The sequence below is a fragment of the Citrobacter sp. R-1.5.2 genome (genome assembly GCF_035064245.1).
Taxonomy (GTDB): domain Bacteria; phylum Pseudomonadota; class Gammaproteobacteria; order Enterobacterales; family Enterobacteriaceae; genus Citrobacter.
This window is the reverse complement of the sequence record NZ_JASEYC010000007.1, coordinates 102511-159619: the sequence shown is the minus strand read 5'-3', so window position 1 is coordinate 159619 and position 57109 is coordinate 102511. Positions and strand designations below refer to the sequence as shown.

The 57109-nt window shown below is 53.3% G+C and carries 57 protein-coding genes and 1 pseudogene (1 of these 58 cut by a window edge); 34 read left to right on the top strand and 24 right to left on the bottom strand.

Features of this window, described 5'->3' with window-relative positions:
* From QMN38_RS14675 to QMN38_RS14610, 14 genes and pseudogenes are all read right to left on the bottom strand, one after another.
* On the bottom strand, positions 1-331 hold the start of the coding sequence (locus QMN38_RS14675; RefSeq protein ID WP_323605269.1) for an MMPL family transporter. Its footprint begins 1988 nt before the window's first position; only the first 331 of its 2319 coding nucleotides appear in the window; its start codon is at positions 329-331; its stop codon lies off the left edge, out of view.
* A complete protein-coding gene (locus tag QMN38_RS14670) occupies positions 300-905 on the bottom strand; it encodes a LolA family protein (RefSeq protein ID WP_323605268.1) in 606 nt (201 codons plus the stop codon). Before QMN38_RS14670 ends, QMN38_RS14675 begins: the two co-directional genes overlap by 32 nt.
* Positions 902-1324 carry an acyl-CoA thioesterase gene (locus QMN38_RS14665; protein ID WP_045448568.1) on the bottom strand — a complete coding sequence of 141 codons (423 nt, stop codon included), beginning with the start codon at positions 1322-1324 and terminating at the stop codon, positions 902-904. The genes QMN38_RS14670 and QMN38_RS14665 overlap by 4 nt, the downstream gene beginning before the upstream one ends.
* Before the next feature lie 3 nt (positions 1325-1327).
* Positions 1328-3019 (bottom strand): annotated as a pseudogene (locus QMN38_RS14660) (glycosyltransferase family 2 protein).
* Positions 3010-3363, bottom strand: coding sequence for an ApeI family dehydratase (locus QMN38_RS14655; RefSeq protein WP_271456042.1), 354 nt, complete (start codon positions 3361-3363; stop codon positions 3010-3012). The pseudogene QMN38_RS14660 and the gene QMN38_RS14655 overlap by 10 nt, the downstream one beginning before the upstream one ends.
* Complete coding sequence (locus QMN38_RS14650; RefSeq protein ID WP_323605267.1) at positions 3350-4711, bottom strand: AMP-binding protein; 1362 nt, start codon at positions 4709-4711, stop codon at positions 3350-3352. Before QMN38_RS14650 ends, QMN38_RS14655 begins: the two co-directional genes overlap by 14 nt.
* Positions 4708-5289, bottom strand: a complete 582-nt coding sequence (locus QMN38_RS14645) for a COG4648 family protein (RefSeq protein ID WP_202037516.1) — start codon at positions 5287-5289, stop codon at positions 4708-4710. The genes QMN38_RS14650 and QMN38_RS14645 overlap by 4 nt, the downstream gene beginning before the upstream one ends.
* Before the next feature lie 6 nt (positions 5290-5295).
* A complete protein-coding gene (locus QMN38_RS14640) occupies positions 5296-5547 on the bottom strand; it encodes an acyl carrier protein (protein ID WP_005121566.1) in 252 nt (83 codons plus the stop codon).
* A gap of 12 nt (positions 5548-5559) precedes the next feature.
* Positions 5560-5817 carry a phosphopantetheine-binding protein gene (locus tag QMN38_RS14635; RefSeq protein ID WP_048213596.1) on the bottom strand — a complete coding sequence of 86 codons (258 nt, stop codon included), beginning with the start codon at positions 5815-5817 and terminating at the stop codon, positions 5560-5562.
* The gene (locus QMN38_RS14630; RefSeq protein WP_271448692.1) at positions 5798-6613 is read right to left on the bottom strand and encodes a lysophospholipid acyltransferase family protein; all 816 of its coding nucleotides are present in this window, start codon (positions 6611-6613) and stop codon (positions 5798-5800) included. The genes QMN38_RS14635 and QMN38_RS14630 overlap by 20 nt, the downstream gene beginning before the upstream one ends.
* A complete protein-coding gene (locus tag QMN38_RS14625) occupies positions 6610-7332 on the bottom strand; it encodes a beta-ketoacyl synthase chain length factor (protein ID WP_323605266.1) in 723 nt (240 codons plus the stop codon). The genes QMN38_RS14630 and QMN38_RS14625 overlap by 4 nt, the downstream gene beginning before the upstream one ends.
* Before the next feature lie 40 nt (positions 7333-7372).
* Positions 7373-8434: a class I SAM-dependent methyltransferase gene (locus QMN38_RS14620; protein WP_137381983.1), complete on the bottom strand. Its 1062-nt coding sequence runs from the start codon at positions 8432-8434 to the stop codon at positions 7373-7375.
* Between the two features lie 68 nt (positions 8435-8502).
* Entirely contained in the window at positions 8503-8880 is a 378-nt protein-coding gene (locus tag QMN38_RS14615) for a hypothetical protein (protein WP_122973906.1), read from the bottom strand.
* Between the two features lie 472 nt (positions 8881-9352).
* Positions 9353-10399 (bottom strand): AI-2E family transporter, encoded by a 1047-nt coding sequence (locus QMN38_RS14610; protein ID WP_323605265.1) that lies wholly within the window; start codon positions 10397-10399, stop codon positions 9353-9355.
* Between the two features lie 133 nt (positions 10400-10532).
* Between QMN38_RS14610 and QMN38_RS14605 the strand changes: the two genes are divergently transcribed.
* Positions 10533-11750, top strand: coding sequence for an MFS transporter (locus QMN38_RS14605; RefSeq protein WP_323605264.1), 1218 nt, complete (start codon positions 10533-10535; stop codon positions 11748-11750).
* 3 nt (positions 11751-11753) lie between these two features.
* On the opposite strand, the gene QMN38_RS14600 is transcribed toward QMN38_RS14605, so the two are convergent.
* A complete protein-coding gene (locus tag QMN38_RS14600; RefSeq protein WP_005121574.1) occupies positions 11754-12311 on the bottom strand; it encodes a DcrB family lipoprotein in 558 nt (185 codons plus the stop codon).
* A 72-nt stretch (positions 12312-12383) separates the two neighbouring features.
* Positions 12384-13049 (bottom strand): 7-cyano-7-deazaguanine/7-aminomethyl-7-deazaguanine transporter, encoded by a 666-nt coding sequence (locus QMN38_RS14595; protein ID WP_005121575.1) that lies wholly within the window; start codon positions 13047-13049, stop codon positions 12384-12386.
* 168 nt (positions 13050-13217) lie between these two features.
* Here QMN38_RS14595 and tusA point away from each other — a divergent pair, with 168 nt between their 5' ends.
* Positions 13218-13463, top strand: coding sequence for a sulfurtransferase TusA (gene tusA, locus QMN38_RS14590; protein ID WP_038635021.1), 246 nt, complete (start codon positions 13218-13220; stop codon positions 13461-13463).
* Positions 13464-13536: 73 nt separating this feature from the next.
* Here tusA and zntA read toward each other — a convergent pair whose 3' ends face one another.
* Positions 13537-15735, bottom strand: a complete 2199-nt coding sequence (gene zntA, locus QMN38_RS14585; protein ID WP_323605263.1) for a Zn(II)/Cd(II)/Pb(II) translocating P-type ATPase ZntA — start codon at positions 15733-15735, stop codon at positions 13537-13539.
* Positions 15736-15810: 75 nt separating this feature from the next.
* Complete coding sequence (locus QMN38_RS14580; RefSeq protein ID WP_323605262.1) at positions 15811-16437, bottom strand: lysoplasmalogenase; 627 nt, start codon at positions 16435-16437, stop codon at positions 15811-15813.
* A 141-nt stretch (positions 16438-16578) separates the two neighbouring features.
* Between QMN38_RS14580 and QMN38_RS14575 the strand changes: the two genes are divergently transcribed.
* Complete coding sequence (locus QMN38_RS14575) at positions 16579-16950, top strand: DUF2500 domain-containing protein (protein ID WP_323605261.1); 372 nt, start codon at positions 16579-16581, stop codon at positions 16948-16950.
* 67 nt (positions 16951-17017) lie between these two features.
* Here QMN38_RS14575 and QMN38_RS14570 read toward each other — a convergent pair whose 3' ends face one another.
* Both QMN38_RS14570 and rsmD read right to left on the bottom strand, forming a co-directional pair.
* Positions 17018-17293, bottom strand: a complete 276-nt coding sequence (locus QMN38_RS14570) for a DUF1145 family protein (RefSeq protein ID WP_202037523.1) — start codon at positions 17291-17293, stop codon at positions 17018-17020.
* On the bottom strand, positions 17283-17879 hold the full coding sequence (gene rsmD / locus QMN38_RS14565; protein ID WP_323605260.1) for a 16S rRNA (guanine(966)-N(2))-methyltransferase: 597 nt from the start codon (positions 17877-17879) through the stop codon (positions 17283-17285). The genes QMN38_RS14570 and rsmD overlap by 11 nt, the downstream gene beginning before the upstream one ends.
* A gap of 151 nt (positions 17880-18030) precedes the next feature.
* On the opposite strand from rsmD, the gene ftsY reads away from it, so the two are divergent.
* The 5 genes from ftsY (at position 18031) to QMN38_RS14540 (ending at position 23805) form a co-directional block, all read left to right on the top strand.
* Positions 18031-19551, top strand: a complete 1521-nt coding sequence (ftsY, locus tag QMN38_RS14560) for a signal recognition particle-docking protein FtsY (protein WP_323605259.1) — start codon at positions 18031-18033, stop codon at positions 19549-19551.
* Positions 19552-19553: 2 nt separating this feature from the next.
* Positions 19554-20222: a cell division ATP-binding protein FtsE gene (ftsE, locus tag QMN38_RS14555; protein WP_137381973.1), complete on the top strand. Its 669-nt coding sequence runs from the start codon at positions 19554-19556 to the stop codon at positions 20220-20222.
* Positions 20215-21273 (top strand): permease-like cell division protein FtsX, encoded by a 1059-nt coding sequence (gene ftsX / locus QMN38_RS14550; protein ID WP_202037526.1) that lies wholly within the window; start codon positions 20215-20217, stop codon positions 21271-21273. Before ftsE ends, ftsX begins: the two co-directional genes overlap by 8 nt.
* A gap of 253 nt (positions 21274-21526) precedes the next feature.
* On the top strand, positions 21527-22381 hold the full coding sequence (gene rpoH / locus QMN38_RS14545; protein WP_003023425.1) for an RNA polymerase sigma factor RpoH: 855 nt from the start codon (positions 21527-21529) through the stop codon (positions 22379-22381).
* Positions 22382-22701: 320 nt separating this feature from the next.
* Positions 22702-23805, top strand: coding sequence for a branched-chain amino acid ABC transporter substrate-binding protein (locus tag QMN38_RS14540; RefSeq protein ID WP_271448685.1), 1104 nt, complete (start codon positions 22702-22704; stop codon positions 23803-23805).
* Positions 23806-23891: 86 nt separating this feature from the next.
* On the opposite strand, the gene panM is transcribed toward QMN38_RS14540, so the two are convergent.
* Positions 23892-24275 carry an aspartate 1-decarboxylase autocleavage activator PanM gene (panM, locus tag QMN38_RS14535; protein WP_271448771.1) on the bottom strand — a complete coding sequence of 128 codons (384 nt, stop codon included), beginning with the start codon at positions 24273-24275 and terminating at the stop codon, positions 23892-23894.
* 423 nt (positions 24276-24698) lie between these two features.
* On the opposite strand from panM, the gene livK reads away from it, so the two are divergent.
* From livK to ugpQ, 14 genes are all read left to right on the top strand, one after another.
* Positions 24699-25808, top strand: a complete 1110-nt coding sequence (livK, locus tag QMN38_RS14530) for a high-affinity branched-chain amino acid ABC transporter substrate-binding protein LivK (RefSeq protein WP_137381970.1) — start codon at positions 24699-24701, stop codon at positions 25806-25808.
* 61 nt (positions 25809-25869) lie between these two features.
* On the top strand, positions 25870-26796 hold the full coding sequence (gene livH / locus QMN38_RS14525; RefSeq protein WP_003023435.1) for a high-affinity branched-chain amino acid ABC transporter permease LivH: 927 nt from the start codon (positions 25870-25872) through the stop codon (positions 26794-26796).
* A complete protein-coding gene (livM, locus tag QMN38_RS14520) occupies positions 26793-28070 on the top strand; it encodes a branched chain amino acid ABC transporter permease LivM (protein WP_137381969.1) in 1278 nt (425 codons plus the stop codon). The genes livH and livM overlap by 4 nt, the downstream gene beginning before the upstream one ends.
* Complete coding sequence (gene livG, locus QMN38_RS14515) at positions 28067-28834, top strand: high-affinity branched-chain amino acid ABC transporter ATP-binding protein LivG (protein WP_048213581.1); 768 nt, start codon at positions 28067-28069, stop codon at positions 28832-28834. The genes livM and livG overlap by 4 nt, the downstream gene beginning before the upstream one ends.
* 17 nt (positions 28835-28851) lie before the next feature.
* Positions 28852-29565, top strand: a complete 714-nt coding sequence (livF, locus tag QMN38_RS14510; protein ID WP_137381968.1) for a high-affinity branched-chain amino acid ABC transporter ATP-binding protein LivF — start codon at positions 28852-28854, stop codon at positions 29563-29565.
* A gap of 101 nt (positions 29566-29666) precedes the next feature.
* Positions 29667-29948, top strand: coding sequence for a hypothetical protein (locus tag QMN38_RS14505; RefSeq protein WP_271454349.1), 282 nt, complete (start codon positions 29667-29669; stop codon positions 29946-29948).
* Positions 29949-30063: 115 nt separating this feature from the next.
* Positions 30064-30471, top strand: coding sequence for a dTDP-glucose pyrophosphorylase (locus tag QMN38_RS14500; RefSeq protein ID WP_323605258.1), 408 nt, complete (start codon positions 30064-30066; stop codon positions 30469-30471).
* 58 nt (positions 30472-30529) lie between these two features.
* Positions 30530-30751, top strand: coding sequence for a type II toxin-antitoxin system Phd/YefM family antitoxin (locus tag QMN38_RS14495; protein WP_271448681.1), 222 nt, complete (start codon positions 30530-30532; stop codon positions 30749-30751).
* Entirely contained in the window at positions 30748-31116 is a 369-nt protein-coding gene (locus tag QMN38_RS14490) for a type II toxin-antitoxin system death-on-curing family toxin (protein ID WP_271448680.1), read from the top strand. Before QMN38_RS14495 ends, QMN38_RS14490 begins: the two co-directional genes overlap by 4 nt.
* A gap of 257 nt (positions 31117-31373) precedes the next feature.
* Positions 31374-32690: a sn-glycerol-3-phosphate ABC transporter substrate-binding protein UgpB gene (gene ugpB / locus QMN38_RS14485; protein ID WP_202037531.1), complete on the top strand. Its 1317-nt coding sequence runs from the start codon at positions 31374-31376 to the stop codon at positions 32688-32690.
* A 101-nt stretch (positions 32691-32791) separates the two neighbouring features.
* Positions 32792-33679 carry a sn-glycerol-3-phosphate ABC transporter permease UgpA gene (gene ugpA, locus QMN38_RS14480; protein WP_323605257.1) on the top strand — a complete coding sequence of 296 codons (888 nt, stop codon included), beginning with the start codon at positions 32792-32794 and terminating at the stop codon, positions 33677-33679.
* A complete protein-coding gene (gene ugpE / locus QMN38_RS14475) occupies positions 33676-34521 on the top strand; it encodes a sn-glycerol-3-phosphate ABC transporter permease UgpE (protein WP_137381964.1) in 846 nt (281 codons plus the stop codon). Before ugpA ends, ugpE begins: the two co-directional genes overlap by 4 nt.
* Positions 34522-34523: 2 nt before the next feature.
* Positions 34524-35594 carry a sn-glycerol-3-phosphate import ATP-binding protein UgpC gene (locus tag QMN38_RS14470; protein WP_271441368.1) on the top strand — a complete coding sequence of 357 codons (1071 nt, stop codon included), beginning with the start codon at positions 34524-34526 and terminating at the stop codon, positions 35592-35594.
* Positions 35591-36334 carry a glycerophosphodiester phosphodiesterase gene (gene ugpQ / locus QMN38_RS14465; protein ID WP_271448678.1) on the top strand — a complete coding sequence of 248 codons (744 nt, stop codon included), beginning with the start codon at positions 35591-35593 and terminating at the stop codon, positions 36332-36334. The genes QMN38_RS14470 and ugpQ overlap by 4 nt, the downstream gene beginning before the upstream one ends.
* Here the strand turns inward: ugpQ and QMN38_RS14460 are convergent.
* Positions 36331-36774, bottom strand: a complete 444-nt coding sequence (locus QMN38_RS14460) for a DUF2756 family protein (protein ID WP_202037535.1) — start codon at positions 36772-36774, stop codon at positions 36331-36333. The genes ugpQ and QMN38_RS14460 overlap by 4 nt on opposite strands.
* Before the next feature lie 117 nt (positions 36775-36891).
* On the opposite strand from QMN38_RS14460, the gene ggt reads away from it, so the two are divergent.
* Positions 36892-38637, top strand: coding sequence for a gamma-glutamyltransferase (gene ggt, locus QMN38_RS14455; RefSeq protein ID WP_323605256.1), 1746 nt, complete (start codon positions 36892-36894; stop codon positions 38635-38637).
* Between the two features lie 63 nt (positions 38638-38700).
* Here ggt and yhhY read toward each other — a convergent pair whose 3' ends face one another.
* Positions 38701-39189: an N-acetyltransferase gene (gene yhhY, locus QMN38_RS14450; RefSeq protein ID WP_323605255.1), complete on the bottom strand. Its 489-nt coding sequence runs from the start codon at positions 39187-39189 to the stop codon at positions 38701-38703.
* A gap of 527 nt (positions 39190-39716) precedes the next feature.
* On the opposite strand from yhhY, the gene QMN38_RS14445 reads away from it, so the two are divergent.
* The 5 genes from QMN38_RS14445 to gntU all read left to right on the top strand — a co-directional run bounded on the left by QMN38_RS14445 (position 39717) and on the right by gntU (position 44746).
* Entirely contained in the window at positions 39717-40754 is a 1038-nt protein-coding gene (locus QMN38_RS14445) for an oxidoreductase (RefSeq protein ID WP_271456030.1), read from the top strand.
* 123 nt (positions 40755-40877) lie between these two features.
* Complete coding sequence (gene yhhW, locus QMN38_RS14440; RefSeq protein WP_271441372.1) at positions 40878-41573, top strand: quercetin 2,3-dioxygenase; 696 nt, start codon at positions 40878-40880, stop codon at positions 41571-41573.
* Positions 41574-41738: 165 nt separating this feature from the next.
* Positions 41739-42734 (top strand): gluconate operon transcriptional repressor GntR, encoded by a 996-nt coding sequence (gene gntR / locus QMN38_RS14435; RefSeq protein WP_323605254.1) that lies wholly within the window; start codon positions 41739-41741, stop codon positions 42732-42734.
* A 141-nt stretch (positions 42735-42875) separates the two neighbouring features.
* Positions 42876-43406 carry a gluconokinase gene (gene gntK, locus QMN38_RS14430; protein WP_032940611.1) on the top strand — a complete coding sequence of 177 codons (531 nt, stop codon included), beginning with the start codon at positions 42876-42878 and terminating at the stop codon, positions 43404-43406.
* Positions 43406-44746 carry a gluconate transporter gene (gene gntU / locus QMN38_RS14425; protein ID WP_137381956.1) on the top strand — a complete coding sequence of 447 codons (1341 nt, stop codon included), beginning with the start codon at positions 43406-43408 and terminating at the stop codon, positions 44744-44746. Before gntK ends, gntU begins: the two co-directional genes overlap by 1 nt.
* Before the next feature lie 585 nt (positions 44747-45331).
* Here gntU and yhgN read toward each other — a convergent pair.
* Positions 45332-45925 carry an NAAT family transporter YhgN gene (gene yhgN, locus QMN38_RS14420; protein WP_006687438.1) on the bottom strand — a complete coding sequence of 198 codons (594 nt, stop codon included), beginning with the start codon at positions 45923-45925 and terminating at the stop codon, positions 45332-45334.
* Positions 45926-46116: 191 nt separating this feature from the next.
* On the opposite strand from yhgN, the gene asd reads away from it, so the two are divergent.
* The 6 genes from asd (at position 46117) to glgP (ending at position 56955) form a co-directional block, all read left to right on the top strand.
* Positions 46117-47223, top strand: a complete 1107-nt coding sequence (gene asd / locus QMN38_RS14415) for an aspartate-semialdehyde dehydrogenase (protein ID WP_271441375.1) — start codon at positions 46117-46119, stop codon at positions 47221-47223.
* Positions 47224-47585: 362 nt separating this feature from the next.
* Positions 47586-49769, top strand: a complete 2184-nt coding sequence (glgB, locus tag QMN38_RS14410) for a 1,4-alpha-glucan branching enzyme (protein ID WP_271448674.1) — start codon at positions 47586-47588, stop codon at positions 49767-49769.
* Entirely contained in the window at positions 49769-51745 is a 1977-nt protein-coding gene (gene glgX, locus QMN38_RS14405; RefSeq protein ID WP_323605253.1) for a glycogen debranching protein GlgX, read from the top strand. The genes glgB and glgX overlap by 1 nt, the downstream gene beginning before the upstream one ends.
* Positions 51746-51759: 14 nt before the next feature.
* Positions 51760-53055: a glucose-1-phosphate adenylyltransferase gene (gene glgC / locus QMN38_RS14400; protein ID WP_271441378.1), complete on the top strand. Its 1296-nt coding sequence runs from the start codon at positions 51760-51762 to the stop codon at positions 53053-53055.
* Positions 53055-54488: a glycogen synthase GlgA gene (gene glgA / locus QMN38_RS14395; protein ID WP_271441379.1), complete on the top strand. Its 1434-nt coding sequence runs from the start codon at positions 53055-53057 to the stop codon at positions 54486-54488. The genes glgC and glgA overlap by 1 nt, the downstream gene beginning before the upstream one ends.
* A 19-nt stretch (positions 54489-54507) precedes the next feature.
* Positions 54508-56955, top strand: a complete 2448-nt coding sequence (gene glgP / locus QMN38_RS14390; RefSeq protein ID WP_323605252.1) for a glycogen phosphorylase — start codon at positions 54508-54510, stop codon at positions 56953-56955.
* Positions 56956-57109 lie beyond the last annotated feature (154 nt).

Here is a 57109-nt window from a genome sequence, read left to right as displayed (position 1 = left end):
CCTGCTGGCTGTTGGCATCCATCGGGCCTTTCACCTGGGCCAGCGCGTGCGATTTTTGCAGTCGCGCCAGCCAGTCGCGCGCCACCGTCGGGTCCGGTTGTTTACCGGGGCTCACCAGCCAGACCAATTGCCGGTCAAGGCGCTGCATAAAACCCTCGTTCAGACTCGGCGGGATGGCCCCCAGTGTCTGCTTTGGCAACATGGCCAGCACGCTGCTGTTAAGCCGGGCCTGAGGTAGCAGCGTCAGCAGGACGCCCAGCAGAATCAGGCAGGCGGCTCCCCATAGCAGCGCGGGGCGTTTACTGGGCGGCAAAGCGTTGGCGTTCGTCATCGGTCAGTTGCGCTGGCGTGAGTTGGTGTTGGGAAAGCGCGATATCGGTACGATCGCCCTGCTTATCATTGAGCTGAATACTCTCCAGGTAGGTCTTGCCGGCTAAATCAATCGTCGCAAAAATCTTATCCAGCGGGGTGGTGATTGGCGTCAGGCGTAGCGTCCAGCGACCGTCCCCTAAGTCTGCAAACGCCACGCGGAAGTTTTGTTCCAGCACCTTACGATCCGCCTGGAATAGCGCCCGTAGCAGATGGTTAAACTGGAACATTTGCGGGTTATTCTCCGCGGTGATGGTCTGCGGCGGTTGACCGTTAATCGCCTGAACCATCCGTTTGTCATCCAGTAGCAACTGCATCGGGAACGGCGCGGTTTGGTCCCATAACAGGCCCTGGTCGCGGGCGATCAGCATGTTGCCCTGAGATCGTAGCGGCTGCGGCAGATCCTTTATCGTCCGGGTTTGATCGAAGTGGGCGCGAACCACCGGTTGTTCGGTAAAACGCTGTTGCAGGGCGTCAAGCGTCAGGGCGCTGACGAAAGGGCTGACGAGCAGCAGGATCAATGGCCATAATTTCATGGTGTCACTCCCATCCGTTCAAACAGAATATCGGGGCTGACAAAGCACAGTTCACGGCTTTTTTCGTCTACGGCGACCTGGATGGTGTAGCCTGTTGTGGCGCGTTTCCCTGTTTCAGCATCAAAAATTTCGTAGCCGATACGCAGGCGATTTTCGAACTCTTTAATTTGGGCGCGTACACGGATACGCTGCTCGAAAGTCAGGGCATTGCGATACTTCACGCGAGTGTCGACCACGGGCCACAGATAGCCAGATTCTTTCATCTGCCGATAACCGTAATCGAATTGGTTCAGCAGTGCCTCACGGGCAATCTCGAAATAGCGGAAGTAGTTGCCATGCCACGCTACACCCATCATATCGACGTCGTGAAACGGAATAGTCAGCTCGACTTCAGCCGTAAAGCGGGGATCGTTAAGCACCCTTTACTCCTTGTCTTTGGTGTCCGGCAGTTGCCAGAAATCGAAAAAGTTAAACCAGTCGAGTGGCGACTGAAGTGCATAGTGCTCAAGGCGTTCGGCGTAGCGATCGACGGTATGTTGTAATGCCTGTTGTCGGGTAGCGCGTGGCAAGAGCAGCGGGTCAGCAAACGGTTCGCAGTGGATATGTAGCTTCTCCTGCTGGCGCAGGGCGAAAATCAGATCCACCGGGCAGCGTAAAATAGACGCAAGAATGAACGGGCCCTGTGGGAATGGCGCAACGTGTCCCATAAAGCGGCTCCAGCAGACACGCCATTCGCCGCCACGTTGGGTAGTGACGGCGATGCGATCGCCGACGATGGCTATCCATTCGCCACGATCCAGTTTCTCTTTGAGCAGAATGGCGGTATCCGGGCCGATATCGTTCACCGGAAGCAGGTTTAACCCAGCCTGCGGGGCCATCTCTTCCATGATTTGTTTAAAGCGTTGGGCGTTATCGCTAAATACCAGCGCATTGATTGTCTTACTGCCCTGTAGTTGGGCCAGTGCCCGACAGGCTTCGACATCACCCAGATGCGAAGCCAGCAGCAGTTTTCCTCGCGGGTCGCTGACATTTAGCGTTTCTTCTGCGCCTGGTGCAAAAACAACATCGCGGCCAACGTGCAGCTCACCGCGCCAGCTGGCAATCTTATCCAACATCGCGCCGCCAAAACGCAGGAAATGCTGATAACTGGTCAGGTTTGACGGTACTGGCATCCGGCGTGCGATCAGTTGCGCCCGTACGCGGCTAATCCAGCTCTGAGAGGCTTTTCGGGCAGTTGATGCGGTGAGCTAGTAAACGCCGACTACCGGATACAGTAGCAGGGAGAAGGCTTTGCGACCGAGTAAACGCCAGACCAGCAGCATCAGACGCATTCCCCACAACCCTTTGACTTCCTGCTGCTGCGCCCAGTGTGTTGATGAACGACGAAAAAGCAGGGAGGGGATACGCGGCAACATGCCAAAAAACAGGCGAGTGTGCATTAATGAAATGCGCAGATTGTCTTTGAGCGCGTCGAAATGGGATAGCCCGTCCTGCGGATAGGTGACTCGCGTTGGGATAAAATAGCTGGTGTTGCCTTGCCAGTAGAGGCGCACCATCACTTCGGTATCAAAATCCATCCGTTTGCCGAGCGTCACGCGCTGTGCCAGTTGCAGTGTAGGTGCCACCGGATACACACGGAAACCACACATGCTGTCTTTTAGCTGCAACGAGAGCGTTTCTATCCACACCCAGATGTGGGTTACCCAGCGTCCGTACAGGCGTGAGCGAGGAACAGAATCATCGTAAATCGGTTGCCCGGAAATGAGCGCTGTCGGATGTTCTTTTGCTAATGCAAGCAGCCTGGGAATATCTTCAATGGCATGCTGCCCGTCGGCATCGACCTGCACGGCATGACTGAACCCGGCATCTGCCGCCGCCTGTATTCCGCTAATTACCGCCGCGCCTTTGCCTGCGTTGACCGGCAGGCGAATTAACGTCAGATTGCGGTATTCTGCCGCCAGGCGTGCCAGTTCGTCTTGTGTGGTCTTGTCGCTGCCATCGTCCACCACAATGCAGGGGAGATTGAACGGCTGAAGACGCTCCAATACGCCCGACATCATCGCGCCGTGGTTATAGCAGGGGATCAACACGCACGGGGAAAACGTCAGCGGCATAACCGAATCTTCCCACTGCTGGCGGTATGGCGCGCTTCACCGTCGTGGCGCTGGTAACTAAAAGAGAGCATCTGACGTTCTTCCTGCCAGCTCAGGCTCAGGGTGACGGTGGTTTCAGGCAATAGCGGTGACTGGAACTTCACGTTCTGAATACTGTGAAAACGCCAGCCAGGGACCAGCAACGTGGTGGCGTAATGCATCGCCCAATCCAGTTGTGCAACGCCTGGCAGCAGTGGCTGCACGGCAAAATGCCCGCTAAACCAAAACAGCGAAGGGTCGAGATGTAAAATAATCTCAGCCTGTTGAGGCTGTGCCTGATGGCGCTCGATTTCATGGGGTTTCATGAAATAACTCCTGTAATTGCGCATAGACACGCTTGTTCATACTGTTGACTGGAATCTCATCAATCACCCGCCAGTAGCGGGGAACGGCGACCGGCTCCAGCCAGGGCAACAGCGAACGTCGCCAGGTCAGTTCTTGCGGTTTTCCTCCGCACGCGAGCCAGCGTTGATGGGCTTTGTCATCCAGTACCAGCAGGACGCCAACGCCCTGGCGCCCCCCGCGTGAGACCGGCAATGCCGCGACGTCACGGATACCGTCCAGTGCCAGCAAGCGTTGCTCCACTTCGCTGAGTGAAATGCGTTTCTCTTCAATCTTGACGATTCGCCCACGCCTGCCCATCAGGCGAAACTGACCGTTTTCAGTAAATTGCAGAATATCATCCAGCAACAGGCCATCATCAGCGGCAATTAGCGGTGAAAATACGCGAAATGCGTCATTTTCTGGTTGAAATCTGACGCCGGGAAAAGGCAGCCATGCCACATCATCTTGACGGCGATAACGCCACGCAAGGATGCCGGTTTCAGTGCTGCCGTAGATCTCATCGGGCCAGACATTCAGCCAGTCAGCAGCCTGGGTGACGTCTTGCCAGGGCAGCATACCACCCGCAGACAGTATCAGTTCGACCGGCGGCGGTGCCAGGTGGTGGTCGAGGCGTTTCAGAAACGCCGGACTGCTGATAAACGCATACCGATGATCAGAGCTCAACGCCGCCAGTTGTTCGGCATACCACAGCATTGCTGCGTGCAGCGGTAGACCTAAGGCCATCGGCAAGAAGATACGGAACGTCAGACCATACAGATGTTGCGGAACCACTGACGCGACCACCCGGCAACCTGCCAGACGATCGGCAAAGCGCGTCGCGAGCAATGCCGCTTCGCTATCCAGGCGAGCGATCGGTTTGATCACGCGTTTCGGCTGGCCGGTCGAACCGGAAGTGAACAGCTCCACAAAGGCGTCGCTGCGTATTGCCGGAAACGTGATGTCGTGGGTCACGGGTGTCATGGCAGAACTGACCACCCGCAGCACTCCCTGCCACTCCAGCGCTTTATCGCTCAGTACCCCGTCAAACAGCCTGTGCTGCTCGTTTAACAACGAAACGCGACAATGCCCAGGGATCACTGGCGTTTTGCCAGCATGTAGCGTGGCCAGTAGCGCGACGATAAATAAATAGCTGTTCTCGAAGCACAATGCCCAGCGCTCACCTTCCTGCTGCTGCAGGTACGTTATCAACTGGGCCACATCGTGGCGCAGATGACCCAGCGTCCAGGTATGCTCTTCCTGCCACGCAACAGGAACGTCGTTTGGGCGTAGGTCACAGAGCCATTGAGCAAGTGTGAGGGGCTGCTTCATTGGGTATCTCGTTTTATCACTAGTTGGCGAACTAACCACTCGCCGACCATCAATGTTCCCATCAGCAGATAGGAAACCATACCGTTCCAGGTCGTCCACAGGGTCATATCGCCATTCAGTGCGGTAAAGAGCGCAACGCTGCCATTGATGATGAAAAAGGCGCACCAGATTTGTGTCACACGGCGTGTGTAGCGTACTCCTGCCTCGGGCAGATTTGGGTCGCGCAGCCGCGCCAGGCGTTCAACAATGGGCATCGCGGACCACAGAGAGCCACCAAATACCGACAGCATGACGCCGTTTACTACTACCGGGTAAAACAGCAGCAACTGATGCGTTTTGAGCAGATAACTGGCAATGCACAACGTGATACCCGCGACCGCCACGACCTGTGTCACGACGCGCAACGGCCCCGCCTGTCGCCGGGTCTGGCGAAAGCGTAAAAAAAGGAGTAGCGCCATCAACGGTAGCAACCAGTGCAGACTGTTATGCGCAAGGCCAAACCAGATCAAAAACGGCCAGGCCAACAACAGTAGGCCTGTTAGCAGTTGTACGACTGGCAGCGAGCGGGTGCCCGACACGGTGAATTACGCTTCTTTGAGAAGGCGTTCTACCGCGTCGACGACATCTTGTACGGTGCGTACTGCTTTGAACTCTTCCGGCTTGATTTTCTTACCGGTTTTCTTTTGCAGATGCACGATCATGTCGACGGCGTCGATGCTGTCGAGTTCCAGATCTTCGTACAGGCGCGCCTCAGGCTTAATGTCCTGCGGGTCGACTTCAAACAGCTTGACCAGCAGTGAGGAGACTTCTTCGTAAATGGCTTTTTGTTCGGTCATAACGGACTATCCTCAGGCACGTTGCGCGTGAATGAACGATGCCAGCGTGGCGACGGAGAAGAAGTGCTGACGCATTTCTTCGCTCTCTGCTGAGAGGACCACGCCATACTCGTTTTTCACCGCCAGCCCCAGCTCCAGGGCGTCGATTGAGTCCAGACCTAATCCATCGCCAAAGAGTGCCGCTTCGGTATCAATATCGTCAGCTGTCAGTTCGTCGAGATTCAATGTCGTTATAATGAGATTTTTGATTTCAAGATAAAGCGCTTGCATCATTAATTCCTGAAAGAGGTAAAGTACCTGGTTGTAATTGAAGCAAAAGATGCCGGTTTAACTGCCTTGCGGCCAGCGCCGGTTCTTGTGAATTTGCGTCGTAAAATTGGTCGATCTTAACCCGTTCGTGTACTGAAATGGTGAACATGGGCTTTATTGATGGGACGTCGTACCATTTGCTTTCTTTATCCAGCATTTGTTCGCTGCAGTTAATGGTGACGATACGTAAATCGCTGCTGCAACGTACGGCGATATTCGCCGCACCACGCTGTAACGTCATTTCCTCTCCGGGGCGTGTACGGGTTCCCTCGGGGAAAATTAAAATGGTATCGCCTTGTTCCAGACGTTGCTGGCACGCGGGTAACAGCGCATCAGCCTGACTGTTAATCAGATAATCTGCTGCCCGGACCACGCCGCCGAGAAACGGGTTCTTTAGTAATGCGCTTTTCACCAGACAGTCGGTTTCTGGCATGACCGAGGCCAGTAGCACGTAGTCGATGAGCGTCGGATGATTGGCAACGACCAGGCACCCTTTTTCGTTGCGTAAAATGTCTCGTCCTGCAATCTGGTAATCCAGCACGCCAAGTCGCTTCACCACCGTTAAAAAGAGGCGAAAACTGGCAGCAATGCTGCGTCTGGCGATACGCCGACGCCGGGCTTTATCCCATACTGCGATGAGCAATACGTTAAACCAGACGGTAGAAAGGAGCAGTCCGCCGAGGCCAAACAGGGCAAAGCAAAAACCGGTCATCACCAGTCGCCATACCCAATTAAGCCGCAGGAAAATCGTGTTCATCCCTGACTCCACTGCCACTGTACGCGTTCGCCTGGCAGGGTAAACGCCGTGGTATCTTGCAAATAATGTTGTAAAAACAACAGACTCTGTGGCAATGACGTCTCACCTTGCGCGCGGCGTGGACGGGTTTCACATTGCCAGCGATCACCGGATTCAATAACCAATGCAACGGCAAACGGCCATGTCGGCATATCAGGCGGCAACTGTGGATGATAAAACTCGGGCAGAAAACCGTCGAAATCGACCATCAATACACGCTGATATCCCGCCTGCAACAGCCCGATGATTTCGCACAGCCCCTGCTGGAACGTATCCCTGCCAGCAGAAAGCGAGGAGGAGACAATCGGTTTTTTCGCGGCGATGGTCAGGTTTCCCACCGCAGAATTATGCACAGAGAGGGCAAAATCGGTCGGTGAGAGTGCCTGCTCAGTCGCCAGGGCGTGCAGGATCCTGTAATTACGCTCCAGTTCACCATGGCGGCTGGTGTACAACACGGCATCAATATCATGACGGCGTAGCATCGCCAGCCCGCAATCAACGGCCAGTTTGCTACCGGAGCTGAGGCGGCGAGCCGTCATCATCGGTAACTCGCTGAGTTTAGCCAATGGCGCGGTGGGATCGATGGCGTGCGAAAACCGTGACCATTCCTGCCACTGTTCTGTTTCACTTAACCCTGGCGCCTTGGCCTGCCAGTCGATAATGTTGAATGCAAATTTCATCAACGCGTATCCGCGGTAAATCGGTTGTTCCGATTGTTTCTTATTTTTTCTTCTGACATATCAATAAAGTATGCCCAACACCTAAGTTGTCGTGGCGTTCATCTACCTGAAAACCTGCCTGATTCAGATAGTGATAAAACTTCTCTACGCTGTAGAAACGGCTGTTGCCATTCGCCATACAGGTAAAATAAAGCGAAGACGCATTCAGGCTAAATGAGGCCGCTTCAAATTTTTGGGCATCCCAAAACAGTTCCATAATGCACAGCTTCGCGCCCGGTTTCATCACCCGAGCAATGTTGCTCAGTATGGCGATAATTTGTTCCGGGGAAAAACAGTCCAGAAATTGGCTCATCCACCAGATATCTGCCTCTGCGGGTAAAGGCGAGTCGCTAAGCATATCCACAGCATGGAAATTTATGCGATGGGATAATCCCGCATTTTCGATATTTTCGCGGGCAAGTGCAATTTGTTGCGGCAAATCTAATAGAGTGACTGCAATATTGTCATCATGTTGACAACAACGTAATGCCCATTTTCCGGTATTTCCGCCGACATCGTACAGGGTTGCAGGGGCGCTGGCGAATACATATGGCAATGCGGCATCAAATGCGCCATCTGAATAGTAATGATCGAAAGCGAACCAACTTTCACGCGCAGCCAGGGGTAATTGTGACAGTGCAGGATAGATTGTTGGCCAGTCGCCAAAAATTTTTAATCCAGCGGGTTTCCCTTCTTTCAGCGCATTCTCCAGATAGAACAGTCCCTGATAACAAACATCCTGGGTGAAATCCATATTCACACGCGTCATTGTGTCATGTAAAAGGAAGTGGCCGACTTTTGCGAGGTAATAATATCCTTCTTTGTGGGTAATGATTCGCCCACTTAACCCCATATCCAACAGGATGCTGGCGGCATATTCGTTTATGGTGCTGTTCTCGGTAATTTCGTCGAGCGTGGCACCGCGTTTACCTTGCTTGTCCAGCCAGGTGAGTACTCCCGCATTTCGCAGACACAACGCGGTTTGAAAAAGCATAGGGGCAAAGGCGATACGTTGTGCTTCAGTAATGGCATCCAGTGCGCTAAGCGAATCCTGTTCGTACATGTGGGGACAACCTGTTAAATGGCAGAGAGTAAGAGTATCGGGCCTTTTCGGCCCGACTTTAGGCGTAATTACAGATTGGCACCGGCTGACAGATTGAGCTGGATGTCTTTATCCAGATTGCGTACCCAGCGGTTGTAGTTTTTATGGATTTTTCCACCAGAAGCCTGCAGGTTAAGGCTGCTGTCGTATTTAATGTCATAGCTGGTGGCGGTATAGGTGATACGGACTTCAGCCACATGGTCGCGGGTTTGTTGGCGTGCTTTAATGACACCAGGACCGGCTTCAGACATGACCCATTGGCGTTGAATGCCCGCTTTCAGAATCGCGGTTTTAACCTGATCCTGAGTGTGCCCCGCGCTTACGCTGGTGTGAACTTGATCGATCGGCGCAGTACGCGCACATCCCGCCAGCGCACCGACAACGGCAATGGCCGCAAACCACTTAATATACTGTTTCATTAAAACTCCCTCTCAAAGTACTGTTTATACGTGTTTAATAATAAGCTTCGAAATAATGATCACCCTGCAGCACCTGTGATTTTATTTAAGCTAAATTAGCATTTTATTTCACGTGTCCGATAGCAAGGCGACGGAGGTTACCGGATGGTAATATTCGGTGATTTTCTTCAACGGAAATTTTTCAGCGTAATCATCGGCGAGAAGTATAGATTTTTAGATAAAACGTATCAAATAAAATAACCTTTAAATATAGGCAGATAGTTTGAGTTAAATGCTATGGGGGGATTCATTATTCTTATGCGGTTTGGCAAAGACATCCGTACGTTGACTTATGTAATTTCTTTATTAAAAAATGAAATCCTTTTCACTCTTTATTTAAGATAAATTGCGATATATACCTGTATGGATATCAGTTTAACGGGCATATAAAAAGATAAAAACTACCTCGGTTGGTAGTTTTTCAGGGTAGCCGACTTTTGGGTCTGCCGGGACCAAGTAAAATGGCCAGTTTGCTGCCACCGGTGGTGGTTTCCATCCAGATTTTACACACGCTGGTTAATGGGACGGAGAGCAACATGCCCACGGGACCGAGCAGCCATCCCCACACCAACAGGGAAAGGAAAACGATCAGCGTCGACAATCCCAGGCGATGCCCCATCATACGTGGCTCAAGGATATTGCCAATCACCATATGCACCACCAGAAACAGCGCGCCGACCAGCACGCACTCGTACAGGCCATTGAACAGCAACGCCTGAATCATAGGCGGCACGGCGGAAATAACCGAGCCTATATTGGGCACATAATTGAGCAGGAAGGCCAGCACGCCCCACATCAGAGCGAACTGAATACCCATTAGCGCCAACCCCAGCCAGACGATGGCGCCAGTCCATAAGCTGAGCAACGTTTTCAGTGCCAGATAGTGGGATACGCCCTTTAATGCCCGATGCAGCCCCGCAATATGGATCTGCGGATTGTTCAGCGCAAAGCGCATTTTATAGGGGACGTGGCGTACCTCAAACAGCATAAAGACCACCGTCATCACCAGCAGAACGACGCTGGCCATCGCACCGGAAAGGCTGGTCATCAGCGTGGTTGTGAAGGTCATGAGCTTGTCGGAATCGATACGTTGCAGGATGCGCTCTGGCGACATATGCAAATTCAGAAAGGGCACCATCTCTTGCAGATACAGGACTTTGCGCGTCAGCTCCTTATTGTACTTGGGCAGCATGGCCATGAATTCTGTGATCGACGACGCCAGGACACCAACCAGTGCGGTAAGGACGATGAGCATCACGACGACCACCAGCGTAATGGCAACCGGGCGACGGATCCCCCGACGAATAAACCAGGTTACCAGGGGATTCAACACAATGGCGAAAAACAGGGCCAGCAGTAGCTGTACAAGAATATCGGCTGCGGCGTGTATACCCGCGAGGATCACCACCAGCGCGGCCAGTTTAAGCGAAATGTGCAAACCTGTTTTGTCAGGCTGGATGGTTGTCATGTCTTCTTCCTGTGTGCATTTTTGCATTAAGTGTAGCGGCTGGCTTGCTGCCGATATTCCTAATCTGGTTACTGATTTCTGGGCTGCAACATGGTAGAAATGAAACACTGTTGTGAATATGTGGTGACCCTCCATGCCCGAACCCGTCGCTGAACCGACGCTGAGCGGATTGCGCCTCAATCTGCGCATTGTCTCCGTGGTGATGTTTAACTTCGCCAGCTATCTGACCATCGGCCTCCCGCTCGCGGTATTGCCGGGTTATGTCCATGATGTTATGGGATTTAGTGCCTTCTGGGCCGGGCTGGTTATCAGTCTGCAATACTTCGCGACGTTGTTGAGTCGCCCTCATGCCGGTCGCTATGCCGATTTGCTGGGGCCGAAAAAGATTGTGGTATTTGGGCTGTGCGGCTGTTTTTTAAGTGGTCTGGGCTATTTGCTGGCAGGGAGCGCGCATGGTTCGCCGCTGGCCAGTTTATTACTGCTGTGCCTGGGGCGCGTGATTCTGGGCATCGGGCAAAGCTTTGCCGGGACCGGCTCTACATTATGGGGCGTTGGGGTGGTTGGCTCAATGCACATTGGACGGGTGATTTCATGGAACGGGATTGTCACCTACGGGGCGATGGCGATCGGTGCGCCGCTGGGTGTGCTGTGCTACGCCTGGGGTGGCTTGCAAGGGCTGGCGCTGACCGTGATGGCCGTGGCGCTGCTGGCAATATTGCTGGCACTGCCGCGTCCGGCAGTGAAAGCCAGTAAAGGCAAACCGTTGCCGTTTCGCGCGGTGCTTGGGCGAGTCTGGCCGTACGGCATGGCACTGGCGTTGGCCTCTGCCGGCTTTGGGGTGATCGCCACGTTTATTACCCTGTTTTACGACGCAAAAGGCTGGGACGGCGCGGCATTCGCGCTGACGCTATTTAGCTGCACGTTTGTTGGTACTCGTCTGCTATTCCCAAATGGCATCAACCGGTTAGGTGGGCTGAATGTCGCGATGATCTGCTTTAGCGTCGAAATTGTTGGGCTGTTGCTGGTCGGGATGGCTTCCATGCCGTGGATGGCGAAAATGGGCGTGCTACTGGCCGGCGCAGGGTTTTCGTTGGTCTTCCCGGCGCTGGGTGTGGTAGCGGTAAAAGCGGTCCCGCAGCAGAATCAGGGCGCGGCACTGGCGACTTATACGGTATTTATGGATTTGTCGCTGGGTGTCACCGGGCCTTTGGCGGGACTGGTGATGACGTGGGCGGGTGTACCGGTTATCTATCTGGCGGCCGCAGGGCTGGTGGCGGTGGCGTTATTGCTGACATGGCGGCTAAAAAAACGGCCTCAGGTGGTGTCACCGGAGGCCGCATCATCGTCTTAACGATTACTGGATAACCAGCGTGTTAATGATGTTTTCTGCCGTGGTCTGTGCTTTCTGTTGATCGTCAGCAGGCAGCGTGATTTGCAGGGTCAGCAGTTGGTTGTCCACTTTGCCCAACACCACGGAGGAGTAGGCAGTCTGGCCTTTCGCTGAAATGATGCTGTCTAACTGCTGAAGCGTGTGGCCTTTCAGCTCAATGGACTTGTTAGTGACCACCTGCAGTTGCGGGTCACGGCTACGCTGCTGATCTTCCAGACGTTTTGCCAGTACAGGCAGTGCTTCACTGGTATCGTCACCGACAATCACAATCACCGCTTTCTGGCCGGTTGCGTCAGAATAAACGTGCATGTTGTTGGCCTGAGTGCCCAGCTTGCCGCTCTGATCGGTCATGTCTGCCGGCAGGGAAAAACTGAGTTTGCCGTCGAGCAGGTTAACCGGTTGTCCGGCGGCGCTGCTTTGTGCGGCAGCACCCTCTGCTGGCGCTTTTGTATCGCTATTATCACAGGCCGCAAGCCCCATAACCAGCAGGCCAATACCGACATATTTAACCAGATTGCGCATTGACTTCTTCCTTTCGATAAACGGCCATAACGGCTCATTCGTCCATCTTATCACAACTCGGAAAATGAACCTTTAACTCGTCTGCAATGCAGAGATTTCAGATTTATCTGCCAGCCTTTTCAGCAACATATTCAGCAACACGCCATACATCGGCAGGAAGAAAATAATGCTGATCAGCACTTTGAAGCAGTAATCGACAAGCGCGATTTCCATCCAGTGCTCGGCCATAAAGGCATCCGGGCTGCGCCAGAAGGCGATAAAGAAGAACGCCAGCGTATCGCTGATGTTGCCAAACAGCGTTGAGGCCGTAGGCGCGAGCCACCAGCGACGGTTCTGACGCAGGCGGTTAAAGACGTGCACATCCAGAATTTGTCCCAGCGCGTAAGCCATAAAACTGGCGGCAGCGATACGGGCGACAAACAGGTTAAAGTGCAGCAGCGCATCAAAACCTTGCCAGGAACCCATATAGAACAGTGAAGACACGCCATAGGAGATCAGCAACGCAGGAACCATCACGGCAAAGATGATGCGTCTTGCCAGCGGTGCGCCAAAGATACGCACGGTCAGATCGGTCGCGAGGAAAATAAACGGAAAGCTAAACGCGCCCCAGGTGGTATGAAAACCAAAGATGGAGATCGGAAGCTGCACCAGATAGTTGCTGGAGGTGATCACCAGCAGATGAAATAGCGATAGCCAGAACAACGCTTTTACGCGCTGATTTTGTGTAAACGGAGTCATATTGTGACCTTTTTGTTGGATGGGGTGAGGGAACCCAATAAAAAACCGTCGCATGATACTGCTTTAAAAACACATTGCAATGGTTGTTTTTCACGCAATCGTTAACCTGATTGGCTTACGCCACAACAGAGCGTAAAATAACGCCGTTTTTGTATGAATGAGACTACGATGAGCGATCTGTTTACTTCTCCCGACCATACTCTTGATGCGCAGGGGCTGCGCTGCCCGGAACCCGTCATGATGGTGCGTAAAACCGTGCGTGGTATGCAGGCCGGTGAGACGCTGCTGATTGTTGCAGACGATCCGGCGACAACCCGCGATATTCCCGGCTTCTGTACTTTTATGGAACATGAGCTGGTGGCAAAAGAGACCGACTCGCTGCCGTACCGCTATTTAGTGCGCAAAGGGCATTAAGCGATGCCGGATGGCGCTAACGCTGTGTAACCTGTAGGCCGGATAAGGCAACGCCGCATCCGGCACACACACATTATCCTTTACGCAACAACCGCAGCGCGTTGGCGGTTACCAGCACCGTTGCCCCCGTATCTGCCAGTACTGCCAGCCACAATCCGGTTATCCCCAGCAGTGTGGTAACAAGGAAAATCCCTTTCAGACCCAACGCAATCGCAATATTTTGTCGAATATTGGCGTGGGTTGCGCGCGCCAGTTGAATCATTTGCACCAGACCACGCAGACGGTTATGTGTCAGGGCCGCATCGGCGGTTTCCAGCGCAACATCGGTTCCGCTACCCATGGCAATGCCGATGGTGGCGGCTTTCATCGCCGGCGCGTCGTTGATCCCATCGCCGACCATCGCCAGCGGTGACAGTTGGTTGAGCTGGGTAACGGCCTGCACTTTATCTTCCGGTAACAGCCCCGCTTTGAATTCAAGCCCCAGTTCAGCGGCAATAGCTGCTGCCGCGCGAGGATTGTCGCCGGTCAGGATCACCCCTTTCACACCGAGCTGATTCAGCTCGCTGATGGCGGTGCGGGCATCGTCGCGTAGTGTGTCCTGCAAGGCCAGTACGCCGAGTACGGCATCGTTACGCACGACCAGCACGACGGTTTGGCCTGCGCTTTCCAGTTCGCTTATCTGCCCGGCAAAGGCATCAGCAGGATGTTTGCCTGCCGCGCAAATCAGTATGCGCTCGCCGTTTACCTGTGCTTCAATCCCTGAGCCAACCAGCGCACGCTGTTCTGTCGCCAGTGGAATACTCAGTTCACGCGTTTGTGCTTCACGGACAATGGCCTGGGCCAGCGGATGCGTTGCACCTTGTTCAACGGCCGCTGCCAACACCAGCAGTTCGGCTTCGTCTAGCCCACTTGCCGGATGAATCGCCGTGACGCGCGGTTTACCGACGGTCAGGGTGCCGGTTTTATCAAACGCGACCTGTGTGACTCTGCCCAACTGTTCCAGGGCGGCACCGCCTTTGATTAACGCCCCGCGACGCGCCGCTGCGGCTAATCCGGAAGTGATTGCGGCAGGGGTTGAAATAACCAGTGCACACGGACAACCGATCAGCAGCAGCGTTAGCCCTTTATAAATCCATTCCTGCCAGGAAGCGGCAAACAGCAGCGGCGGTACGAGCGTGACCAGCAAGGCAATCGCCATGATGGCCGGGGTATAAATCCGGCTGAAGCGATCAATAAAACGCTCTATAGGGGCGCGACGCTCTTCGGCCTCTTCAATCAGTTTCAAAATACGGTCAATCGCACTGGCACCGGGTTCAGAGAGAACCTCGAGAGTGACCAGTCGGTCTACGCTGGTGGCACCTGCCGGGACTTTTTCGCCCAATGCTCGCTCAACCGGAATAGATTCACCCGTCAATGCGCTTTCATCAAAGCTGGCAAAACCCGAAACCAGTTTAGCGTCGGCGGGTAAACGTCCTCCGGCGGCAACTTCAATGATGTCGCCTGGCTGGAGGGTGTTAATGGCCACCTCTTCGCGCTCACCGTTACGCAGACGCGTGGCGGTTTCCGGCTTCAGCGCCATTAGCGCGCTGACCCCTTTACGGGCGCGGTTGGCAGCCCATCCTTCCAGGCGTTCACCAATTAAAAACAACAGCAGTACCATGGCCGCTTCCGCCGTTGCACCGATAAACAATGCCCCGATGGCGGCGGCGCTCATCAGCGTTTCAATGGCAAAGTAGCTACCGGTCTTCATCAGGCGCAGCGCCTGACGTGCAATGGGGAACAGACCCACCAGTGTGGTGGCGATAAAGGCTATCTGGCCGAAGGGGTGATTGAACTGCTCCAGTCCCCAACTGATGGCCATCATGATAATCAATGAAATCAGCGGCAGATTTTCTTTAAACCGTGATTCGGGGGCTTCTTCTGGCGCCTGCTCATCACGCAGGGTGTAGCCGGCCTTCTGCACTGCGCTTTCAATTTGCTGGCGGATATCGGAACCGGCATCCACCACCAGCTTTTCGGTAGCGAACAGAACCTGAACCTGGTTAACGCCGCTGACCTGGCGGACCGCATTTTCGACTTTACGCGCACAGGCCGCGCAATCCATGCCCGCGACTTTCCAGGAATAGCGAGTACCTAATACGGTTGCAGAAACGGGTGGTGGGGTTGAGCAACTGCCTTCACAGCAGCAGTCATCAGCTTTCTGCGGTGCAGGCGCGAGCTTGAATGAAGAGAACTGTGGGGCTTTTTTGCCATTGGCCTCTGGTGTCGACATGGCATCCTCCGATTGATAATCATTTCGTATTAACCGGAGGATACACTCTGGAGTCGACTCCAGAGTCAAGGGTTTTTAAAGATACAGCGAACGAACAATCAGGAAATGCCCGGCGAAGTAGCAAGCCGCCGCAATCGCGTTGTCCGCGCGGAAGCGGTAACGGTAATGGCTCCCCAGCCAGACAATGTTGCCGATGAACAGGAGAGAGGCCCCCAAAAATGCGGACAGCGCCGGCGCGGTCGGGCGGAAGAACCACAGTTCGCCTGCCATCCAGACCATCATCAGAGTAATACCGACAAAGGTACATATGGCAATACGCAGTTCTTCCAGGCGCGTCCAGATCACGGCGATCAGCAACGCACCTAACACCAGCAGCACCAGCGGTAAAGGCCAGAAGAACGACAGCGTCATTTGGCTGGCGAAGTAAATGGTATACAGCAGGTGCGACAGGAAAAACGCGCCAATGGCGTACAACAGACGTTGACGTGGCAATAGCGTCAACGCATCACCCAGCAGCGAGGCAAGCAAGCCGGCCAGTACCAGGTAGCTGATGGCGTTAAACATTGGCGCCTGCCAGGCCAGCAGTAGCAGGAGCAATAACGTCAGGGGTTTAAAGACCCAGCGTTGCCAGACGGGTCCACGATAGGAAGCATCCACGAACAGCCATGCGGAAAGACAAACAGCGATAAACGACCAAAGCATCTTAGTTCCTTGAATTCGTTATTTTTTCGTAAGCGGGGTGCTTACGGCTCTATTGACCAGTGTAGAGTCCGATACCGCCAGATGACAACACCATAACAGGCAAGGTATGCTTATTTCCGCATTTTCTGATGGGTTAATAATATGAGTAAGCCACCCCTTTTTTTTATTGTGATCATTGTCTTAATCGTTATTGCCGCGTCGTTTCGCTTTGTCCAGCAGCGGCGGGAAAAAGCGGAAAATGATGCTGCACCGTTGGTGCAAAAGAAGGTGGTGGTGAGTAATAAGCGAGAGAAGCCGCTAAATGACCGGCGTTCACGTCAACAGGAAGTGACGCCAGCGGGCACCAGCATGCGCTATGAAGCCAGCTTCAAACCGCAAAGCGGCGGCCTGGAGCAGACCTTTCGTCTTGATGCCCAGCAGTATCATGCGTTAACGGTTGGCGACAAAGGCACGCTGAGCTACAAGGGTTCGCGTTTTGTTGATTTTACCCAACGAATGCCGGATGGCGGCTGATGCCTTATCCGGCCTACAAGTCCGTAGGCCCGGTAAACAGAGCGCCACCGGGCGAAGGGATCTCAATTTATTTCTTCAACTGGCTCTTAATCTTCTTCTGCCACACCAGCAACTCAAATACGCCAAACAGAAAAATACGGATTTTCTCGCCGCGGGTCATTTGTGGGCCATCTTTCGGCATGGTGGATTTCAGCAGCGCCAACTGCATGCCGTGCATCAGCACCATAAACACCAGCGCCACATTCACGAAGATATTGAGCGGACGTGGGAACGGTTGGAAAATATTCAGGAGCAGGAATGCCCAGACACACAGCATTAACAGACGACCCAGATTAATCAGCATGTTGCTCTCCTTGTGCTTCACGTTGATACAGGCGATAAGCAACCTGCCCAGCCACTTTTTCGCGGTACAACGACCAGTTAACCGGAACTGCAGGCAGGCCGTTTTCGACTTCGCTTTCAACGTAAATATACGCTTCGTTTGCCAGCCAGCCGCGAGTTTCCAGAAGTGTTAATGTTTCTTCCAGTAATCCTTTGCGAAACGGTGGATCAACAAACACCACGTTATGCGGTGTACCCGTCTGGGCTAAAAACGTCAGGGTGTTGGTGTTGATGACGCGGGCATGTGTTGCCTTCAGCGTGGCGAGATTTTTTTGTAACTGCTGCGAAACCGCGCGATCCATCTCCAGAAGCGTGGCATCTGCCGCATAGCGGGAGAGTGCTTCCAGAGCCAATGCGCCGCTGCCAGCAAAGCAATCAAGGCAACGAGCATCGACCATCACCGGGGCCAGCCAGTTAAACAGCGTTTCGCGTACACGGTCGGTCGTTGGGCGTAAACCCGGACTGTCCGGAACCGGGAGTTTACGGCCTCGCCATTGCCCGCCAATAATGCGGATCTGACCGCTGCCTGAGTGATTCGGTTTTTTCATTTCTATTATTGCTCAATCCGCCTATAGCATGTCATTCCAGGCGGTGATGTGAGTTAAGTTAAGTGATAGACTATTTCATCATTTTTTTAGCTGCTATGTACATAGCGTTGACGCTGTGCCATGAAGCAACAGCGGGGGAGTGTAGTCGCAAATGGCGAAAGAGAAAAAACGTGGCTTTTTTTCCTGGCTGGGCTTTGGTCAAAAAGAGCAGGCACCGGAAAACGAGACAGAACTAAAAAACGAAGAACAACAACCGGTTACTGAAGAAGCAACCGTCGTTGATGAGCCGTCACGCGCGCAGGAAACGCATAGCGAGGCAGAAACAGAAGCCTTTGCCGCTGAAGTTGTTGACGTCACTGAACAGGTTGCTGAAATTGAAAAACTGCAGCCGGAAGAAGAACCTATTGCTCAACAACAGCAACCGGTCGTTGAATCCATAGTGGAAACTCCGGCACCCGCGGCAGTGACCGAACACGAAGAATTACCGCTGCCGGAAGAGGTTAAAGCCGAAGACGTTTCACCAGAAGAGTGGCAGGCTGAAGCGGAAACCGTTGAAATTGTTGAGGCAGTTGAAGAAGAAGCTGAAAACGAGCCACAGCTAACTGATGAAGAGCTGGAAGCACAGGCGCTGGCAGCTGAAGCGGTGGAAGAAATTGCTGAAGATGCCGCGATTGTGGAGCCTGTTGAAGACACGCCAGCAGCAGAAGAGGCTGTGGTGGAAGACGCTGTGCAGGAGCAGGAAAAACCGACGAAAGAAGGTTTCTTTGCGCGCCTGAAGCGTAGCCTTCTGAAAACAAAAGAAAACCTCGGTTCCGGATTTATCAGTCTGTTCCGTGGTAAAAAGATCGACGATGATCTGTTTGAAGAGTTGGAAGAGCAACTGCTGATCGCCGATGTGGGCGTAGAAACAACCCGCAAGATCATTGCAAATCTGACAGAAGGTGCCAGCCGCAAGCAACTCAAAGATGCAGAAGCGTTGTACGGCCTGCTGAAAGATGAGATGGGCGAGATTCTGGCTAAAGTTGATGAACCGCTGAATGTTGAGGGTAAAACGCCATTTGTTATCTTAATGGTTGGTGTTAACGGCGTGGGTAAAACCACCACCATTGGCAAGCTGGCGCGTCAGTTTGAGCAGCAGGGTAAATCAGTGATGTTGGCGGCGGGCGATACTTTCCGTGCCGCGGCGGTAGAGCAGTTGCAGGTCTGGGGTCAGCGTAACAATATTCCGGTGATTGCTCAGCATACCGGTGCGGATTCTGCCTCCGTTATCTTTGACGCCATTCAGGCGGCGAAGGCGCGTAATGTAGATGTGCTGATCGCTGATACCGCAGGGCGTTTACAGAACAAATCGCACCTGATGGAAGAATTGAAAAAAATCGTTCGCGTGATGAAGAAGCTGGACGTTGATGCGCCGCATGAAGTTATGCTGACTATCGATGCCAGTACCGGGCAGAATGCGATAAGCCAGGCCAAACTGTTCCATGAAGCGGTGGGTTTAACCGGCATCACCCTGACCAAGCTGGACGGAACGGCGAAAGGTGGGGTCATTTTCTCGGTTGCCGATCAGTTTGGCATCCCTATCCGCTATATCGGTGTGGGCGAACGTATCGAGGATTTACGTCCGTTTAAAGCGGGCGATTTTATAGAGGCACTTTTTGCCCGAGAGGATTAACAATGATTCGCTTTGAACATGTCAGCAAGGCCTATCTCGGTGGGAGACAAGCGCTGCAGGGAGTCACATTCCATATGCAGCCTGGCGAGATGGCGTTTCTGACCGGCCACTCCGGCGCGGGTAAAAGTACCCTGCTGAAGCTGATCTGTGGAATTGAACGGCCCAGTGCCGGGAAGATCTACTTCAGCGGGCACGACATCAGCCGTTTGAAAAACCGTGAGGTGCCGTTTCTGCGTCGCCAGATCGGCATGATTTTTCAGGATCACCACCTGTTGATGGACAGAACCGTCTTCGACAACGTGGCAATCCCACTGATCATTGCGGGTGCCAGCGGTGACGATATTCGTCGTCGCGTGTCGGCGGCGCTGGATAAAGTCGGGCTGTTGGACAAAGCGAAGAACTTCCCGATTCAACTCTCCGGCGGTGAACAGCAGCGTGTGGGCATCGCCCGCGCGGTGGTGAACAAGCCTGCGGTACTGCTGGCGGATGAACCGACGGGGAACCTGGATGACGCGCTGTCAGAAGGGATCCTGCGTCTGTTCGAAGAGTTTAATCGCGTCGGGGTAACGGTATTAATGGCGACGCACGATATTGGGCTGATCTCCCGTCGTTCTTATCGCCAGCTTGTCCTGAGTGACGGACACTTGCACGGAGGCCTGGTGAATGAATAGACGCGACGCTATCAATCAAATCAAACAGTTCGGTGGACGACTGGATCGTTTCCGTAAATCGGGCGGTGCGCCCGGAGAGGGCGGTCGCAACGCGCCAAAACGTGCGAAAGCGTCGCCAAAACCGAACTCGCGTAAAACCAACGTCTTTAACGAGCAAGTGCGCTATGCGTTCCAGGGGGCGTTGCAGGACCTGAAAAGTAAACCGCTGGCGACGTTCCTGACGGTGATGGTTATCGCTATCTCACTGACGTTGCCAAGTGTTTGTTACATGGTCTACAAGAACGTGAACCAGGCGGCAAGCCAGTATTACCCGTCCCCGCAGATCACCGTATATCTGCAAAAAACGCTGGATGATGATGCGGCGGCACGTGTGGTGGGGCAGTTACAGGCCGAGCAGGGCGTGGAGAAAGTGAATTACCTCTCCCGTGACGATGCGCTGGGCGAATTCCGTAACTGGTCCGGCTTTGGTGGCGCGCTGGATATGCTGGAAGAAAACCCTCTTCCGGCTGTGGCGGTGGTGATTCCTAAACTGGATTTCCAGGGCACGGAATCACTGAACACGCTGCGTGATCGTATTGCACAAATCAACGGTATCGATGAAGTTCGCATGGATGACAGCTGGTTTGCGCGACTGGCTGCGTTAACGGGTCTGGTCGGTCGTGTGTCAGCGATGATTGGCGTACTGATGGTCGCGGCGGTCTTCCTGGTCATCGGTAACAGTGTGCGTCTGAGCATTTTTGCGCGTCGCGATACCATTAACGTGCAGAAACTGATTGGTGCAACGGATGGATTTATCCTGCGTCCGTTCCTCTACGGCGGCGCACTGCTCGGTTTTTCTGGCGCATTTCTTTCACTGATTTTGTCAGAAATTTTGGTGATGCGACTGTCGTCAGCGGTCACGGAAGTGGCGCAAATTTTTGGAACGAAGTTTGATATCAACGGCTTATCATTCGATGAGTGCCTGCTACTCCTGCTGGTATGCTCAATGATTGGCTGGGTGGCAGCCTGGCTTGCCACGGTTCAACATTTACGCCACTTTACCCCCGATTAAAAAATCTCTGGTATAATCTTTCCCTGCACTGAGTAGTTCGCTCTGCAGGGAAAGAGCCCTGTTTTCTCTTCCCGGCGCATTCATCGTGATGTCACATTTTGTGCGTAATTTATACACATTACGACATGGAACTTGTGGATAAAATCACTGTCTGATAAAAGATTGAATGATATTCTCGTTGCTCATAAGCTCTGGCATGGTTGTTGCTATTGGTTTTTACCAACGCCAGATGACAAAGATTGAGAGGATTTGAATGACCAAAGAAATGCAAAATTTAGCTTTAGCCCCTGTTGGTAACCTGGAGTCTTACATCCGGGCTGCGAACGCGTGGCCGATGTTGTCGGCTGACGAGGAGCGGGCGCTGGCTGAAAAGCTGCATTACCAGGGCGATCTGGAAGCAGCTAAAACGCTGATCCTGTCTCACCTGCGCTTTGTTGTTCATGTTGCTCGTAACTACGCGGGCTATGGCCTGCCGCAGGCGGATCTGATTCAGGAAGGTAATATCGGCCTGATGAAAGCCGTGCGTCGATTCAACCCGGAAGTGGGTGTGCGCCTGGTTTCCTTCGCCGTGCACTGGATCAAAGCTGAGATCCACGAATACGTTCTGCGTAACTGGCGTATCGTGAAGGTCGCGACCACCAAAGCACAGCGTAAGCTGTTCTTTAACCTGCGCAAAACCAAGCAGCGTCTGGGCTGGTTTAATCAGGATGAAGTGGAAATGGTTGCCCGCGAGCTGGGCGTTTCCAGCAAAGACGTGCGCGAAATGGAATCCCGTATGGCGGCGCAGGACATGACGTTTGACATGTCTTCGGACGACGAGTCCGACAGCCAGCCGATGGCCCCGGTTCTGTATCTGCAGGATAAATCCTCCAACTTTGCTGATGGCATTGAAGAGGATAACTGGGAAGATCAGGCCGCGAACAAGCTGACTCATGCAATGGAAGGTCTGGACGAGCGTAGCCAGGATATTATCCGCGCCCGCTGGCTGGACGAAGACAACAAGTCTACGTTGCAGGAACTGGCCGATCGCTACGGCGTTTCCGCTGAACGTGTTCGTCAGCTTGAAAAGAACGCGATGAAAAAACTGCGCGCCGCAATCGAAGCGTAATTTTCACGAATGGCCAATCAACCCTCGAATGTGAATTCGGGGGTTTTTTTTAGGCCGGATAAGGCGTTTACGTCGCGATCCGGCAAAATGTTTGCCCGATGGCGCTTTGCTTATCGGGCCTACGTCCTTTCCTTTCCTCCTCTCCCCCAATACGAATTTGTTATCTGGATGTAAATTTAGCTATTCCAAAATAATAAAAATCGGGTATGTTTTAGCAGAGTATGCTGCTAAAGCACGGGTAGCTATCCAATAATCGATATAAAGTGCTGAACAACAACATCACAACACACGTAATAACCACAATAATGGGGATTGTCAGGATGAATATGAAGGGTAAAGCGTTATTGGCAGGATGTATCGCCCTGTCTTTGAGCAATATGGCATTTGCTAAGGATATTAAAGTTGCCGTCGTCGGCGCGATGTCCGGCCCGGTGGCGCAGTATGGCGATCAGGAATTTACCGGCGCAGAACAGGCTATTGCGGATATCAACGCCAAGGGCGGCGTGAAGGGCGACAAACTGGTCATGGTGAAATATGACGATGCCTGTGACCCGAAACAAGCGGTAGCGGTTGCTAACAAAGTGGTCAACGACGGGATTAAATACGTTATCGGCCACCTGTGCTCATCGTCCACTCAACCTGCGTCAGATATCTATGAAGACGAAGGTATTCTGATGATCACCCCTGCGGCAACGGCACCGGAACTCACCGCGCGCGGCTATAAACTGGTGATGCGTACCACCGGCCTGGATTCCGATCAGGGCCCAACGGCCGCCAAATATATCGTTGAAAAAGTGAAACCGAAGCGTATTGCTATCGTTCACGACAAACAGCAGTACGGCGAAGGCCTGGCGCGCTCCGTGCAGGACAACCTCAAGAAAGCCAACGCTGACGTGGTGTTCTTCGACGGGATCACCGCCGGTGAGAAAGACTTCTCTACGCTGGTGGCGCGTCTGAAGAAAGAGAACATCGATTTTGTTTACTACGGCGGTTATCACCCGGAAATGGGCCAGATCCTGCGCCAGTCTCGTGCCGCAGGTCTGAAGACCCAGTTTATGGGGCCTGAAGGGGTCGCGAACGTGTCGCTGTCTAACATTGCGGGTGAATCGGCAGAAGGTTTGCTGGTGACTAAGCCGAAGAACTACGACCAGGTACCGGCGAACAAACCGATTGTGGATGCTATCAAAGCCAAGAAACAGGACCCAAGCGGTGCATTTGTGTGGACGACCTACGCCGCACTGCAGTCTTTGCAGGCCGGTCTGAACCAGTCTGACGATCCGGCTGAAATTGCCAAATACCTGAAAGCAAACTCAGTGGAAACCGTGATGGGGCCGCTGTCATGGGATGCGAAGGGCGACCTGAAAGGCTTCGAATTTGGCGTGTTTGATTGGCATGCTAATGGTACGGCGACTGATGCTAAATAATTGAGTGCCGGGTGGCGGCTTCGCCTTACCCGGCCTACAACGAGCACTTCGTAGGCCGGGTAAGCAAAGTGCCACCCGGCTTTCTTTTAGCGTTTCTCCCAGCCATCCGCCTGTGCTGTAAACCCTAACGCCTGCATAAACGCCGCCATCACGCTGCGGTCTTCAACGCCAACATCCGCCATCCACCATGAACTCACGTCCGGGTTTTCGCGGAGAGTTTCTTCAACCAAATACTGCCCAACGCCACGACGACGGGTGATATCGCGTACGCGTAAGGAATCCAGCGCGCCTTGCGTACCGCTCAGGGTGACGCGTACTGCGCCAAGCAGGCGCTCGTTAAAGCGTGCGGCATAGATCCGGTGCGTTTCATCTACGCTTAATGATGAGACGGAATATTCCGGCCAGATTTTGCCAAGATCGATGAGATCCTGAGCACTGAAGTTTTCTAAACGAACGATGGTCAGCTTCATTAACAGCATGTCCAAATCACAAAAGATGGAATCAGTGTACCGAAATAATTTACTCGGATGCTTTCTCTTTTTTATGCGATTAACCAGGTTAATCGTTTTGTGACAACAGTAATGGCAGTTTGAAACAGCAAAGATTGAAAAACAGGCAGAATAATACCCTGGAATGCAGCATTTTATTCGGCTCTTTGTACCGTTATTTTATGCTGACAAACGCACTTTTTTTTGTTTATCTATAGTGAAAAGCAGAATATTATCTTTTCTTAATCGACTGAAATATAGAGATTTTAGCCTGATTTTGCTTAAAAAACTGTGCTAAACCATTAATGAGACTGGTAAAAATAGTACAGTTCAAAAAAAGCACAGTCTGCTTTTTAACCATATAAATACAAAATATTAATTACGTCACGAATGGGGATTCAGGTAATGAAACGGAATGCGAAAACAATCATCGCAGGGGTGATAGCACTGGCAATGTCGCACGCTGTCATGGCGGAGGATATCAAGGTCGCTGTTGTTGGCGCGATGTCAGGTCCGGTCGCGCAGTGGGGCGATATGGAATTTAATGGCGCACGCCAGGCGATTAAAGATATCAATGCCAAAGGCGGGATCAAAGGCGACAAGCTGGTTGCCGTGGAATATGACGATGCCTGCGATCCGAAACAGGCCGTTGCCGTCGCGAACAAAATCGTCAACGACGGCATTCAGTATGTGATAGGACATCTGTGCTCATCGTCGACTCAACCGGCATCAGATATTTACGAAGACGAAGGCATTCTGATGATTTCTCCGGGGGCGACTAACCCGGAACTGACGCAGCGTGGTTACGCGCACATCATGCGCACCGCGGGTCTGGATTCCTCTCAGGGGCCGACTGCCGCGAAATACATCCTGGAGAAGGTGAAACCACAGCGTATCGCCATCATTCATGACAAGCAGCAGTACGGTGAAGGCCTGGCACGTTCGGTGCAGGACAGCCTGAAAGCAGGTAAAGCCAACATCGTCTTCTTTGATGGGATCACCGCCGGGGAGAAAGATTTTTCTGCGCTGATCGCTCGCCTGAAAAAAGAAAATATCGACTTCGTTTATTACGGTGGCTACTACCCGGAAATGGGGCAAATGCTGCGTCAGGCGCGTTCAGTTGGCCTGAAGACGCAGTTTATGGGACCAGAAGGTGTAGGCAATGCCTCACTGTCTAACATTGCCGGTGATGCCGCGGAAGGCATGTTGGTTACTATGCCAAAACGCTATGACCAGGACCCGGCGAATAAAGCTATCGTCGATGCGCTCAACGCTGAGAAGAAAGATCCAACCGGACCTTACGTATGGATCACCTATGCAGCCGTTCAGTCACTGGCGACAGCGATGGATCGTAGCGGCAGCAAAGAGCCGTTGGACCTGGTGAAAGATCTGAAAGCTCACGGGGCTGATACCGTGATTGGGCCGCTGAAATGGGACGAAAAAGGCGATTTGAAGGGATTTGAGTTTGGTGTCTTCCAGTGGCACGCGGATGGTTCATCGACTGTCGCGAAGTAATACCTGAAGACGCGTTATCCCACCGCCCGTACAAAACGGGCGGGTTTAAAAAGGTTACCTTATGTCCGAGCAGTTCCTCTATTTCTTACAGCAGATGTTTAACGGCGTCACGCTGGGAAGCACCTACGCGCTGATCGCCATTGGCTACACGATGGTGTACGGCATTATCGGCATGATCAACTTCGCCCACGGCGAGGTGTATATGATCGGCAGTTATGTCTCCTTTATGATCATCGCTGCGCTAATGATGATGGGCATTGATTCCAGCTGGCTGCTGGTCGCCGCGGGATTCGTCGGTGCCATCGTGATTGCCAGCGCCTACGGCTGGAGCATTGAACGCGTGGCGTATCGGCCCGTGCGCAGCTCCAAGCGCCTGATCGCGCTGATTTCCGCTATCGGGATGTCTATCTTCCTGCAAAACTACGTCAGCCTGACTGAAGGTTCGCGCGATGTGGCGCTGCCCAGCCTGTTTAACGGCCAGTGGACTGTCGGCAGCAGTGAAAACTTCTCTGCATCCATTACCACCATGCAGCTGGTTATCTGGATTGTGACCTTCCTTGCGATGCTGGCGCTGACGCTGTTTATCCGCTATTCGCGTATGGGACGCGCCTGTCGTGCCTGTGCGGAAGACCTGAAAATGGCTAGCCTGCTCGGCATTAACACTGACCGCGTGATCGCGCTGACTTTTGTGATTGGTGCAGCAATGGCGGCGGTAGCAGGTGTGTTGCTTGGACAGTTCTACGGTGTAATTAACCCCTATATTGGCTTTATGGCCGGGATGAAAGCCTTTACTGCGGCGGTTCTTGGCGGTATCGGTAGCATTCCTGGGGCGATGATCGGCGGCCTGATTCTGGGCGTGGCGGAAGCGCTCTCCTCTGCTTATCTGAGTACGGAATATAAAGATGTGGTGTCATTCGCACTGCTGATTCTGGTGCTGCTGGTAATGCCGACCGGTATTCTGGGTCGCCCGGAGGTAGAGAAAGTATGAAACCGATGCATTTTGCAATGGCGCTGCTTTCAGCGGTCATGTTTTTCATCCTGGCGGGCGTCTTCATGGGCGTTCAACTGGAACTGGATGGCACGAAGCTGGTGGTGGATACCGCTGCGGATATCCGCTGGCAGTGGGTGTTTATCGGTACCGGCGTGGTCTTTCTTTTCCAACTGCTGCGTCCCGTTTTCCAGAAGAGCCTGAAGAGCGTCTCCGGACCGAAGTTCATTCTGCCGGCGATTGATGGCTCAACCGTTAAACAGAAGCTGTTCCTGGTGGCGCTGCTGGTTATTGCTGTCGCATGGCCATTTATGGTGTCGCGCGGCACGGTGGATATCGCTACGCTGACGATGATTTATATCATTCTCGGCCTCGGCTTAAACGTGGTGGTCGGCCTTTCCGGCTTGCTGGTGCTGGGCTACGGCGGCTTCTATGCCATTGGTGCGTATACCTTTGCGTTGCTGAACCACTATTACGGTCTTGGTTTCTGGACCTGTTTGCCGCTGGCTGGGCTGGTATCGGCGGCGGCTGGTTTTCTGCTTGGCTTCCCGGTTCTGCGTCTGCGCGGCGACTACCTGGCGATAGTGACCTTAGGCTTTGGCGAAATCGTACGTATCCTGTTGCTCAATAATACTGAAGTCACCGGTGGCCCGAATGGTATCAGCCAGATCCCTAAACCCACCTTTTTCGGTCTGGAATTCAGCCGTAGCGCCCGTGAAGGCGGCTGGGATACCTTCAGCAACTTCTTTGGTGTGAAATACGATCCCTCTGACCGTGTGATTTTCCTCTACCTGGTGGCGCTGCTGCTGGTGGTCTTCTCGCTGTTTGTCATCAACCGCCTGTTGCGTATGCCGTTGGGCCGTGCATGGGAAGCGCTGCGTGAAGATGAAATTGCCTGCCGTTCACTGGGCTTAAACCCTACACGCATCAAGCTGACCGCCTTTACCATCAGCGCTGCGTTTGCCGGTTTTGCCGGAACGCTGTTTGCCGCGCGCCAGGGTTTTGTCAGTCCGGAATCGTTCACCTTTGCTGAGTCGGCCTTTGTGCTGGCGATTGTCGTGCTGGGGGGGATGGGATCGCAGTTTGCGGTGATCCTGGCGGCTATCCTGCTGGTGGTCTCACGTGAGCTGATGCGTGATTTCAATGAATACAGCATGTTAATGCTGGGTGGTTTGATGGTACTGATGATGATCTGGCGTCCGCAGGGCTTGCTGCCGATGACCCGTCCACAGTTGAAACTGAAAAACGGGGAAGCAAAAGGAGAGCAGGCATGAGTCAGCCATTATTATCGGTTAGCGGCCTGATGATGCGTTTTGGCGGCCTGCTGGCAGTCAACAATGTGTCTTTGGATTTGCATAAAAAAGAGATTGTCTCTCTGATTGGCCCGAACGGTGCGGGGAAAACCACGGTCTTCAACTGCCTGACCGGGTTCTATAAGCCGACCGGCGGGACGATTAAGCTGCGCGACCAGCACCTTGAAGGGCTGCCGGGCCAGCAAATTGCGCGTATGGGCGTGGTGCGTACCTTCCAGCATGTGCGCCTGTTTCGCGAAATGACAGTGATTGAAAACCTGCTGGTGGCGCAGCATCAGCAACTGAAAGCTGGCGTTTTCTCCGGGCTGTTAAAAACTCCGGCTTTTCGCCGCGCGCAGGATGAAGCGCTGGACCGCGCCGCCACCTGGCTTGATCGTATCGGCCTGCTGCAGCATGCCAACCGGCAGGCGAGCAACCTGGCCTATGGCGACCAGCGCCGTCTTGAGATTATCCGTTGCATGGTTACTCAGCCGGAAATTCTGATGCTCGATGAACCTGCTGCGGGCCTTAACCCGAAAGAAACCAAAGAGCTGGACGAGCTGATTGCCGAGCTGCGCGATCATCACGACACCACCATTCTGCTCATTGAGCACGATATGAAGCTGGTGATGGGCATTTCAGACCGTATTTACGTGGTGAACCAGGGGACGCCGCTGGCGAACGGGACACCGGAGCAGATTCGTAACAACCCGGACGTGATCCGCGCCTATTTAGGTGAAGCATAATGGTGGTGAGGCATAAGATGGAAAAAGTCATGTTGTCTTTTGACAACGTCAACGCCCACTACGGCAAGATCCAGGCATTGCACGATGTCAGCCTGTACATCAATCAGGGTGAAATCGTGACGCTTATCGGTGCCAACGGCGCGGGGAAAACCACGCTGCTCGGGACGCTGTGCGGCGATCCTCGGGCAACAAGTGGGCGTATTGTCTTTGATGGTAAAGATATTACCGACTGGCAGACGGCAAAAATCATGCGTGAAGCGGTGGCGATTGTCCCGGAAGGGCGTCGCGTGTTTTCCCGTATGACGGTAGAAGAGAATCTGGCGATGGGCGGCTTTTTTGCCGAGCGCGACCAGTTTCAGGAGCGTATCAAGTGGGTGTACGACCTGTTTCCACGTCTGCATGAACGTCGTATCCAGCGTGCGGGAACCATGTCTGGTGGTGAGCAGCAGATGCTGGCGATTGGTCGGGCTTTGATGAGTCAGCCGCGTTTGTTGCTGCTCGATGAGCCGTCTCTGGGGCTGGCACCGATCATCATCCAGCAGATCTTTAACACCATTGAGCAATTGCGCGAGCAGGGGATGACGATTTTCCTCGTCGAACAAAACGCCAACCAGGCACTGAAACTCGCTGACCGTGGTTACGTGCTGGAAAACGGTCACGTGGTGCTGGAAGATACCGGTGATGCATTGCTGGCGAACGAAGCGGTGCGTAGCGCTTATTTGGGCGGATAACAGTTATCTAAGTAGACAAGGGGCTCATCAGGCCCCTTTTTTATTGCGCTATGTTATTATTGATAATGATTATCAATAATAAAAATGAACATGGAGAAAGGATGACACGTTCAGGTGCCTGTATGGCTATTGGAAGTCTGCTAGTGGCCTGCTCATTCAGTGCGCAGGCAGTGAAAGAGCAAACTTTCGATCCGCGCGATCCTGCAATCTGGCAAGAAAAGCCGGTCAACCCGCTAGCACAATCCAACTCACCCTGCGAGGTATTCAGCAGTTCAGTGTGTCCGGGTTGGGAAGATGAAAAATCGGATATCCAGCGTGACCGTGAGCGGCGGGAGCAGCAGCGTTTACAGAACGAATATGAACGCCGCTGGCGAAGAGAGTAAGACTGGAAACGCAATCATTCATACCTTCAGGGATTGCGAGTTCTGTCCCAGCATTTGTACGCTATATTCTGCATAATCAATAGCTTGATTTATATTTTATATCAATGGTAATTGCATGAATGATTCGCAGCGTCAAACTAATGTGCAGCCCATGCCCGCAATTGATGGCGTCACGGTTTCGTTTAATGGGCTGAACTATCTGCGTCCAGAACTCTTGCTGGATTTTGTCAGTATTAGTCTCTCACCGTTGCTCGCCGTAACGCCTGTAGCGCTGCTGTATTCCTCTGTGGGCGTACTTCAGCAAGTCGATTTGCGCAGGCTGCCAGTGGAAGTCTGTGGGCGCGTGGTTTATCCCATCACTTCGCTGAAGCTTCCTGCATTACGGGGAAAACTCATCATCAACGCCCAGTCACGGCGACTCAAGTTTCTGGAAAGCCTGGTGGCGATTTCTCCGGAAGATAACATTCATGGTATGCAGATCCTGGGCCTGGCGCTGGAGTTTACGTTCGCACAACCTGAGTGATGCTTCTTTTTTGTACACAGTAGTTGTACAATTCAGTTGTACATGTGAGGAGGTTTTGATGCGTACCATGAACTATAGCGAAGCCCGACAGAATCTGGCGGAAGTGCTGGAGAGCGCTGCCACCGGCGTTCCTGTCACCATTACACGCCGTGGTCATAAGCCTGCGGTCATCATCAGCGCGGAAGAGTTCGAACGCTATCAGGCCGCAAGGCTTGATGATGAATTTGCCGATATCATGATGGTACATGGTAATGAAATCAGGGAGCTGGCGGATAAATGACCCTACAAATTATCTCAGCGGAAGAGATAATACTGTTTCACGACAGGCTGCTACGTGTAACCCCTGGCGTCACGGGCATGCCCGATCCTGGTCGTGCTGAAGCGCTGATGTATCGGGTGTTAAATCAAATTGAATATGAAGGTGTGACCGACGTGTGGTTGCTGGCCGCAATGCATTTGCTGGCTATCTCTCGCGGACATATTTTTAATGACGGTAACAAACGTACCGCTTTGTTTATTACGTTGCTGTTTTTAAAGCGTAACGGGATAGCTTTGCCTGCAAACCCGGATTTTGTCGCCATGACGGTTGAAGCGGCTGCGGGCCAGCTGACGCTGGAACAAATAGCCTCCCGCCTGCGAGGATAACCCCGGCGGAAGCCATTGTAGGCCGGATAAGATGCGTTAGCATCGCCATCCGGCGGTTCGTAGGCACTTTCGCTGTACGTGTCACAGCTCCCACTTTCCTTCCTTAGCACAGTCACCGCCTTGCCATCTGTTTGTCGCCTTACTATCTTTTTTTTGTAATAAAAAAGTTATTTTTCTGTCATTCGAGCATGTCATGTTACCCCCGCGAGCATAAAACGCGTGATATCGCGCATACGGCACAACAAGAGAGATAACCGATGATATCGTTACGACATACAGCTTTAGGACTGGCACTTAGCCTGGCGTTTGCAGGTCAGGCACTGGCAGTTACCACCATCCCGTTCTGGCATTCAATGGAAGGTGAACTGGGTAAAGAAGTTGATTCACTGGCGCAACGTTTTAATGAGGCTCATCCTGACTACAAAATTGTTCCGCAGTACAAAGGCAACTATGAGCAGAGTCTGAGCGCGGGTATTGCCGCCTTCCGTACCGGAAACGCACCTGCGCTGCTGCAGGTTTATGAAGTCGGTACCGCCACTATGATGGCCTCCAAAGCCATTAAACCGGTCTATGAAGTGTTTAAAGAGGCCGGGATTAACTTCGATGAATCTCAGTTTGTGCCGACGGTTTCAGGTTATTACACCGACTCTAAAACCGGACACTTGCTCTCTCAGCCGTTTAACAGTTCCACTCCGGTGCTGTACTACAACAAAGACGCCTTCAAAAAAGCCGGTTTAGATCCTGAACAACCGCCGAAAACCTGGCAGGATCTGGCGGAGTACACCGCGAAGCTGAAAGCCGCAGGTATGAAGTGCGGGTATGCCAGCGGCTGGCAGGGCTGGATCCAGATTGAAAACTTCAGCGCCTGGAACGGATTACCGGTTGCGACTAAAAATAACGGTTTTGACGGTACAGATGCAGTACTGGAGTTCAACAAGCCGGAGCAGGTGAAACATATCGCGCTGCTGGAAGAGCTGAATAAAAAGGGCGATTTCAGCTATTTCGGGCGTAAAGATGAATCCACCGAGAAGTTCTACAACGGTGATTGTGCGATTACCACCGCGTCGTCCGGCTCTCTGGCGGATATCCGCCACTACGCTAAATTCAACTATGGCGTTGGTATGATGCCATACGATGCTGATGTGAAAGGTGCACCGCAGAACGCCATTATTGGTGGCGCCAGTCTGTGGGTGATGCAGGGTAAAGACAAAGCAACCTACCAGGGCGTCGCGGAGTTCCTCAACTTCCTGGCAAAACCTGAAATTGCTGCTGAATGGCATCAGAAAACAGGTTATCTGCCCATCACCACCGCCGCCTACGATCTGACCCGCGAGCAGGGTTTCTATGATAAGAACCCAGGCGCGGATATCGCAACTCGTCAGATGCTGAACAAGCCGCCGTTGCCGTTCACTAAAGGGCTGCGCCTGGGCAATATGCCGCAGATCCGTACCATCGTGGATGAAGAGCTGGAAAGTGTATGGACCGGGAAGAAAACCCCGCAACAGGCGCTGGATGCTGCCGTTGAACGTGGCAACCAGTTACTGCGCCGCTTTGAGCAATCGACCAAGTCTTAATCGTGAAATGCCGGGTGGCGACTACGCCTTACCCGGCCTACTCATACCCGTAGGCCGGATAAGCGCAGCGCCATCCGGCACTGCTCAGGAATAAAAACTTCATGTCCTCATCCCGTCCGGTGTTCCGCTCGCGTTGGCTTCCCTATCTACTGGTTGCCCCGCAGTTGGTTATCACCGTTATTTTCTTTATCTGGCCTGCCGGTGAAGCGCTGTGGTACTCACTGCAACGCGTTGATCCCTTTGGTCTTTCCAGTCAGTTCGTCGGGCTGGAAAACTTTGTCGCACTGTTCCATGACCCGTACTACCTTGATTCGTTCTGGACCACTATCAAGTTCAGCTCGTTGGTTACGGTAAGCGGCCTGTTGGTGTCGTTATTTTTTGCCGCGTTGGTGAATTATGTGGTACGCGGAAGCCGTTTTTATCAAACGCTGATGCTGTTGCCTTACGCCGTTGCGCCTGCGGTTGCCGCCGTGCTGTGGATCTTTCTGTTCAACCCAGGACGTGGGCTGATTACCCATTTTCTCGGTGAATTTGGCTATGACTGGAACCATGCGCAAAACAGCGGTCAGGCGATGTTTCTGGTGGTGTTTGCATCAGTCTGGAAGCAGATTAGTTACAACTTCCTGTTCTTCTTTGCCGCACTGCAGTCGATCCCGCGTTCACTGATCGAAGCGGCTGCAATTGATGGTGCAGGGCCGATTCGCCGCTTCTTTAAGCTGGCGCTACCGCTGATTGCGCCGGTTAGCTTTTTTCTGCTGGTGGTGAACCTGGTTTACGCCTTCTTTGACACCTTCCCGGTGATCGATGCTGCGACAGCAGGCGGGCCGGTGCAGGCTACCACCACGCTAATTTATAAAATCTATCGTGAAGGTTTTGTCGGACTGGATCTCTCCGCATCAGCCGCGCAGTCGGTCGTGCTGATGTTCCTCGTCATTATTTTGACGGTGGTGCAGTTCCGCTATGTGGAAAGTAAGGTGCGTTACCAATGATTGAGAATCGTCGCGGGCTGACAATATTCAGCCATACCATGTTGATTCTGGGGATCATGGTGATCTTGTTTCCACTGTACGTCGCGTTTGTTGCGGCGACGCTGGATAACAAAGCGGTGTTTGAAACGCCGATGACGCTGGTGCCCGGCACACAACTGCTGGAAAACATGAAATACATTTGGGTCAATGGTGTGGGGGTAAATAGCGCACCGTTCTGGCTGATGATGCTCAACAGTTTCATCATGGCATTCAGTATTACGGTGGGAAAAATCACCGTCTCTATGCTGTCCGCGTTCGCCATTGTCTGGTTTCGCTTTCCTCTGCGTAACCTGTTCTTCTGGATGATTTTTATCACCCTGATGCTGCCGGTGGAGGTGCGTATCTTCCCGACGGTGGAGGTTATCGCCAACCTGAAGATGCTCGACAGTTATGCGGGTCTGACGTTGCCGCTCATGGCATCGGCTACCGCGACATTCCTGTTCCGTCAGTTCTTTATGACGCTACCAGATGAGCTGGTTGAAGCGGCGCGTATTGATGGTGCGTCGCCGATGCGTTTTTTCCGCGATATCGTGCTGCCGCTGTCGAAAACCAATCTGGCGGCGCTGTTCGTCATCACCTTCATCTACGGCTGGAACCAGTATCTGTGGCCGTTGTTAATTATTACCGACGTTAACCTGGGCACCGCCGTAGCAGGCATCAAAGGCATGATTGCCACCGGTGAAGGCACCACACAGTGGAACCAGGTGATGGCAGCCATGCTGCTGACGCTCATCCCTCCGGTAATCATCGTGTTAGCCATGCAGCGTGCCTTCGTACGTGGCCTGGTCGATAGTGAGAAATAAAAATGGCTGGTTTAAAACTACAGGCAGTAACCAAAAGTTGGGACGGCAAAACCCAGGTGATTAAACCGCTGACGCTGGACGTCGCGGACGGGGAATTCATTGTGATGGTAGGCCCATCCGGCTGCGGAAAGTCTACGCTGCTGCGGATGGTAGCTGGGCTGGAGCGGGTGAGCGGCGGCGACATCTGGATTGATAATAAGCGCGTCACCGAAATGGAACCGAAAGATCGTGGCATTGCGATGGTGTTCCAGAACTATGCACTCTACCCGCATATGAGCGTGGAAGAAAACATGGCCTGGGGATTGAAGATTCGGGGAATGGGCAAGGAGCATATTGCCGAGCGGGTGAAAGAGGCGGCGCGTATTCTTGAGCTGGGTGAACTGCTCAAACGCCGTCCGCGTGAACTTTCTGGCGGCCAACGTCAGCGTGTGGCGATGGGGCGGGCGATTGTCCGTGATCCGGCGGTTTTCCTGTTCGATGAACCGCTTTCAAACCTTGATGCAAAGCTGCGTGTGCAGATGCGTCTTGAGTTACAACATCTGCATCGCCGACTGAAAACCACCTCGTTGTACGTCACACACGATCAGGTTGAGGCAATGACGCTGGCCCAGCGTGTGCTGGTGATGAACAAGGGCATTGCTGAACAGATTGGCACGCCAGTGGAAGTCTACGAAAAACCCGCCAGTCGTTTTGTGGCGAGCTTTATCGGCAGCCCGGCCATGAACCTGCTGGATGGGTACGTAAGCGCGTCTGGCACGCATTTTGAACTGGAAGGCGGTATGACGTTACCGCTTGGTAGAAGCGCCAGGGAGTCTGGTGGGCGTAATATGACGCTGGGTATCCGCCCGGAGCATATTGCGCTAAGCTCGCAGGCCGAAGGCGGCGTGCCGCTGGTGTTAGATACGCTGGAAATGCTGGGCGCAGATAACCTGGCACACGGACGCTGGGGTGAGCAAAAGCTGGTGGTGCGACTGGCGCATCAGCATCGCCCGACGGCAGGCAGCACGCTATGGCTGCATCTGCCAGACAATCATTTGCATCTCTTTGATGGCGAAACAGGACAACGCGTATGAGTAACTGGCCTTATCCCCATATTGTCGCCCATCGTGGTGGCGGTAAGTTGGCACCGGAAAATACCCTGGCGGCGATTGACGTGGGGGCGCGATACGGTCACACCATGATTGAATTCGATGCCAAATTGTCGAAAGACGGTGAGATCTTTCTGCTGCATGACGACAATCTGGAACGTACCAGCAACGGCTGGGGCGTTGCGGGTGAACTGAACTGGCAGGATCTTCTGCGTGTTGATGCCGGCGGCTGGTTTAGCGGTGAGTTTAAAGGCGAGCCATTGCCGCTGCTCTCCCAGGTGGCGGAGCGCTGCCGCCAGCATGGCATGATGGCGAATATTGAAATCAAACCGACCACCGGAACCGGGACGCTGACCGGGAAAGCCGTGGCACTGGCCGCGCGTGAACTGTGGGCGGGAATGACGCCGCCGCTGCTGTCATCGTTTGAAATTGATGCACTTGAAGCGGCGCAACTGGCGGTGCCTGAGCTACCGCGTGGTTTGCTGCTTGATGAGTGGCGTGATGACTGGCGAGAGCTCACCACCCGGTTGGGCTGTGTCTCTATTCATCTTAATCATAAGCTGCTGGATGAGGCGCGTGTGGATGCGTTGCGCGATGCGGGGCTGCGGATTCTGGTGTATACCGTCAACCGGCCCCAGCGCGCGGCAGAACTGCTACGCTGGGGAGTAGACTGCATCTGTACCGATGCGATTGATGTCATCGGGCCGGATTTCCAGCCCTGTTAAGGTCCAAGCGTTTTTAACGGAACGTTAGGTTGCGGCGTGCTGGACGGTTTTAGCATGTCGCCATTCTTTTTTTCCGGCAGCATCTGTTGCTGTTTATTCAGCGAGTTGTCCGGGTTATGCGTTCCGCTTAACATCCCGCCATTGCTGTTGGGCAGCATTTGCTGCTGGCCGGAATTCAACTCGCCAGGCTGAGACTGACGTACTCGCTGGGAGTTGGTGTTGATTTGGTTTTCCATATGCTGTTGCTGCATGCGTGTCTGCGTTTGCAACTGCTGGTTGAGCATCCCTTTCTGCTGAATTTGCTGCGTTTGCATTTGTGTTTGCATACGCTGTTGACTCGGGATCTGATAACCGGGTTGATTCGGGTTATTCATGGTGTTGATTGGCTGTGCAAAGCCTGCAAACGGCAATAGCATGGCTAAAAGTAAGAGTCGTTTCATCGCTTTTCTCCTCTCGGGGATCTCTTAAGTTTACTCCTTTCTCGCCGTTACGATGATTATTTCAGAGTTATGCACCAGGCTTAGTGGGGGCCGACCCCATAAATCTGGAGAATAACGATGATAAAACCGACGTTTTTACGCCGGGTAGCCATTGCTGCTCTGCTCTCAGGAAGTTGTTTTAGCGTTGCGGCAGCACCGGCTGCGCCGCCACCGGTATCCTACGGTGTTGAAGAAGATGTGTTCCATCCTGTGCGTGCGCAGCAGGGGATGGTGGCGTCCGTGGATGCGCTGGCCACGCAGGTTGGGGTTGATATTCTCAGACAGGGCGGTAATGCCGTCGATGCTGCCGTCGCCGTTGGTTATGCGCTGGCGGTGACGCATCCACAGGCGGGTAACCTGGGTGGTGGCGGCTTTATGATGCTGCGCACCAAAGACGGGAAGACGACAGCAATTGATTTCCGTGAAATGGCGCCAGCTGGCGCGACTCGCGATATGTTCCTTGATGAACAGGGTAACGCCGATGCGAAAAAGTCGCTGACGTCGCATCTGGCTTCCGGTACGCCAGGCACTGTGGCGGGTTTTTCGCTGGCCCTGGAGAAGTACGGTACGCTGCCGTTGAATAAAGTGGTACGTCCGGCAATGAAGCTGGCGGAAGAGGGATTTGTGGTTAACGACGCACTGGCCGACGACTTGAAAACCTACGGCAGCGAAGTCATCCCCAACCACGAAAATAGCAAAGCCATTTTCTGGAAAGATGGCGAGCCGCTGAAAAAGGGCGATAAGCTGGTACAGAAGAACCTGGCAAAAAGCCTGGAGATGATTGCCGAGAATGGCCCTGATGCGTTTTATAAAGGGGCTATTGCCGATCAGATAGCCGAGGAGATGAAGAAGAACGGTGGGCTTATCACCAAAGCGGACTTAGCTGACTACAAAGCCGTAGAGCGTGCGCCAATCAGCGGTGACTACCGTGGTTATCAGGTCTTCTCGATGCCGCCGCCATCTTCTGGGGGGATTCATATCGTGCAGATCCTCAACATTCTCGAAAACTTCGATATGAAAAAGTACGGGTTTGGCAGCGCCGATGCCATGCAGGTCATGGCTGAAGCGGAAAAATATGCCTATGCCGACCGTTCCGAATATCTGGGCGACCCGGATTTTGTGAAAGTGCCGTGGCAGGCGCTGACCAACAAAGCCTATGCTAAAACGCTTGCCGATCAGATTGATATCAACAAAGCGAAGCCTTCCAGCCAAATCAAGCCTGGCAAACTTGCTCCCTATGAAAGTAACCAGACCACTCACTTCTCGGTGGTGGATAAAGACGGTAATGCCGTGGCGGTGACCTATACCCTGAATACCACCTTCGGAACCGGTATTGTGGCGGGTAACACCGGTATTCTGCTCAATAATGAGATGGATGATTTCTCTGCTAAACCGGGTGTGCCGAACGTTTACGGACTGGTGGGCGGCGATGCCAACGCCGTCGGACCGAAGAAACGTCCGTTGTCGTCGATGTCGCCGACAATTGTGGTTAAAGACGGGAAAACCTGGTTGGTTACCGGCAGCCCAGGCGGAAGCCGAATTATCACTACCGTGCTGCAAATGGTGGTTAACAGCATTGATTTCGGGATGAACGTCGCCGAAGCGACCAACGCGCCGCGTTTCCATCATCAGTGGTTACCGGATGAACTGCGCATCGAGAAGGGCTTCAGCCCGGATACCATCAAGCTGCTGGAGCAGAAAGGACAGAAAGTAGCGTTGAAAGAGGCGATGGGCAGCACGCAGAGTATTATGGTTGGACCGGATGGCGCACTGTATGGCGCGTCCGACCCGCGTTCCGTGGATGATTTAACGGCGGGATATTGATGGTATTGCCGGGTCTGCCGTTGATGCAGGCCCGGCGAGTGCTTCCTGGTGGTTTCTTACCCGTTATTTCACGCGCGCCATAAAGTAAGCATCAACGTACTCACCGTTGCGCAGGCCATATTTCTTTCCGGTGCCTTCGATTTCAAAGCCGTACTTCTTATAGACTGCGACCGCAGGCTCATTATCAACAAACACCGTTAGCTCAATACGATCGACGCGCAGCCAGTTGTCGCACATGTCGATCATTGTGCGAATCAGGGTGCTGGCAACGCCGCGGTTCTGCCAACGAGCATCAACACAAATACCAAAATCAGCGACGTGGCTGCGGCGCGGGCGTTGGGCGACGGCAATGGAAAGATGTCCCACGACGATATCATCAATGCAGGCAACCAGTTGTTTGACGCCGGGCTGCTCGGCGAGTCGCACTTGCCACATCTCCATGGAAGGATGAGGAACCTGTAGCGTGTTGTGGTACACCTCCGGCTGCGCATGGATCTGACGAATAGCGTCGTAATCTTTTGGTTCAGCGTGGCGTATCACTATCTCACTCATTCCTTATCTCCTGCAGGGGTAATTGTGTATTTACACTCGCTGAGAAAGAAAATTCCGTCAACCGCATTTTTTTGCAAAAATAAGTAGACAAGTGCGAATGAGAATGATTATTATTGCTCTGCGTTCAGGGGAACCCCTACGGAGAACCTGAAAGCACGACATTGCTCACATTGCTTCCAGTATTACTTTAGCCAGCTTTTGCTGGCTTTTTTTTTGGGCTGGGTTTCGGGCTAGTTTGCTTGCCAGCTTAATCCCGGGCTGTGCTCGCAACCCTCACGTACTCTGTGTACGCTCCGGTTGCTGCGCGCAGGCCGTGAATAATCTGACTACGCCACTTACGCCCGATCTTTTGGCTGTATAATGCGGTAGGCCGGATAAGGCAACGCCGCATCCGGCATGATGACAGGATGGATTCAGTTTTGTAGGCCGGATAAGGCAACGCCGCATCCGGCACGATGACAGGATGGATTCAGTCTCCAGCCGCTTTGCGCTATGGTGTAGACATTCACCTTCAGAAGGATTGTCTCATGGCCTTACATTGCGCATTTATTGGTTTTGGCAAAAGTACCACTCGCTACCATTTACCTTATGTCCTGAACCGCAAAGACAGCTGGCATGTCGCACATATTTTTCGCCGCAACGCGAAACCGGAAGAGCAGGCGCCGCAGTATTCACATATCCACTTTACCAGCGACCTCGACGAGATCTTAAATGATCCACAGGTGAAACTGGTGATCGTCTGTACACATGCTGACAGCCATTTCGAATACGCCAAACGTGCGCTGGAAGCCGGGAAAAGCGTGCTGGTTGAGAAACCTTTCACCCCGACGCTTGCGCAAGCCAAAGCGCTGTTTGAGCTAGCGCAAAGCAAGGGATTGACCGTTACGCCATATCAGAATCGTCGTTTTGACTCCTGTTTCCTCACCGCGAAAAAGGCGATTGAGAGCGGCAAGTTGGGCGAGATTGTTGAAGTTGAAAGCCATTTTGACTATTACCGCCCGGTCGCTGAAACCAAACCAGGTCTGCCTCAGGACGGCGCATTTTATGGTCTGGGCGTACACACCATGGATCAAATTATCTCCCTGTTCGGACGCCCCGATCATGTGGCCTACGACATCCGCAGCCTGCGCAACAAAGCGAACCCGGACGATACCTTTGAAGCGCAGCTGTTTTACGGCGACCTGAAAGCCATTGTTAAAACCAGTCATCTGGTGAAAATCGACTATCCGAAGTTTATCGTCCATGGCACAAAAGGCTCGTTTGTGAAGTACGGCATCGATCAGCAGGAAACCAGCCTGAAGGCGAATATCATGCCGGGAGAACCCGGTTTTGCCGCTGACGATTCCATTGGGCTGCTGGAGTACATCAATGATGAAGGCGTCTCAGTGAAAGAAGAGGTGAAACCGGAAGTCGGCGACTATGGCCGCGTCTATGACGCGCTGTATCAGACGCTGACAGTGGGTACGCCTAATTACGTCAAGGAATCTGAAGTTCTCACCAACCTGGAAATCCTCGAACGCGCCTTTGAACAGGCAACGCCTGCCACGATAACCCTCGCTAAATAGCGTTGATGGACTCCTCTGTGATTGTTCATATTTTTTGAACAGAGGAGTCAATTTTCACCCTCTATGATCCCAACCGGATTGAGTCCACACTTACTCCATCGAAAACATCTGGGGGTGAAGACAATGATCTATTTACGCAAAGCTAACGACCGTGGTCATGCTAATCATGGTTGGCTCGATTCCTGGCATACTTTCTCTTTTGCCAACTATTATGACCCGAATTTTATGGGATTCTCGGCACTGCGCGTGATCAACGATGACGTGATCGACGCAGGTCAGGGCTTTGGTACTCATCCCCATAAAGACATGGAAATTCTGACCTACGTGCTGGAAGGCGCAGTCGAACATCAGGACAGCATGGGCAATAAGGAGCAGGTTCCGGCAGGTGAATTCCAGATTATGAGCGCCGGGACGGGGATCCGTCACTCGGAGTACAACCCAAGCGATACCGAGAAGCTGCATCTGTATCAGATCTGGATCATTCCGCAGGAAAATGGCATTACACCGCGTTATGAGCAACGTCGTTTCGATGCTGTTCAGGGCAAACAGTTGGTGCTGTCACCGGATGCACGAGAGGGTTCGCTGAAAGTTTACCAGGATATGGAGCTGTACCGTTGGGCGCTGCTTAAAGATGAACAGTCGGTGCATCAAATCGCCGCTGAACGCCGCGTCTGGATCCAGGTGGTAAAAGGTAACGTCACCATTAACGGGACCAAAGCGACCACCAGCGACGGTCTGGCAATCTGGGATGAACAGGCAATTTCGATTCATGCCGACAGCGACAGCGAAGTGTTACTGTTTGACCTGCCGCCAGTATAAATCTGCGTAATCTTGCCCGATGGCGCGTAGCTTATCGGGCCTACGTACTGATGTAGGCCGGATAAGACGCGAAAGCGTCGCCATCCGGCTCTTCATCCTTTGTCATTTATTCCGCACGTCCGTGGTAAACTGGGGATATCTATCCCTCTTTAACGCTTCAGGACGATGAAAAAGAAAAGACCCGTACTTCAGGATGTAGCCGACCGCGTAGGCGTGACCAAAATGACGGTCAGTCGCTTTTTGCGTAACCCGGAGCAGGTCTCCGTGGCGCTGCGGGGCAAAATTGCCGCTGCACTTGATGAGCTGGGTTATATTCCCAATCGCGCTCCTGATATCCTTTCTAACGCCACCAGCCGCGCTATCGGCGTGCTGTTACCGTCTCTTACTAACCAGGTTTTTGCTGAAGTGCTACGCGGCATTGAGGCCGTGACTGACCGCCACGGTTATCAGACCATGCTGGCGCACTACGGCTATAAACCGGAGATGGAACAAGAGCGCCTGGAATCAATGCTGTCGTGGAATATCGATGGTCTGATTCTCACAGAACGTAGCCATACACCCCGGACGTTGAAAATGATCGAAGTGGCGGGGATCCCGGTCGTTGAATTAATGGACAGCCAGTCACCGTGCCTTGATATCGCCGTGGGGTTCGACAACTTTGAAGCCGCACGTCAGATGACGGCCGCCATTATCGCGCGTGGCCATCGCCATATTGCCTATCTGGGTGCGCGTCTTGATGAACGTACTATCATCAAACAGCGGGGCTACGAACAGGCCATGCGCGACGCCAATCTGGTGCCCTATAGCGTGATGGTGGAACAGTCTTCTTCCTACTCTTCCGGTATCGAGCTTATTCGTCAGGCGCGGCGTGAATATCCACAGCTGGACGGTGTTTTTTGTACCAACGATGACTTAGCGGTAGGCGCAGCATTTGAATGTCAGCGTTTGGGACTAAGAATACCCGATGATATGGCGATTGCCGGTTTTCACGGTCACGATATCGGCCAGGTGATGGAACCGCGCCTGGCGAGCGTACTGACGCCGCGTGAAAGAATGGGCAGTATTGGCGCAGAACGTCTGCTGGCGCGCATCCGTGGTGAGGTAGTCACACCTAAAATGTTAGATTTAGGTTTCACCTTGTCACCGGGCGGATCTATTTAACCCAACAAGTTTGAAGTAGCTCACACTTATACACTTCGAGCACGAATGGATATTGCTTCTCTATTTATCCGGCTGGACAATGTTACCGATAACAGTTACCCGTAACAATTTCCTGATTCTTGTACCAGTGGGGGCAACGCTTTGAGCACGACTAATCATGATCACCACGTTTACGTTCTGATGGGCGTATCGGGCAGCGGTAAATCTGCTGTCGCCAGCGAAGTGGCGCATCAACTGCAGGCCGCGTTTCTTGATGGCGATTTTCTCCATCCGCGCAGCAACATCATGAAAATGGCTTCCGGTGAGCCATTAAACGATGACGACCGTAAACCGTGGTTACAGGCGCTGAATGACGCCGCCTTCGCGATGCAGCGCACCAACAAGGTTTCGCTGATCGTCTGCTCTGCCTTGAAAAAAGACTATCGTGACCAGTTGCGTGACGGTAACCCGAATCTCTCTTTCATCTACCTGAAAGGGGATTTTGACGTTATCGAAAGTCGTCTGAAGGCGCGTAAAGGTCACTTCTTCAAAACGCAGATGCTGGTAACTCAGTTTGAAGCGCTGGAAGAACCGGGTGCAAATGAAAACGATGTTCTGGTGGTGGATATCGATCAGCCGCTGGACGGTGTGGTAGCTAGCACCATTGAGGTTATTAACCAGGGCAGTAAGTAGTGACTACATTAACGCTTGTTTTAACAGCAGTAGGGTCCGTTTTATTACTGCTGTTTTTAGTAATGAAGGCGCGTATGCACGCCTTCGTTGCTTTGATGGTGGTATCCATTGGTGCAGGTCTCTTTTCCGGTATGCCGCTCGATAAAATCGCGGCAACGATGGAAAAAGGGATGGGAGGCACGCTCGGCTTTCTGGCGATTGTGGTGGCGCTGGGGGCGATGTTCGGCAAGATTTTGCATGAGACGGGCGCGGTCGATCAGATTGCCGTTAAAATGCTGAAATCCTTCGGTCACAGCCGTGCGCATTATGCGATCGGTCTGGCCGGTCTGATTTGCGCGCTACCGCTGTTCTTTGAAGTGGCGATTGTGCTGCTGATAAGTGTCGCATTCTCGATGGCGCGCCATACGGGAACTAACCTGGTGAAGCTGGTTATTCCACTGTTTGCGGGTGTGGCTGCTGCTGCCGCGTTCCTGCTGCCAGGGCCGGCGCCAATGCTGCTGGCTTCGCAAATGCACGCTGACTTTGGCTGGATGATCCTGATTGGCCTGTGTGCGGCGATTCCGGGCATGATTATCGCCGGGCCGCTGTGGGGCAACTTTATCAGCCGTTACGTTGAACTGCATGTACCGGAAGACATTACCGAGCCGCATCTGGGCGAAGGCAAGATGCCATCCTTTGGCTTCAGCCTGTCGCTGATCCTGCTGCCACTGGTGCTGGTTGGTTTGAAAACTATCGCCGCACGTTTTGTCCCGGTCGGTTCTACTGCGTATGAATGGTTCGAATTTATTGGTCATCCGTTCACTGCGATTCTGGTCGCCTGTCTGGTTGCTATTTATGGTCTGGCCATTCGTCAGGGTATGGCGAAAGACCGGGTGATGGAGATCTGCGGACACGCGCTGCAGCCCGCGGGGATTATTCTGCTGGTGATTGGTGCCGGTGGCGTGTTCAAACAGGTGCTGGTGGATTCCGGTGTCGGTCCTGCTCTGGGGGAAGCGTTAACTGGTATGGGCTTACCGATTGCCATTACCTGCTTTGTGCTGGCGGCGGCGGTACGTATTATTCAGGGTTCCGCGACCGTAGCCTGCTTAACGGCTGTGGGTCTGGTGATGCCAGTGATTGAGCAACTGAATTTTTCCGGTGCGCAGATGGCGGCACTGTCTATCTGTATCGCGGGCGGCTCTATCGTGGTCAGCCACGTGAACGATGCCGGTTTCTGGCTGTTCGGTAAATTTACCGGTGCAACGGAAGCACAAACGCTGAAGACCTGGACGATGATGGAAACCATCCTCGGTACGGTCGGCGCGATTGTCGGTATGATTGCTTTCCAGCTGTTGAGCTGAGTCTTGTTGCCCGGTGGCGCTTGCGCTTACCGGGCCTACATCAAGTACATATCCACATCGTAGGCCGGGTCAGACGAAGCCGCCACCCGGCTTTTTTACAGCATCCTCACACCATCCCCGGTTTTCAACCAACGCGGCGCTTTTAACGTATCAGCGAAATAGCCCACCAGATCCTCAACACCTCATCGATTTTCAGCCGGACCAGGGTGTCGCTTCAGCGCTCTGGCTTTCAGCTATATCCGTTTTGCTGTTCAGAGGTATTCAAGTAAAAGCTCAGGTGGTGAGGTGTGGGCTGGTCCGGCTGAAAATTGCCGACGCGTTTCCGTAAGGCCGGGAGAACCCGCAGGGATGCGGGTTCAGGGCGCGTTTTGCATGGACGCTGCCTCGCGCCCGGCCCGGTAGCCTGAAGGAATAAGCGGAGGGAACCACGAAGTGGCAATTTTCCTGCCGGAGAGCCGGGATTGTTAAGGGGGCTGCGTAGCCCCCTTAACACGTTCACCGGTGACGAGATTTCAGAGAAGCAATGAACATAACGTGAACGGAACCGTTATCCGGGTAACATGTCATCCAGTCCAAAAGGATAAATCACCCCTTCATCCACATCCGTACGCCATCGAGGAACATCTGGGTGGCCATCATCACCAGAATCAGCCCCATCAGGCGCTCCAGCGCGTTAACCCCTTTCTCACCCAGCAGACGTAAAAACAGCGAAGACTGCAACAAAATCACAAAGGTACCGCCCCAGGCGATCAGTAGCGCAATCACCAGATGCCCCATCTGATTCGGGTACTGGTGCGATAGCAGCATCAACGATGCCAGAATTGTTGGACCAGCAACCAGTGGAATCGCCAGCGGCACGATAAAGGGTTCTTCGCCTGCCGGAAGCCCGGTGCTATTCCCGGTGGCGCTGGGGAAAATCATTTTGATGGCAATTAGGAACAAAATGATGCCTCCGGAGATGGAGACGGTTTCTGCTCGCAGGTTAAGAAATGCCAGAATTTTCTCGCCCGCAAACAGGAAAATGAACATCACCAACAGAGCAATGAACAGCTCGCGAATCATAATCGCGCGACGGCGTTTTGGTTCGGTATGTTTCAATACGGACATGAAAATGGGCAGATTTCCGAGCGGATCCATAATCAGGATCAATAAAACTGCCGCTGAAATGATTTCATTCATAACTCAAATTCCCTGATAATTACCGCGGACTTTCTGCTTGCTTGCGCAGCGGGATAAGTCGCATTACTGATGGCTTCGCTATCATTGATTAATTTCACTTGCGACTTTGGCTGCTTTTTGTATGGTGAAGGATAGGCCAGTAGGATACTGGTTAGCATACACAGCACACATCTCTGCAGGAAAAAAACGCTATGAAAAATGTTGGTTTTATCGGCTGGCGCGGTATGGTCGGCTCTGTTCTCATGCAACGCATGGTTGAAGAGCGCGACTTTGACGCCATTCGCCCTGTTTTCTTTTCTACTTCCCAGCTCGGGCAGGCGGCACCGACGTTCGGTGGTTCGACTACCGGCACACTTCAGGACGCTTTTGATCTGGACGCGCTGAAGGCGCTGGACATTATCGTGACCTGTCAGGGCGGCGATTATACCAACGAAATCTATCCAAAGCTTCGTGAAAGCGGTTGGCAGGGTTACTGGATTGACGCGGCTTCTTCATTGCGCATGAAAGACGATGCCATCATCATTCTCGATCCGGTTAACCAGGATGTCATTACCGACGGTCTGAACAAAGGTATTAAGACTTTTGTCGGCGGTAACTGCACCGTTAGCCTGATGCTGATGTCGCTCGGCGGCCTGTTTGCCAATGATTTGGTTGACTGGGTATCCGTGGCAACTTACCAGGCGGCCTCCGGCGGCGGCGCACGTCATATGCGTGAACTGCTGTCGCAGATGGGGCATCTGTATAGCCATGTGGCCGATGAACTGGCGACACCTTCCTCTGCTATCCTCGACATCGAACGCAAAGTCACGACCCTGTCCCGTAGCGGTGAACTGCCGGTTGATAACTTTGGCGTACCGCTGGCCGGTAGCCTGATTCCGTGGATCGACAAACAGCTCGATAACGGCCAGAGCCGTGAAGAGTGGAAGGGGCAGGCGGAAACCAACAAAATTCTCAACACGTCTTCGGTGATCCCGGTTGATGGTTTGTGCGTGCGCGTCGGTGCGCTGCGCTGCCATAGCCAGGCATTCACCATTAAACTGAAAAAAGATGTGTCTATTCCGACCGTTGAAGAACTGCTGGCTGCGCACAATCCGTGGGCAAAAGTAGTGCCAAACGATCGGGATATCACTATGCGTGAGTTAACCCCAGCGGCCGTTACCGGTACGTTGACCACGCCAGTAGGCCGTCTGCGTAAGCTGAATATGGGACCGGAGTTCCTGTCAGCCTTTACCGTAGGCGACCAACTGCTCTGGGGTGCCGCGGAGCCACTGCGCCGTATGCTGCGTCAGCTGGCGTAATGCTGGACTGCCTGATGGCGCTACGCTTATCGGGCCTGTAAATGACGCGAGTCAGCAGGTCGGGTAAGGCAACACCGCCATCTGGCAGACACATATTGTGAATAAACATTGGGTGCTGAGTCGCCCTTTTTTTTGCGTAATACAGGAGTAAGCGCAGATGTTTCATTTTTTACCGGGAGTAAGATAAAGCATTGGCTATTCTTTAAGGGTGACTTAGTACCGGAGGTATTAAGTTGTTGCCTGAAGGTGGGACGACGCAGAGAGGATGCACAATTGTGCTGCGCCGTTCAGGTCAAAGAAGTGTCGCACCTGATGTCGAAAATCAGTTGGAAGGGGTGACACCATAAAACAGGAAGACAACCATGTCCGTTCGTATCGATAGAGACGTGATTAATGCGCTAATTGCAGGCCATTTTGCGGATCCTTTTTCCGTACTGGGTATGCACCAAACTGAAGCCGGACTTGAAGTCCGCGCCCTATTACCCGATGCCACCGAAGTGTGGGTGATCGAACCAAAAACCGGACGTAAAGTGGGCAAGCTGGATTGCCTCGACTCTCGCGGTTTTTTTTGTGCTGTACTTCCCCGCCGTAAAAATTTCTTTCGCTATCAGTTGGCCGTTGTCTGGCATGGACAGCAGAATCTGATTGATGATCCTTATCGTTTTGGCCCGCTAATCCAGGATATGGATGCCTGGCTGTTATCTGAAGGTACGCACCTGCGACCTTACGAGACGCTGGGGGCGCATGCAGACACCATGGATGGCGTTACCGGCACGCGTTTCTCCGTCTGGGCGCCGAATGCACAGCGTGTTTCAGTCGTGGGACAGTTCAACTATTGGGATGGCCGCCGCCACCCCATGCGCCTGCGTAAAGAGAGTGGTATCTGGGAACTGTTTATCCCCGGTGCCCAGCAGGGTCAGCTGTATAAATACGAGATGATCGATGCGAACGGTAAGCTGCGTATTAAAGCCGACCCCTACGCGTTTGAAGCGCAAATGCGCCCGGAAACTGCATCGCTTATCTGCGGTTTGCCGGAAAAAGTGGTGCAAACTGAGGAGCGCAAAAGAGCTAATCAGTTTGATGCGCCAATCTCTATCTATGAAGTGCATCTGGGTTCATGGCGTCGCCATACCGATAACAACTTCTGGCTGAGCTATCGTGAGCTGGCAGATCAGTTGGTTCCCTACGCAAAGTGGATGGGCTTTACCCATCTCGAACTGCTGCCGATCAACGAACACCCGTTTGACGGCAGTTGGGGTTACCAGCCTACCGGCATGTATGCGCCGACCCGCCGTTTCGGCACGCGTGATGACTTCCGCTATTTTGTCAATGCCGCCCATCAGGCGGGGCTGAACGTGATCCTCGACTGGGTTCCGGGTCATTTCCCGTCGGACGACTTTGGTCTGGCTCAGTTTGATGGCACCAGTTTGTATGAACACAGCGACCCGCGTGAAGGCTATCACCAGGACTGGAATACGCTGATCTACAACTATGGCCGCCGTGAAGTCAGCAACTATCTGGTGGGCAACGCCCTGTACTGGATTGAGCGCTTTGGTATCGATGCGCTGCGTGTGGATGCCGTGGCATCAATGATTTATCGCGACTACAGCCGTAAAGAAGGGGAATGGATCCCGAATGAATTTGGTGGTCGCGAAAACCTCGAAGCCATTGAGTTCTTGCGCAATACCAACCGTATTCTTGGCGAACAGGTTCCTGGTGCCGTGAGCATGGCGGAAGAGTCCACCGATTTTGCCGGTGTCTCCAGGCCGCAGGATATGGGCGGTTTAGGTTTCTGGTACAAGTGGAACCTGGGCTGGATGCACGACACGCTGGATTACATGAAGCTGGACCCGGTTCATCGTCAGTATCACCACGATAAGCTGACCTTCGGCATGCTGTACAACTACACCGAAAATTTTGTTCTGCCACTGTCACACGATGAAGTCGTACACGGTAAGAAATCGATTCTCGACCGCATGCCGGGAGACGCATGGCAGAAATTTGCCAACCTGCGTGCCTATTACGGCTGGATGTGGGCCTTCCCTGGTAAGAAACTGCTGTTTATGGGGAACGAATTTGCTCAGGGACGCGAGTGGAACCACGACGCCAGCCTTGACTGGCATTTGCTGGAAGGGGGCGACAACTGGCACCACGGTGTACAGCGACTGGTACGCGACCTGAACCACACCTATCGTCATCATAAAGCGTTGCATGAGCTTGATTTTGATGCCTATGGCTTTGAGTGGCTGGTGGTGGATGACAACGAACGGTCGGTGCTGATTTTTGTCCGCCGTGACAAGGCCGGTAATGAAATTATCGTCGCCAGTAACTTCACGCCAGTGCCGCGCCATGGCTACCGTTTCGGCATCAATCAACCGGGCAAATGGCGTGAAATCCTCAATACCGACTCGATGCATTACCACGGCAGCAATACCGGTAATGGTGGGGCTGTGCACAGTGATGAAATCGCCAGCCATGGGCGTCAACACTCACTGAGCCTCACGTTGCCACCGCTGGCAACGATTTGGCTGGTTCGGGAGGGGTAATGACGCAACTGGCAACCGGCAACGCCACACCCCATGGTGCAACGTATGACGGCCATGGCGTCAATTTCACCCTTTTCTCGGCCCATGCCGAACGCGTTGAGTTATGCGTATTCGACGAGCAAGGTTGCGAACACCGCTATGACCTGCCGGGGCGTAGCGGGGATATCTGGCACGGCTATTTGGCCGATGCCAGACCAGGTCTGCGCTACGGTTATCGCGTGCATGGACCGTGGCAGCCAGGGCAGGGTCACCGCTTCAATCCGGCGAAGCTGCTTCTCGACCCTTGCGCGCGTCGGGTTGAAGGTGAATTAAAAGATAACCCTCTGCTGCACGGCGGGATTGATGAACCGGATCATCACGATAATGCCGCCATCGCCCTGAAAAGCGTGGTGGTGTCAGACCGGTATGACTGGGAAGACGATACCCCGCCACGCACGCCGTGGGGCAATACCGTGATTTACGAAGCGCATGTCAAAGGGCTGACGTATCTGCATCCTGATATCCCTGAAGAGATACGCGGTACCTACAAAGCGCTCGGTCATCCGGTGATGCTCGACTATTTCAAGCGTCTTGGCATTACCGCGCTGGAGCTGTTGCCCGTTGCACATTTCGCCAACGAACCGCGCCTTCAGCGGTTGGGGTTGTCGAACTACTGGGGGTACAACCCGGTGGCGATGTTTGCATTGCATCCAGCCTATGCCTGCTCGCCAGAGAGTGCGTTGGATGAGTTTCGTGATGCGGTAAAAGCACTGCATAAAGCGGGTATTGAGGTCATTCTCGATATCGTTTTGAACCACAGTGCCGAACTGGATCTTGAGGGGCCTGTCTTCTCGCTGCGCGGAATTGATAACCGTAGCTATTATTGGATCAGGGACGATGGTGATTACTACAACTGGACCGGCTGTGGGAACACCCTCAATCTGAGCCATCCTGGTGTCGTGGAGTATGCCTGTGAATGCCTGCGTTACTGGGTTGAAACCTGCCACGTCGATGGTTTTCGTTTTGATTTAGCTTCCGTCATGGGGCGTACGCCTGCGTTTCGTCAGGATGCACCCCTGTTTACCGCGATCCAAAACTGTCCGCTGCTCTCTCGCGTCAAACTGATTGCGGAACCGTGGGATATTGGTGAAGGCGGATATCAGGTGGGTAATTTCCCACCGCCATTTGCCGAGTGGAATGACCATTTTCGCGATGCCAGTCGACGCTTCTGGCTTCAGCGTAATCTGTCTTTGGGAGAGTTTGCCGGACGTTTCGCCGCATCCAGCGATGTGTTTAAACGCAATGGCCGCAAACCCAGCGCTACCGTCAATCTGGTGACCGCGCATGACGGTTTTACGCTGCGCGACTGTGTGTGCTTCACAAATAAGCACAATGAAGCGAATGGTGAGGAAAATCGGGACGGCACTAGCAATAACTACAGCGACAATCATGGTAAAGAAGGATTAGGCGGCTCGCTGGACCTGATTGAACGGCGGCGCGACAGCATTCATGCGCTGTTAACCACGCTGTTGCTCTCCCAGGGGACGCCGATGTTGCTGGCAGGCGATGAGCATGGTCATAGCCAGCACGGTAACAATAACGCTTACTGCCAGGATAACGCGCTAACCTGGCTGGACTGGCAGCAGGCAAACAGTGGGCTAACGACATTTACCGCCGCCCTGATTCATCTCCGCCAGCAAATCCCGGCTCTTACCGGAGATTGCTGGTGGGAAGACGGCGATGGCAATGTCCGCTGGCTGAATAAGTACGCACAACCCTTAAGTGCGGATGAGTGGCAAAACGGCCCGAAACAGATGCAAATCCTGCTTTCAGACCGTTTCCTGATTGCAATAAACGCCACGCTTGAGGTGACAGATATCGTTTTACCTGAAGGGGAATGGCATGCCATTCCCCCATTTGCCGGAGAGGACAATCCGGTGCTTACGGCTGTCTGGCAGGGACCTGCGCACGGACTGTGTGTGTTCCAGAGAAGATAAAAAAGGAGTTAGTCATGGTGAGTTTAGAGAAGAACGATCGTGTAATGTTGGCGCGCCAGCTGCCATTAAAATCTGTTGCCCTGATCCTGGCCGGTGGCCGCGGTACCCGCCTGAAAGATTTAACCAACAAACGTGCTAAGCCTGCCGTGCACTTTGGCGGTAAATTCCGCATTATTGATTTTGCCTTATCCAACTGCATTAACTCCGGGATCCGTCGTATTGGCGTGATCACGCAGTACCAGTCACATACCCTGGTGCAGCATATTCAGCGTGGCTGGTCATTCTTTAGCGAAGAGATGAACGAGTTTGTCGATCTGCTGCCCGCCCAGCAAAGGATGCAGGGCGAAAATTGGTATCGCGGCACGGCGGATGCGGTGACCCAAAACCTGGACATCATTCGACGCTACAAAGCGGAATATGTGGTGATCCTCGCAGGCGATCATATCTATAAGCAAGACTACTCACGCATGCTGATCGACCACGTTGAGAAAGGTGCACGTTGCACCGTTGCCTGTATGCCAGTGCCTATCGAAGAAGCCAGTGCGTTTGGCGTAATGGCTGTTGACGAAAACGAAAAAATTATCGAATTCGTTGAAAAACCAGCGAATCCACCTGCTATGCCAGGTGACCCCACTAAATCTCTCGCCAGTATGGGGATCTACGTTTTTGACGCCGATTATCTGTATGAATTGCTGGCAGAAGATGACCTGAATGAAACCTCCAGCCACGATTTTGGTAAAGACCTGATCCCGAAAATCACCGAAGCTGGCATGGCTTATGCGCACCCATTCCCATTGTCCTGCGTGCAGTCTGATCCGGAATCCGAGCCATACTGGCGCGATGTGGGAACGCTGGAAGCCTACTGGAAGGCGAACCTCGATCTGGCCTCGGTAACGCCTGAACTGGACATGTATGACCAGAACTGGCCAATCCGTACACATATGGAATCACTGCCGCCAGCGAAATTCGTGCAGGACCGTTCCGGTAGCCACGGAATGACGCTGAACTCGCTGGTTTCCGGTGGCTGTATTATTTCCGGTTCGGTGGTGGTGCAGTCCGTACTGTTCCCGCGAGTGCGGGTGAATTCTTTCTGTAACATTGATTCGGCAGTGTTGTTACCTGAAGTCTGGGTTGGACGTTCGTGCCGCTTACGTCGTTGCATTATCGATCGCGCCTGCGTCATTCCTGAGGGCATGGTGATTGGCGAAAATGCGGAAGAAGATGCTCGTCGCTTCTACCGCTCAGAGGAAGGCATTGTGCTGGTCACGCGTGAAATGCTACGCAAACTGCAAATCAAACAGGAGCGATAATGCAGGTTTTACACGTTTGTTCAGAGATGTTCCCCCTGTTAAAAACCGGGGGACTGGCGGATGTTATTGGGGCGTTACCTGCGGCACAAATTGCGGACGGCGTGGATGCCCGCGTGTTGCTTCCGGCGTTTCCTGATATTCGTCGCGGCATTCCTGATGCGCAGGTCGTGACGCGTCGGGATACCTTCGCCGGACGGATAACGCTGTTGTTCGGACATTACAACGGCGTCGGCATTTATCTGATTGATGCGCCGCATCTCTATGACCGTCCCGGCAGCCCGTATCACGATACGAACCTGTTTGCTTACTCCGATAACGTACAACGTTTTGCGCTGCTCGGCTGGGTAGGATGTGAAATGGCCTGCGGGCTTGATCCATTCTGGCGCCCGGATGTGGTGCATGCGCATGACTGGCACGCTGGCCTGGCGCCGGCGTATCTGGCGGCGCGCGGCCATCCGGCGAAATCGGTGTTCACCGTACACAACCTGGCGTATCAAGGCATGTTTTATGCAAAGCATATGGATGACATCCAATTGCCATGGTCGTTCTTTAATGTGCACGGACTGGAGTTTAACGGGCAGATTTCATTCCTGAAGGCCGGTTTGTACTACGCCGACCATATTACGGCGGTGAGCCCGACCTACGCACGGGAAATTACCGAGCCGCAGTTTGCCTATGGCATGGAAGGGTTGTTGCAACAGCGTCATCGTGAGGGGCGTCTTTCCGGCGTACTGAACGGTGTTGATGAAAAAATCTGGAGCCCGGAAACCGATCTGTTATTGGCATCGCGGTATACCCGTGACTCGCTGGAAGAGAAGGCCGAGAACAAACGGCAGCTACAGATTGCGATGGGACTTAAGGTTAACGATAAAGTGCCGCTGTTTGCTGTTGTGAGCCGTCTGACCAGTCAAAAAGGGCTGGATCTGGTGCTGGAAGCGCTGCCTGGGTTGTTAGAGCAGGGCGGACAACTGGCGCTGCTCGGCGCGGGCGATCCGGTATTGCAGGAAGGGTTCTTAGCGGCGGCCGCGGAACATCCAGGCCAGGTTGGCGTGCAGATTGGTTATCACGAGGCCTTCTCGCATCGCATCATGGGCGGGGCCGATGTGATATTGGTGCCCAGCCGTTTTGAGCCGTGCGGCTTAACGCAATTGTATGGACTGAAGTACGGCACGTTGCCGCTGGTGCGGCGTACCGGTGGGCTGGCTGATACGGTGTCTGATAGTTCGCTGGAGAACCTGGCGGACGGTATCGCCAGTGGGTTTGTATTTGAAGATAGTAATGCCTGGTCGCTGCTACGGGCGATCCGGCGTGCTTTCGTATTGTGGTCCCGGCCTTCGCTTTGGCGGTTCGTACAACGTCAGGCCATGACCATGGATTTTAGCTGGCAAGTCGCGGCGAAGTCTTACCGTGAGCTTTACTATCGCTTGAAATAGATATCCAGGAATCACCTATATGAATGCTCCATTTACTTATGCATCGCCCACACTCAGCGTAGAGGCACTTAAGCATTCTATTGCCTACAAGCTGATGTTCACGATTGGTAAAGACCCGGTCATTGCCAATAAACATGAGTGGCTGAACGCCACATTGTTCGCGGTGCGCGATCGTCTCGTGGAGCGCTGGCTGCGTTCTAATCGTGCGCAATTATCCCAGGAAACTCGCCAGGTCTATTACCTGTCTATGGAGTTCCTGATTGGCCGCACGCTTTCCAATGCACTGTTATCATTGGGTATTTATGATGATGTCAAAAATGCGCTGGAAGGCATGGGGCTGGATCTTGAAGATCTGATTGACGAAGAGAACGACCCTGGTCTTGGTAACGGTGGCCTTGGTCGTCTGGCGGCCTGCTTCCTTGACTCTCTGGCAACGCTGGGCCTGCCGGGACGCGGTTACGGTATTCGCTATGACTACGGGATGTTCAAACAGAACATTGTCGATGGCCGACAGAAAGAGTCGCCGGACTACTGGCTGGAATACGGTAACCCGTGGGAATTTAAACGCCACAATACGCGTTACAAAGTGCGTTTTGGTGGGCGTATTCAGCAGGAAGGCAAGAAAACGCGCTGGATTGAGACCGAAGAGATCCTCGCGGTGGCGTATGACCAAATTATCCCTGGTTACGACACAGACGCCACCAACACGTTGCGTCTGTGGAATGCGCAGGCCAGTAGCGAAATCAACCTCGGTAAATTCAATCAGGGCGACTACTTTGCGGCGGTGGAAGATAAAAACCATTCCGAGAACGTTTCCCGCGTGCTGTATCCGGATGATTCCACCTATTCGGGACGCGAGCTGCGCTTGCGTCAGGAGTATTTCCTGGTCTCCGCCACGGTGCAGGACATTCTGAATCGTCATTATCAACTGCACAAAACCTACGATAATCTGGCAGATAAAATTGCTATTCACCTCAATGACACCCATCCGGTGCTGTCGATTCCTGAGCTGATGCGTCTGCTGATTGATGAGCACAAGTTTAGCTGGGACGATGCCTTTGAGGTGTGCTGTCAGGTCTTCTCGTATACCAACCATACGCTGATGAGCGAGGCGCTGGAAACCTGGCCGGTGGATATGCTGGGTAAAATTCTGCCGCGCCACCTGCAAATTATCTTTGAGATTAACGATTACTTCCTGAAAACGCTGCAGGAGCAGTATCCGAACGATACGGGTCTGTTGGGGCGTACTTCGATCATTGATGAGTCGAACGGCCGTCGCGTGCGTATGGCGTGGCTGGCCGTCGTGGTGAGCCACAAAGTTAACGGTGTGTCGGAGTTGCACTCTAACCTGATGGTACAGTCGCTGTTTGCTGATTTTGCAAATATCTTCCCAACCCGTTTTTGCAACGTTACCAATGGTGTGACACCGCGTCGTTGGCTGGCGCTGGCGAACCCGCCGCTTTCCAATGTGCTGGATGAGAACATTGGCCGTACCTGGCGCACCGATCTCAGTCAGCTCAGCGAACTGGAACAACACTGCGATTTCCCGCTGGTGAACCAGGCGGTGCGTCATGCGAAGCTGGAGAACAAAAAACGCCTGGCGACGCTCATCGCGCAGCAGTTGAATGTGGTGGTGAATCCGAAATCGCTGTTTGATGTGCAGATCAAGCGTATTCACGAGTACAAGCGTCAGTTGATGAACGTGCTGCATGTGATTACCCGCTACAACCGCATTAAGGCCGATCCTGATGCTGAGTGGGTGCCGCGTGTGAATATTTTTGCCGGTAAGGCGGCTTCGGCTTATTACATGGCGAAGCACATCATTCACCTGATTAACGATGTCGCGAAAGTGATCAATAACGATCCGCGGATTGGCGATAAGCTGAAGGTGGTGTTTATTCCTAACTACAGCGTCAGCCTGGCGCAGGTGATTATTCCTGCCGCCGACCTGTCTGAGCAGATCTCACTGGCCGGAACCGAAGCCTCCGGGACCAGTAATATGAAATTTGCTCTCAACGGTGCGCTGACCATCGGGACGCTGGACGGCGCTAACGTTGAGATGCTGGAGCATGTGGGCGCAGAAAATATCTTTATCTTCGGGAATACGGCGGAAGAGGTCGAGGCTTTACGCAGCCAGGGCTACAAGCCGCGTGAGTATTACGAGAAAGATGAAGAGCTGCACCAGGTGCTGACGCAAATTGGCAGTGGCGTATTCAGCCCCGAGGAGCCGGGACGCTACCGTGACCTGGTGGACTCACTGATTAACTTTGGTGACCACTATCAGGTGCTGGCGGACTATCGCAGCTACGTTGATTGCCAGGACAAAGTTGACGAACTGTATCGCCACCCGGAAGAGTGGACCACGAAGTCGATGATAAATATCGCCAATATGGGCTACTTCTCATCGGACAGGACGATCAAAGAGTACGCCGAGAACATCTGGCATATTGATTCGGTGCGGTTGTAACACTCGATGCCTTGCCCGGCCTACATTTATCTACTCTTGTAGGCCGGATAAGGCGTTAGCCGCCATCCGGCAAAATGCCCGGGGGCGCTTCGCTTGCCCGGCCTACATTTATCTACTCTTGTAGGCCGGATAAGGCGTTAGCCGCCATCCGGCA

Bases quoted from the DNA above. Each gene is read 5' to 3' on its own strand.
- QMN38_RS14495 (WP_271448681.1), top strand. From the start codon at position 30,530: ATGCGTACCATGAACTATAGCGAAGCCCGACAGAATCTGGCGGAAGTG.
- QMN38_RS14635 (WP_048213596.1), bottom strand. From the start codon at position 5,817: ATGCAAGCGCTTTATCTTGAAATCAAAAATCTCATTATAACGACATTG.
- QMN38_RS14595 (WP_005121575.1), bottom strand. From the start codon at position 13,049: ATGACTCCGTTTACACAAAATCAGCGCGTAAAAGCGTTGTTCTGGCTA.
- ugpE (WP_137381964.1), top strand. From the start codon at position 33,676: ATGATTGAGAATCGTCGCGGGCTGACAATATTCAGCCATACCATGTTG.
- glgC (WP_271441378.1), top strand. From the start codon at position 51,760: ATGGTGAGTTTAGAGAAGAACGATCGTGTAATGTTGGCGCGCCAGCTG.
- glgB (WP_271448674.1), top strand. From the start codon at position 47,586: ATGTCCGTTCGTATCGATAGAGACGTGATTAATGCGCTAATTGCAGGC.
- livM (WP_137381969.1), top strand. From the start codon at position 26,793: ATGAAACCGATGCATTTTGCAATGGCGCTGCTTTCAGCGGTCATGTTT.
- QMN38_RS14600 (WP_005121574.1), bottom strand. From the start codon at position 12,311: ATGCGCAATCTGGTTAAATATGTCGGTATTGGCCTGCTGGTTATGGGG.
- QMN38_RS14575 (WP_323605261.1), top strand. From the start codon at position 16,579: ATGAGTAAGCCACCCCTTTTTTTTATTGTGATCATTGTCTTAATCGTT.
- zntA (WP_323605263.1), bottom strand. From the start codon at position 15,735: ATGTCGACACCAGAGGCCAATGGCAAAAAAGCCCCACAGTTCTCTTCA.
- livF (WP_137381968.1), top strand. From the start codon at position 28,852: ATGGAAAAAGTCATGTTGTCTTTTGACAACGTCAACGCCCACTACGGC.
- QMN38_RS14445 (WP_271456030.1), top strand. From the start codon at position 39,717: ATGGCCTTACATTGCGCATTTATTGGTTTTGGCAAAAGTACCACTCGC.
- ftsX (WP_202037526.1), top strand. From the start codon at position 20,215: ATGAATAGACGCGACGCTATCAATCAAATCAAACAGTTCGGTGGACGA.
- panM (WP_271448771.1), bottom strand. From the start codon at position 24,275: ATGAAGCTGACCATCGTTCGTTTAGAAAACTTCAGTGCTCAGGATCTC.
- ugpA (WP_323605257.1), top strand. From the start codon at position 32,792: ATGTCCTCATCCCGTCCGGTGTTCCGCTCGCGTTGGCTTCCCTATCTA.
- glgA (WP_271441379.1), top strand. From the start codon at position 53,055: ATGCAGGTTTTACACGTTTGTTCAGAGATGTTCCCCCTGTTAAAAACC.
- QMN38_RS14670 (WP_323605268.1), bottom strand. From the start codon at position 905: ATGAAATTATGGCCATTGATCCTGCTGCTCGTCAGCCCTTTCGTCAGC.
- yhhY (WP_323605255.1), bottom strand. From the start codon at position 39,189: ATGAGTGAGATAGTGATACGCCACGCTGAACCAAAAGATTACGACGCT.
- asd (WP_271441375.1), top strand. From the start codon at position 46,117: ATGAAAAATGTTGGTTTTATCGGCTGGCGCGGTATGGTCGGCTCTGTT.
- livH (WP_003023435.1), top strand. From the start codon at position 25,870: ATGTCCGAGCAGTTCCTCTATTTCTTACAGCAGATGTTTAACGGCGTC.
- QMN38_RS14655 (WP_271456042.1), bottom strand. From the start codon at position 3,363: ATGAAACCCCATGAAATCGAGCGCCATCAGGCACAGCCTCAACAGGCT.
- ftsY (WP_323605259.1), top strand. From the start codon at position 18,031: ATGGCGAAAGAGAAAAAACGTGGCTTTTTTTCCTGGCTGGGCTTTGGT.
- livK (WP_137381970.1), top strand. From the start codon at position 24,699: ATGAAACGGAATGCGAAAACAATCATCGCAGGGGTGATAGCACTGGCA.
- rsmD (WP_323605260.1), bottom strand. From the start codon at position 17,879: ATGAAAAAACCGAATCACTCAGGCAGCGGTCAGATCCGCATTATTGGC.
- ugpQ (WP_271448678.1), top strand. From the start codon at position 35,591: ATGAGTAACTGGCCTTATCCCCATATTGTCGCCCATCGTGGTGGCGGT.
- gntR (WP_323605254.1), top strand. From the start codon at position 41,739: ATGAAAAAGAAAAGACCCGTACTTCAGGATGTAGCCGACCGCGTAGGC.
- QMN38_RS14605 (WP_323605264.1), top strand. From the start codon at position 10,533: ATGCCCGAACCCGTCGCTGAACCGACGCTGAGCGGATTGCGCCTCAAT.
- yhgN (WP_006687438.1), bottom strand. From the start codon at position 45,925: ATGAATGAAATCATTTCAGCGGCAGTTTTATTGATCCTGATTATGGAT.
- QMN38_RS14650 (WP_323605267.1), bottom strand. From the start codon at position 4,711: ATGAAGCAGCCCCTCACACTTGCTCAATGGCTCTGTGACCTACGCCCA.
- ggt (WP_323605256.1), top strand. From the start codon at position 36,892: ATGATAAAACCGACGTTTTTACGCCGGGTAGCCATTGCTGCTCTGCTC.
- ftsE (WP_137381973.1), top strand. From the start codon at position 19,554: ATGATTCGCTTTGAACATGTCAGCAAGGCCTATCTCGGTGGGAGACAA.
- QMN38_RS14640 (WP_005121566.1), bottom strand. From the start codon at position 5,547: ATGACCGAACAAAAAGCCATTTACGAAGAAGTCTCCTCACTGCTGGTC.
- QMN38_RS14470 (WP_271441368.1), top strand. From the start codon at position 34,524: ATGGCTGGTTTAAAACTACAGGCAGTAACCAAAAGTTGGGACGGCAAA.
- QMN38_RS14610 (WP_323605265.1), bottom strand. From the start codon at position 10,399: ATGACAACCATCCAGCCTGACAAAACAGGTTTGCACATTTCGCTTAAA.
- livG (WP_048213581.1), top strand. From the start codon at position 28,067: ATGAGTCAGCCATTATTATCGGTTAGCGGCCTGATGATGCGTTTTGGC.
- QMN38_RS14620 (WP_137381983.1), bottom strand. From the start codon at position 8,434: ATGTACGAACAGGATTCGCTTAGCGCACTGGATGCCATTACTGAAGCA.
- QMN38_RS14540 (WP_271448685.1), top strand. From the start codon at position 22,702: ATGAATATGAAGGGTAAAGCGTTATTGGCAGGATGTATCGCCCTGTCT.
- QMN38_RS14580 (WP_323605262.1), bottom strand. From the start codon at position 16,437: ATGCTTTGGTCGTTTATCGCTGTTTGTCTTTCCGCATGGCTGTTCGTG.
- yhhW (WP_271441372.1), top strand. From the start codon at position 40,878: ATGATCTATTTACGCAAAGCTAACGACCGTGGTCATGCTAATCATGGT.
- QMN38_RS14505 (WP_271454349.1), top strand. From the start codon at position 29,667: ATGACACGTTCAGGTGCCTGTATGGCTATTGGAAGTCTGCTAGTGGCC.
- tusA (WP_038635021.1), top strand. From the start codon at position 13,218: ATGAGCGATCTGTTTACTTCTCCCGACCATACTCTTGATGCGCAGGGG.
- QMN38_RS14460 (WP_202037535.1), bottom strand. From the start codon at position 36,774: ATGAAACGACTCTTACTTTTAGCCATGCTATTGCCGTTTGCAGGCTTT.
- glgX (WP_323605253.1), top strand. From the start codon at position 49,769: ATGACGCAACTGGCAACCGGCAACGCCACACCCCATGGTGCAACGTAT.
- glgP (WP_323605252.1), top strand. From the start codon at position 54,508: ATGAATGCTCCATTTACTTATGCATCGCCCACACTCAGCGTAGAGGCA.
- QMN38_RS14500 (WP_323605258.1), top strand. From the start codon at position 30,064: ATGAATGATTCGCAGCGTCAAACTAATGTGCAGCCCATGCCCGCAATT.
- QMN38_RS14630 (WP_271448692.1), bottom strand. From the start codon at position 6,613: ATGAACACGATTTTCCTGCGGCTTAATTGGGTATGGCGACTGGTGATG.
- QMN38_RS14490 (WP_271448680.1), top strand. From the start codon at position 30,748: ATGACCCTACAAATTATCTCAGCGGAAGAGATAATACTGTTTCACGAC.
- rpoH (WP_003023425.1), top strand. From the start codon at position 21,527: ATGACCAAAGAAATGCAAAATTTAGCTTTAGCCCCTGTTGGTAACCTG.
- QMN38_RS14570 (WP_202037523.1), bottom strand. From the start codon at position 17,293: ATGCTGATTAATCTGGGTCGTCTGTTAATGCTGTGTGTCTGGGCATTC.
- ugpB (WP_202037531.1), top strand. From the start codon at position 31,374: ATGATATCGTTACGACATACAGCTTTAGGACTGGCACTTAGCCTGGCG.
- QMN38_RS14625 (WP_323605266.1), bottom strand. From the start codon at position 7,332: ATGAAATTTGCATTCAACATTATCGACTGGCAGGCCAAGGCGCCAGGG.